Consider the following 55,682-nt stretch of genomic DNA (forward strand, 5'->3'; position numbering starts at 1 on the left):
ATCCATCCTCTGCGACCCCTCTTCGTTGATCAGGGTGCGCGCCTGCGACTGACTCTCCACACATGTCCCTGCTCCCAGTGTCCATTCTGTGTACCCGCACGGCACCCCGTGTGTTTCACCGACGAGTTCGGGGCCACCTGTCCCCCGACGACCGGGCGCCGAGCTCCAAGCGGGCGGCCGCAACGTCGCCATGGTCGGCGACGGAGTCAACGCCGCACCCGCCCTCGCCCAAGCCGACGTCGGCATCGCGATCGGCGCCGGCACCGACGTCGCAATCGACACCGCCGACGTCGTCCTGATGCGATCCGACCCACTCGCCGTGCGCACCGCCCTGCGCAAGATGCGCCAGAACCTCGGCTGGGCCATCGGCTACAACACCATCGCCCTCCCCATCGCGGCCGGCGTCTTCGCCCCCGCCGTCGGTCTCGTGCTACGCCCCGAAATCGCCGCGCCGGCCATGTCCGGCTCCAGTCTCATCGTCGCCGTCAACGCACTCGCGCTGAAAGCCCTACGACTCCCCGCACGATCGCCCACGGAACCCCGGCCGACCAGCTCGGAGCGGCGCCACAGCGTCACAACATGAACCGCGCCAGCGCGAAGAGGACCTTGTGCCCTGCGAGGTGAGACGTTGGCCCATCGCATCCCGACAACGATCCGCGCACGCTGGAAGTCTCCTGAGAAGAGAGCTGGCGAATGACCACCAACCGAAACGCCAGCGGCAGGCGATCATCGCAGCATTTCCCCACCGGTGGGCGCGCTGATGATGGCCCGAGCCATCGAGGACAGGCCCAAAGGTGAGCGACGTTCCCAAACCGAGAAGTGATGGGACAGAACAACGATGTACTGGGACGGATACGGAATGAGCGGCTGGGGCCTCGCGCTCATGACCATCGGCAACCTGGTGTTGTGGGCGCTGGTGATCGTCGCGATCATCGCCCTGGTCCGCGTCCTCAGCCGCAGGTCCGGCCCCGGTGACGGTGACGGTGAACGGTCGACCCCGGAACAGGTGCTGGCCGAGCGGTTCGCGCGCGGCGAGATCGACGAGCAGACCTATCGGCGCGACCTCGAGACGCTGCGTCAGCTCCGCCACTCCACGTCCGGCGGCTCCTGATCTCGTCGGCACCGGCGGCGATTGCGCTGTCCGGTCGGGCGGGCACCCTGCGCAAGACGCGGCAGAACCTCCGCTGGGCCGTCATCTTTCGACAGTTGACATCTCACCCGCCGCGCAGTGCGGCGGGGGTGAACACGGCCGCTGCCACCACTCCGACGGCCACCGCCAGGACCAGGTAGGCAAACATGCGCCGCACCGTTCGTCCCGGAAGCCGGTTGCCGAAGCGCCCGGCTGCCACGGACGCCAGCAGGGCGACTGTGGCGAACACCGAGGCGACGCGGTAGTCGAGGTCGGGCAGGGTGGTCGCGTGGGCGGCCAGCCCGCTCAGCGAAGTGAGCACGATGACGACCAGCGAGGTCGCGACGGCCTCCGGCGCGGTGAGCCCCAGCAGCATCGTCAGTGCGGGGATGATGACGAACCCGCCGCCGACTCCGAACAGGCCGGTGAGCAGCCCGACGACCGCGCCGACGGTCAAAGCCTTGGGCACACAGCTGCGCCAGTTCACCCCGCCGCCACTGGTCCGGCAGGCGCCGTCCGGCGCCGGGGCTGCGGTGAGCATCCGCACCCCAACCATCGTCATCAGACCAGCGAAGGCGACCAGCAGCCATCGGTCCGGAATCAACTTCCCCAGCGCCGTGCCGGCGAACGCGCCGGGGACGCTCGCCACGGCGAAGACGAGCGCGACGGGCCAGCGGATCACCTTCGACCGCCAGCGGGACACCAGGCCACCCGCCGCGGACACGGCCACGACCACCAGCGACGTCGGGATCGCCGAGCTGAGCGGCAACCCGACCCCGTAGACCAAGGCCGGGATCGCCAGGATGGAGCCGCCCGCGCCGAGCACGCCCAGGGCCGCGCCGACAACCAGGCCGAACACCGCGGTCAGCAGCACCGTCATGGAGTCCGCCTCAGCCGGCCGCCATGCGCAGCCCGGCCGATGCCGCCCGGTCGAACCCGTCGTCCACCGCGACAACCAGGTGTCCGGCCGCGGCGAGGACCGAGGCCGCGATCGACGCGCGATAGCCGGCCTGGCAGTGCACCCACACTTCTCCGGCCGGCACTTCGCCGAGGTGGTCCAGCAGGTCGTGCAGCGGGATGTGCAGGGCGCCGTCGATGTGGTCCTGCGCCCATTCCAGGTCGCGCCGGACATCGAGGACCGTCACCGGCCGGTGGTGGCGCACCAAGGCCAGCTCGCCGAATTCCGCCCGGGGGAACGACCCCAGCGGCGCGTCACCCGACCACATTTCCGGGGTGCCGGAAGCTGCCGCCTCGATGCGGTCGATGCCGATCCGGGCCAGCTCGCGCTGCGCGTCGCCGATCTGGTCCGCCGTGTCGCCGAGCAGGCTCAGCGCGGTGCCCCAGGGAATGAGCCAGCCCAAGTAGGTCGCGAAACTGCCGTCGGCGCCGAAGTTCAGGGTGCCCACCACGTGCCCTGCGGCGAACGCGGTCCGCGACCGCAGATCCACTACCCACTCCCCCGCCTCGATGCGCGAACGGAGTTCCACCGGATCCGCAGTCGCCGGATCGGTCAGGTCGGGCGCAGCGGGGCCGGCCAAGTTCGCCGGAGCCATGTGCGCGTAATACGCCGGATAGGCGTCCAGCCCCGCCAGTAGTTCGTCGACATAGGCTCGCTCGTCCTGGGTGAGCACCGGGTTGACTTGCTTCTCCCGGCCGATCGTCGACCGATCGGCTTCGGACTGCGAGGCGGAGCAGAAGCTGCCGAAGCCGTGCGTGGGATAAATCTCGACCTCGTCCGGCAGCACCTCGGCCAGCCGGTGCGCCGACGCGTACTGCCGCTTCACCAGCTCACCGGTGTGAGCCGGGCCCAGCAGGTCGGGGCGGCCCGTGGAGCCGTAGAGCAGCGAACCGCCGGTGAACACCGCCGGGCTCCGGCCCGGCGCCTCCAGCACGTACGAGAGGTGGGTGAAGGTGTGTCCCGGGGTGGCCATAGCCCGCACGCGCATGCCTGCTCCGACGTCGATCACGTCGCCGTCCTCGACGGGCGTGCGCTCGAACGAGACTGGGTCCGCGCCGTTGACGTGGTAGGCCGCGCCGGCGGCGCGGGCGAGGGCGAGCCCGCCGGTCACGTAGTCGTTGTGGATGTGGGTCTCGAACACGTCCGTGATCCGCAACCCACGCGCTCCGGCCAGGTCCAGGACCCGGTCGATGTCGCGCTGCGGGTCGACCACGAACGCCGTGGTGCCGTCGCTGACGAGGTAGCTGCGGTCACCGAGGCTCGGTGTGTCGATGGCGATGATCTCGATCATAGGGTCTTCTCCTTATACCCCAGGGGGTATCTGAATCCAGGATAGCTCATTCGCCGCCACTTCTCCAGATACTCCCGGGGGCATAGTCGGACACGTGACGACTTCTTCTCACAACCGCAGCGTCACAGCATTCCCGGGCGAACTTCCAGAGGCTTTGGTCCATCGATCGCCCTTTCCTAGTACCCCGGGGGGTATAGTGATCTGCGGGGCACGGTCTCGAGACCCACGGAGGAACACCGGATGTGCCAGAGGATCGCCTGTTCGAAATGCGGGAAGCCGTCCTACCGCGGCTGTGGCAACCACGTCGAGCAGGTGCTGGGCGACGTACCCGTCTCCGAGCGCTGCTCCTGCGCAGCCGAGCAGGTGGGGCGGAAACCGTGGCGGCTGTTCGGCCGCCACTGAGCACCTCGGTGGGGATCGCCGCGGATCGGCAGCTTCTCCGCGACGTCCAAAGTCACCGGCATTCTCACCGACGCCGACCGGGATCGCAGCACTGCTGCACCAGCACGGCGCACTGTCCTTATGGGACTATGCGGCTGTCCGCACGTCTCCTACGGCCGATCCGGGCGGCCGAAAGCGCGCCCGGCCGCGGGCACTGCAACGACGCGCCCATCCTGTCCCCGCACAGGTTTGTCGGCGGCGCGCAGACCCCCGGGGCCCTCGTTGTGCGGCGCGACGTCTACACCCACCGTGTCCCGACCGATCCGGGCGGCGGCAGCGTGACCTTCGTCGGCCCGCACGGACACTGCTACCTCGACGATCCGGTCGCCCGCGAGGAAGACGACACTCCTGCGACCGTGGAGTCGATCCACGCGGGCATCGTCTTCGTCCACAAGGACTCCGTCGACGCAGTCCCATCCAGGCCCAGCAAGAACGACTGTGGCGGCAGCCGTGCACGCCGGTCGCGCGTCCGCGAATCCAGATGCTCGGCGACCATCGGTTGGCACGGCCACCGTGTCGTTGCGGATCCGGCCCGGTCAGCTCTTGCTGCACCACAACTTCGCGGTCGCCGCCTTAACGACCTGTTCGGTTTCCAGGCCCTCGGTGGCTGCTCTGCGCCGGCCCCTACGGAAACCGGCCGCTCACCATCGACCCCGCCAGGTCACTTCTCGACGACGAACCCGCCCGCGGCTACGACGGGTTCAAGCCGGGCTACGCGCGGCTGACCTTCAATTGCCACTTCATCCTGATACCCTCCGCGACCGCCTGGTCGACGCCGTCACTCTGCTCGACGAGCACGGCCGCTGGCGGCACGCCCGCCCGGACGAGTTCACGCCGCAGGTTACAGACCTGCGGCGAGGTCAACGCACACACTGGAGGAGTCCACCCGCCGACTCGGCGAGGACGTCCTCGCCGAGCACCTCGAACAGCCCGAGCGGGCTGCCCGACGATTTCAAGGCCATGCGGTGCTTCCTGCTCCCGCCCGGCCGCCTACGCCCTTACGCCAGGGTCAGGAACAACTTTTCCAGCTGCTCACGATCGGCGGCACCCTGCTCCGAATCATCAGACAGGCACTGCTCCAGCCCGCTGGCGATCAGCCGGAACCCGGCCCGGTCCAGCGCCCGGGAGACCGCGGCGAGCTGGATGATGACGTCCCGGCAGTCCCGGCCGTCCTCCATCATCTGGATCACGCCCCCAACCTGCCCCTGTGCCCGCCGCAGCCGCTTGCGCACGTCCGCGACCACGTCTCCGTTCAGCTCCACACCAACCTCCTCTGGTACCCCCCAGGGTACCTGCTCACGACCGTGATCGCGGGCAGTGCGCCCGACTGCGAGAACACGACGTCCCCTCACGAACCGCCATCAGCGTCGGGATCGTCGAATGCCGGACATCTGTGCCAGCTCGACCTGCGCTTCAGTGTCGACCATCCCGAACAGGATGCCGCGGGGACCTGCCGCCGCCGGCTCGAAGACAGCGGCGAACATCCGAAACGGTCCGCACCATTAAAGGCGCGACGTTGCCGCACCAACCCAAGCTGCTTCCGGAGTGTCTCCGCAGAGATCGGCCGCCGGAAGCGTCGCCAGTGGTCGCCGTCCGCGCGGCGAGCCCGTTCCACGAGGCGCTCGTCCAGAGCAGTGCGATCGTTCACCGACGACGTGGTCGCAGTATCCAGCAGCGGCCGTGAGGTACATCATGTCGAGGAGATCGTTGTTCGCACAGTGCCAGTTACCAGCTTTTCGTGGAGGACTTGACGGAACAGGCCGAGCGTAGGATGTGCGACACGTCCTCCTCGCTGCGGTTGAGGCAGCAGTCGGACATCTGATCGGGCGTGACGCCTGGCGTGGAAGGCGGCCTGCGCGAGTTCGCCACCGATGTCCGCCATGAACTTCGCGTGTGTCCGGCGGCGCTTGAGTTCCCTCCCGCTCGGGTTGTCCCGAAGGAAATCGGTGAATCGCTGCATGCCGACCGTCCACCCGTCGACCGGTTCCATGGGCACGTGGTCACCATCGAGCACCGTGTCGGCGATCCCACTAAGACCCGTGAGGGCGTGCACGACCCTTGCAGGTCTGGCGGCACGCCCGCCGATCTTTCCTGCAGGCTGGTCTCCCTGCCAGCGTGGACGGTGTTGGGCTCAAGCGTGACAGCCTCCGGAGGAAGCAAGCAGTGACTCCGGTACCGGACTGTCAGCCCCTGCGCAATTCGAAGAGCGGTGATCCGCGAGAGCCTCTCCTGCTCACCGACGCCTCGTAGATCTCACCGAAATGCGCGGAGATTTCCCCTGTGGTCGTCCCTTTCGCATAGAACAACAGCACGACCTCGTCCACATCCGTAAGCCGGCGCTGCCGTTTTTTCACTCACGATCTGGGGCTCGAACGTGCTTTCCCGATCCCGCCATACCTCAATCCACGCCTCGCCGGCAGCGTCCGGGATCACGGTCTTCGGCCGAGTGCCGTTGCGCACGTTGGCCGGGGCCGCGCGCGTCGGCCTGGTTTTTCTCGTGACCGAGGTGCTCGGTCATTTCCTCGTTCAACGCCGTTTCCGGGACGTTCTTGGTGAACAGCTTCAGCAGACCGTCCGGGCCGGTCAACGCCAGCCCCCGCGCCTTGGCCTCGGCTACCATCGCCGCCGCAGCCACTCTACGAGGTCGAAGTCGTCCGGTACGAAGGGGTGCGCCGAGCATGACCATCGCACTCATCTGGCCAAGGTCAGGTCGGATTTTCGCCTCCGAATCAACTCGGTTGTGACGCTCGAGGCAGCTTCGTCGTCCTCTCGAGGAGCTGATCAGTACGTGCCAGTCAGGTCGCCCAGTGACCAGGTCCGATCAACTCGCTGTCGCGATGTGCCGGAATCAGGCGCGTCACACCCGCCACTGAAAGCTGGTGGGAGACAATCCCATCATCCGGAGCTCGCAGGACGATCACGTCTTGGTGGGTCCAAGTCGGCGGTGGACGCCTCGATGCCGACCCGCGAGGCCGTGCCGGTCGCGATACAGGCCGCGACCCGGTCGTGGGGCCAGGCGTTCTCGTCGATGTTCGTGGTCAGCAACAGCCTGCCGCTGCGACGTTTCGCAGCACCGTTGCGGCTGTGATCCCCGTCTGTCACTTGTGGGCGGTACCCGTCACCAGCGTCGGCGCTCACTGGCGTTTGCCAGTCACCTCAGAAGCTGCCCGCCCGGCAAGCTCTCGGTCGAGGCCACCCTGGTGGCGTTCCACGCCACGACGCGGCGAAGCTGTTCATGAGTCAGCCCAGCCCAGCGCGCGACGGCAAGCAGCGTTGCCCGCCTCATTCCGGGCGCGATGCTGGCCCGCCCGAGCCGGCCGAGCCACAACTGTTCGTCGACCCAGGTGGCGCGGCCAAGGGCGATCAGCGCGTGCAGCTCATCGTCAGAGCAGACAGTGACCAACCGGTATCCATCTGCACCCAACTCCAACTCATCGATCGCCGAGGAATCCGGGATGAGCGCTTGCACCAGCTTGCGCGGATCGGTTCGCCCACACACTTGGCAAACGGAGCGGCGGTGATGGGTGGATACGCCGGCTACCCGGTCACCATTCAACCTTCCAACCACGACGACCAACTCCTTCAAACCCAGTTCAGGTGGAGCCGACCGGGGTCCGGGGCTGGCAGAGCGCTAAAGCGATTGAGGACCTTGGAATCCCAGTGTTCCACACCAAGACCCTGATGCAGCTGCGTCGGCCGCTCGAGGACTCTGCCGGCACGACTCCCTGCATGCCACCGATTACGCACCGCGCGGAGACTGCGGTGGGGGTGCGCGTGGTGGGCAATGACAGAAACCGTGCACACCAGGTGACCACTATCGCGCACGCGAACGCCCAAACCCCGACGTCGCCGAGGTCGCCTGGTGACAACTAGCGTGCAAAGCCACAACCGTGGACCGTACGAAGACCGCCTCGCCCGGTCGGCGATGACGGTGGGAGGCCATCCGATGCATCACCACAGTGGACAATCGGTTCAACAGGCTCCAGAGACGGTCGTCCTGGATGTCAGCGGACTTTTGCGCGCGTCCGAACAGAACGTGGTCGACACGCGATTGCGCCGGCAACCCGGCGTGCTCGACGTCGAAGCCAATCCGGTCGCCCAGACCGCGACCGTGACTTTCGACCCGGCGCTCGCCTCCGTCGCCTCGCTGCGCCAATGGGTGATCGACTGCGGATACCACTGCGCCGGGCAGTCCGTGCCGCATCACCTCTGCGATCCCCTCGCCGAGCCCGCCGCGCAGGCGCCGTCGGCCGCACACGCAGAGCACGCCCCAGCAGAGGCGATGGGTCACGGTGGGCACGCGGGGATGTCGATGGCTGCCATGGCCGCCGACATGCGCAACCGGTTCCTGGTCGCGCTGGTGTTCTCCATCCCGATCGTGCTGTGGTCGCCGATCGGCACCGAGGTCTTCGCGCTACACCTGCCGGTGCCGTTCGGGTGGCGCCCGGACGTGTGGTCGCTGCTGCTGAGCCTGCCGGTGCTGTTCTACTCGTGCTGGATCTTCTTCGACGGCGCCGTGCGCGCACTGCGGGCCCGCACCCTGGACATGATGGTGCTCGTCGCGGTGGCGATCGGCGCGGGCTGGCTGTATTCGCTGGTCGTGACGATCACCGGCGGCGGCGAGGTGTTCTACGAAGCGGCCACGGTGCTCGCGGCCTTCGTGTTGCTGGGGCACTGGTTCGAGATGCGTGCCCGCGGCGGCGCCAACGACGCCATCCGCACTCTGCTCGACCTCGCCCCGCCCAGAGCCACCGTGCTCCGCGACGGGGACGAGGTTGAGGTGGCCAGCGCCGACGTCGCGGTCGGGGACCTGCTACTGGTCCGCCCCGGAACCAAGATCGCCGTCGACGGTGTCGTGGAGGAGGGCGAGAGCGCGGTCGACGAGTCGATGGTCACCGGCGAAAGCCTGCCGGTGCACAAGGCATCCGGTTCAACCGTGGTCGGGGCGACCATCAACACCACCGGCACACTGCGGGTGCGCGCGACCAAAGTCGGCGCGGACACGGCGCTGGCACAGATCGTCAAACTCGTACAGGAAGCCCAAAACTCCAAGGCACCCGGCCAGCGCCTGGCCGACCGCGCGGCGTTCTGGCTGGTGTTCGTCGCCCTCCTGGGCGGTGCCGCGACGCTCGCCGTGTGGCTGCTGACCGGCAGCGCGTTCTCGGTCGCGATCCTGTTCGCCATCACCGTCGTCGTCATCACCTGCCCCGACGCCCTCGGCCTGGCCACCCCGACCGCGATCATGGTCGGCACCAGCCTGGGCGCCAAACGGGGCGTGCTGTTCAAAAACGCCATGGCCTTGGAGACCACCGCCCGCATCCAGGTCGTCGTCCTGGACAAGACCGGCACACTGACCAAGGGCGAACCCGAAGTCACCGACGTGATCACCGGCGACGGTGCGACCGGGATCGGCGAGGACGAGCTGCTGCGCCTCGTGGCCGCGGTGGAGCGCGAGTCGGAACACCCCCTGGCCAAGGCCATCGTGCGCCACGCCGAGGGCAACGGCACCCCGCGGGTGCGGGCCGAGCGGTTCGAGAACATGCCCGGGCACGGCGCCATCGCCGGGGTCGACGGGCACCGGGTGGTGGTCGGCAACGGGCGGCTGCTCGCACGCGAAGGCATCGACACCGGGGTTCTGGCCAGCCGCGGGGAGCAGCTCGCCGGCAGCGGCCACACCACCGTCCTCGCCGCCGTCGACGGAGTCCCCGCCGGAGTCATCGGCATCGCCGACGCGCCCCGCGACACCTCCGCCGCCGCGGTCGCGGCCCTGCACGACCTCGGGATCGAGGTCGTGATGCTCACCGGCGACAACCAGGCCACAGCCGATCGCATCGCCCGGCAACTGGGAATCGACAAGGTCATCGCCGAGGTCCTGCCCGGCGACAAGGCAACCAAGGTCGCCGAGCTCCAAGCGAACGGCCGCAAGGTCGCCATGGTCGGCGACGGCGTCAACGACGCACCCGCCCTCGCGCAAGCCGACGTCGGCATCGCGATCGGCGCCGGCACCGACGTCGCCATCGACACCGCCGACGTCGTCCTGATGCGATCCGACCCACTGGACGTGCCCACCGCCCTGCGCATCGGGCGGGGCACCCTGCGCAAGATGCAGCAGAACCTCGGCTGGGCCATCGGCTACAACACCATCGCCCTGCCCATCGCCGCCGGCGTGTTCGAGCCCGCGTTCGGCCTCGTACTGCGGCCGGAGATCGCCGCACTGGCCATGTCCGGCTCCAGCTTCATCGTCGCCGTCAACGCACTCGCGCTGAAAGCCCTACGACTACCCACACGATCGCCCACGGAACCCCGGCCGACCAGCTCGGAGCGGCGCCACAGCGTCACAACATGAACCGCGCCAGCGCGAAGAGGACCTTGTGCCATGAGAGGCGAGACGTTGGCCCATCGCACCCAGATAAGACTCCGCGCACGCTGGAAGTCTCCTGAGAAGAGGAGCTGGCGGTGAGCACCGACAGGAACGTCCCAAGCCGCCGCGGGCGGCCATCGCGGCGCTTCCTCGCCGGCGGCATCGTGGGCGAGGTGTCAGCGGCCCGAGCCATAGTGGTCGGGCCCGGGTCTGAACGACGTTCCAGATCGAGAACTGATGGGACTCAACAATGATGTACTGGGGCAGCTACGGAATGGGCGGCTGGGGCGTCGTGCTCATGGCCGTCGACACCGTGCTGTTCTGGGTGCTGGTGATCGTCGCGGTCGTGGCGCTGGTCCGCGTCCTCAGCTGCTGGCCCGGCCGCGGAGACCGTGAACGGTCGAACTCGGAACAGCTACTGGCCGAACGGTTTGCTCGCGACGAGATCGACGAGCAGGCCTACCGGTGTGACCTCGAGACGCTGCGTCAGGTCCGCCACTCCACATCCGGCGGGTCTTGATCTCGTCGGCACTCCAGCGAATACCGCAGTCCGGTCGGGCGGACACCCTGCGCAAGATGCGGCAGAACGTCCGCTGGGCCATCATTTCTCGAGCGTTGACATCCTCACCCGCCGCGCAGTGCGGCGGGCCGAATGCGGCCGCTGCCACCACTCCGACGCCCCCGGGCCAGGTAGGCAAACGTGCGCCGCACCGTTCGTCCCGGAAGCCAGCCTCACGGCCCGACGCGTTCCCGGTCGTCACCGCCGCCACTCCGGAGCAGTCCCTGGCACACACGCGCTCACCTTCCTGAGGCAAGACCGGCGAAAGTCCCTCCCACCGGGGGATTCCGACCCTGCATTCCCACGCCGTCCGGGTGACAGGGTCGAGGCGACCACCGCACGAAACGACCAGGCAGGCTCACCATGGACCGTGGACTCCCGGACGACTTCACCGTCAAGACCGCGGTAGCCATGGCCGTCCGCGCACCGTCGGTGCACAATTCTCAGCCCTGGCGCTGGGCAGTCGGCGACCGCTCGCTCCACCTCTACGCTGACCCGTCCCGGCACCTGGCCCAGACCGACCCCGACGGCCGCGACCTCCTCATCAGCTGCGGAGCCGCGTTGCACCACGCACGCGTCGGCTTCGCGGCTCTAGGCTGGCGCGCCGACGTGCACCGCCTCCCCAATCCGGCCGAGCCGAACCACCTCGCAGTAATCGAGCTGCACCGACACGAACCGTCTCCGGACGAGATCGCGCTCGCCGCCGCGATCCCGCGGCGCCGCACCGACCGCCGCCGACACAGCTCATGGTCGGTCCCCCGCGGGCATCTCGAAACACTCTCCGCCGCAGCGGCAGAGGAAGGCGTCGTCCTGCGCACCGCCGAAGACGCCGAGCGTTACTACCTGGCCGTCGCAATCCAGAAGGCCTCGAGGCAGCATCTCAACGACCCTGCCTACCGGACGGAGCTGGCAGCGTGGAGCGGGCGCCGCGCCGCGCCCGACGGTGTCCCCTCGCGCAGCACACCACCACCCGACGACACCCCAGGCACACTCCCGTCGCGCCACTTCGCCGATCCCGACCTCGCCGAGGCACCGGCCAGCGGCGAGGACGCCGAGACGGTGCTGCTCGTCCTGAGCACCGCGTCCGACGACCGCATGTCGCGGCTGCGTGCCGGCGAGGCGACGAGCGCCGTGCTGCTGTCCGCGACAAGCTTCGGCCTCGCCAGCTGCCCCTTGACCGAACCACTGGAGATCCCCGATGTCCGCCGCACCGTCGAGGAAAAAGTCTCCGGTGGCACCTTTCCCCAGATGGTGCTGCGCATCGGCTGGGCGCCGGTCAACGCCGACCCGCTGCCCGCGACCCCGCGCCGCGACCTCGACGACGTGCTGACACCGCTCGACGCCACCGACTTGCCGGACCGCGCCGGCTATCCGTGGTGCTGACTCGACCGAGGCGAGTACCGATCGATGTGGTGTGGGAGTCCGCGCGCATGGTCGGACAGGGTTCGTGCCACCACTACCCGCATCAGGTTGGGCGTCCTGGGCGGGCATCGCGTCGGCCGCGACAGCGGCCAGGGGACGAACTCGGCATGCCCGCGGCGGGTGACAGCTCTGTCGGACGAGATTGCGCTACTCCTGCGGAGGGTTCGGTTTCGGGCGAGCACCGGGCTGTTCCCTGGGTATGTCGCCGGTGACGGCGAGTGCCAGCAGCGTGAGCATCGCCAGCACTGCTAGTGCCGCCCGCAGCCCCGCGATGCGGCTCTCGGCGTTGGTCGCCACCACCGCGTCGGCCGTCGCCGGAGGGACGTCCGCCTTGTCCAGGGCGACTCTCAGCTGGTCGTCGGACAGGAACGGCACCCCGCTGGACAGCTGCGTCTGCGCCTGCGCGGCGAGATCGGCAGGCACGTCCGGGTTGCCCTGAATACCGGTGAAGAAGGACGCGGTCAGAGCGGAGATCACGACAGCGCCTGCCAGCGCGGTGCCGATCGACGCGCCGAGCTGGGTTCCGGTGTTCTGCAGGCCGCCCACCTCGCCGCTCATCTCGTCGCGCACGGACGACACCGTGACGCTGCCCAGCTGTGACGCAAGCGCGCCCAGGCCCGCACCGGCAAGCAGCAGCGGCCAGGTGATGATCTGGGGCTCGGAACTGACGTCGAGCAGCACAACGAGGAGCACGATGCCCGCGAAGACGGCCAAGAACCCGAGCCTGACGACCCGTCGCGGCGAGGCGTCGGGCCGCAGCTTCGGGATGCCCACCGCGAACAGCAGCAGCGTCAGCGACAGGGGCAGCAGCCGGATGCCGGTCTCCACCGCCGACAGCCCGAGCGCGACGGACAGGTACAGCGGGATGATGAAGAAGAGGCCTGCCTGCACGAGGAACATGAACAGGAACGAGCCGACACCGCTGCGCAGCTGGCGGACACCCAGCAGCGCCGGGTCGACGAGCGCGCCCTCGTGCCGCGTGACACGCCGCTTCTCCCACGCGAGGAAGACCGCGGACATCACGCCGCCCGCGAGCACAAGCCAGATCCCCGGCGAAAGTCCGAGCCACGTCGGGGCGCCGGGCTTCGGCTGGATGAAACCCCAGCTGCCGGAGACCAGGACACCGAGCACGATCATCCCGAGCCCCAACGCGGACATCGCAGTGCCGCCGAGGTCGAGCCTGGTCCCTTCTTCGGCCGGCGTGTCGTTCACGCGCCTGGCCAGGACCAGGATCACCAGCACGATCAGCACCTCGCCGGCGAAGACCCAGCGCCACGACGCGTAGGTCGTGAACGCGCCGCCGATCACCGGGCCCAGCGCGGCGGCGATAGCGCCCGCCGCCGCGACCAGACCGTAGGCCCTGGGACGCTCGGGTTTGCCGAAGTTCGACGCCACGAGCGCCACGATCGCCGGCATGATGAGCACCGCTCCCAGGCCTTCCAGGAACGACCAGCCGATGATGAGCACGACGAGGTTCGGCGCCAGGGCTGTGGTCAGCGACCCGCACGCGTACACGACGCAGCCGATCGAGAACGCGCGCTTGCGGCCGAGGATTTCGCCCAGCTTCCCGCCGGTGATCATGAGCGAGGCCATCACCAGCGTGTAGAGCGTGATCGCCGTCTGGATGCCTGTGACGGTCGTGCCAAGGTCCTCGGCGACGGTCGCGATCGCGGTGTTCATCACGGTGGTGTCCAGGGCCATGACGAACTGCCCTGTTGCCAAAGTGAGCAGGACAGACCTGCCGGCTTGCGACTCTCGCCTGGTCTTCCGCTCGGTCAACGCACCTGCCTCCTCGTGCGGCCGACGTCGGCGCCGGCCGATCGCGACGACGCCTTTCCAAGGCCACCGGCTCGGCCGCCGGAACGTCCCCACGATGGCGGCCTCCGGTCGCCGGTTACATCACCTGGACAGGATGACAAGCCGTACCACGGCGCGGTCACGCGATCATCGACAGTTGCTCGGCACGGCGTTCTCAGTCACGAACTGCGCGATTGGCCGCACGATCGCGACGGCCGCGGTCGGGGGTCGAGTGCCCGATGCAGCTCATTGGTCATGCTGACCAGCGGAAACTGTGTTTACAGGCCCGCTTGGAACGGCAGCCGGGACAGCACGTAGTCCAGGAACTGGATCGCGCTCTTCTGGTCGGATCGGGGATAGATCCGCAGGATCCGTAAGCGGGTGCAGTCGTCGATCGCGGTGTACTGGTAGAACCGGTTCTTCCGGCCGGTGTCGGTGGCGATCGGCTCTACGAACTTGACATCGAACTGGAGCTGGTGGCTGGGGCGCTGTTTCTCGTAGCCCTTCCAGCGTTGATGATGGCGTTTGTAGCGCTGGGAGGCGGGGAGTCGGCTCATGTCCAGGCGTTTGAGGATGCGGTAGATCGTCGAGTGACCGATCTCCTGGTCGTGGTAGCGACGCAGGTACATCTCGATCTTCAGCGGGCCGAAGTGGTAGCGCTGCCGCAGGTGGATGATCTTCTCGACCACCTGCGGATGAGTGATCGTCGGGCAATGCAGCGGGGCGCTCGAGCGGTCTTTCAGGCCGTCGATGCCCCCATCTTCGTAGCGGCGTTTCCACCGGTAGAACACCGTCCGGCTGATGCCGTAATACCGGCAGGTCGCCGCGACGTTGCCACTGACTTCTTCGGCGTGACGGAGGACGGCCAGGCGCCGGTTCGGGCGCCTGACCAGGTCCTTCTCACTCCACACTCGCTCAGCCACAGACCTCCCTAAAACAGGAGCCCAAGACTGTCAACAACCTCAGTCAGTTTTAGACCTAGCCGTCGGCACGAACGACGATGTCGCCTTGGTTGACCGTGGTCAGGTTCCGCTCCTCTGTTCGCCGAAACTCACGATTGGGTCCGCTTCGACTGCTCGGCGAGCCATTCACGCTGCCATTGCGAGGATCGGTGCCGGTTCAGCCCGAACACCACGGAGCCATAGCACAGCGCAAGGGCCAGGAGGGTGGCAACCCACACCCCGACGGCGCCGGCTGCCGCGTTGACGACCACGGCGGCTGGGCTCAACGGCGGGTCCACGAGAGAGCCGTATCGGTCGACCCAGATGCGGAAGGTGTCACCTCGGTGGGTGCCCTCGTTCGCATAGGGCCGGCCGACCCGGCGGCTTCCATCGGCCAGCAGCCACGTCGCGTCTGTCGGCATGCGGCTGCCCAGCGCACCGCTGCGCCCGCTGACGGAGAGCGGCGGGCCGTCGGCGAGCAGCGTCGCGGTCACCGGGTACCGAGTCGCGAGCTGCTCCGCCGACTGCGCCGTCTGCCGCGCGTACAGCTCCGACCCCACGGCGGCCGCAAACGGCACGGCGACCAGGGCGGCGATGACACACAGGACGAGCACGACCGCCTCGGCCCGATCAGAGGAGCGGGCCACCGACCGGTGCCCTGGAGCGATGACGTGGCACAACCGCACTAGCCAGTTCGCTGACGTGGTCATGGCTTCTGCCCTCCGCTGCGCCCTGAACTCCTTGCACAACAGCATCTTCCGGTAGTGGCGAGATCCGAAGGGGCGTTCGGCCCCCGCCTCGCGGGCTGCCGGTCCCCGCTGTGCGGCGGCGGGGGCCGCCCGATGAGGACCAAAGCCCCTTGGCGCCGCCCACTGGGGCGAGCGAAGGTCGACCCAGGCAACGATGAACGGAGACTTCCCATGCGAGCGCGCGACATCATGACCACACCGGTGATCGGCGTGACACCGTCCGCCTCGCTGACGGAGGCTGTCTCGCTGATGACCGAGTACGGGTTCACCACGCTCCCCGTCGTCGACCAGCGAGGCCGGCTGCTGGGCCTGATCTGTGAGACCGACATCATCCGCGCCCGATGCCCCGGCGACGACGAGACCGTCAGCGACCCCGACAGCGGCGTCATGACGGACCGGCAGGCGCACAGGGTCGCGTCGGTCATGCGCACGCCGGGCAAAGGCGCCGCACCCGATCTCGATGTCACTGAGCTCGCCCACCGCATGGCCGACAGCGGGATACGCTCTCTGCCGGTGATCGAGCTCGGCCATGTGATCGGCATGGTGACCTTCCAGGACGTGCTGGGGGCGCTGGCTGCGAGCCGTCCGTCCTGATCGGACGGTCAGACGGCGGGAACGTCCGAGTGCGCTCGGTGTGTCGTCACCTCGGCGACCGGGCGCCGAGCCGTCATCCGGGTTGGCTGGCCGTACCCGATTCGCAGCAGGGCATGCACCTGGCCCAACCCGTCGAAGATCTCCAGTAGCGGACTGCGGATGCTGCGGACCTCGAACGGCTGCGACAGGAACGAAGTGGCGAGACCTTCGACCGTCGCTGTCAGCAGGACGCGCTGCATGACCGTGCCGGCACGGACCTCGGCGTCGCGCCGTGGTCCCGGGTAAGCACCGCGGCGAGCAGGGGATCCTGCTCGAACTCCCGCGGCGGGATGGCCTGGTTCATGTGCGACGCGCGGTGCCACACGACGCCAGGGAAGTTTGGCGGCGGCCCGAAGGCGATCACCGGTACGCCGTCCGGGCTCTCCACCGGGCGCCCCGTCCAGTGCGCCGATTCCGCCTGGAACTCGGCGTCGTCGGCTTGCACGGCTTCGGCTCGCCGAATCAGCGCGGCGACCTGCGGGTAACGTCGTGAAGCGTCCAAGAACTCCACCTGCCCGCCCTCGGCGAGCGCCGCCGACTTCAACCGGCCGCGCGCGTACGGCGGGACCGCCTGCTCGAAGAATGGCCGCCGATTGGTGTGCCTGCGGAATACCGCCCCGGCGAGCTTGCGATCGGGCTCCGTGGCGTGCCTGACGCCGTCGAGGCGGACGACGGCGAGAAGGCCGGGCGAAGCGACGTCCGGCAGGATCCGCACCCGTACCGCGAGCCCGTTGAGCCGGAGGGTGATCACCAGGTTGAACAACGCGGCGCCGCAGGACAGCCTCGCCTCCCGCGCCGCCGGGTCCGCAACCACGAGCACCCGGTCTCGATCGAGCCACACCTCGATCCGGTCACCGTCGACGATGAACTGCCACGGCTGGGTGTTGTGCGGCGACGGCGCTCGCACCGCCGCCGCGACGGCCTGGTCGAGCGCGGTCGGAAGCTGGAGGTCCATCGTGGTCTCCGTAGGAACAGGAACTGGGTACACCCTTCGAGGCTGGTCTTCTCGATCGGTCCGGCGTACGGGCACCGGTCACGAGGCCGAAGGACCTAAGGCCCCTCACAGCAGAACGCGCTCACCTTCGGCAGGCACCACCGCGCACCACCCGTACTCCGCGTGCAGAGCCTTCGCCAGCCTTCTCGTCCGATCGGCTTCGTCCTGCACGACGTAGACCGTCTCCGGCGCCGTTCCCGCACCCGCCGCCCACGCCAGGAGCGAACTCTCGTCCGCCCGCGTCCCGAATGCGCCGAGCTGGGTGATCTCAGCCCGGGTCGGCACGTAACGGCCGCGGATCTTCACCTGCCGGTCTCCTGCCGCGAGGCAGTGGGCCGGGGTCCCGGACGGCGCCAGGCCCACCAGCACCACAGCATTGTGCGAGTCCGGCAGCATCCTGGACAGGTGCCCCCGGACCCGCCCGCAAGACGCCGACGCGGTGCCGGCGAGGACGACGGCGGGCCCGGGCACCGGCTCGAAGCCCTCGGCGGAGCGGACCTCCACCAGGCCTTCCGGCAGCCGCACCTCCGCGGTGGCGTCGAGGCGCACGTCCGGCCGGCGGGCGGCGCGCGCCCGGCGGTGGACCTCCACCGCGTCCAGCCCGACAGGACTGTCGAGCACGACCTTCAGTCGCGGGATGTCGCCCGCGTCCATCAAGTCCGCCAGAGTCGTGAGGACCACCTCGGTCAGTCCTACTGCCGAAACGGGCACGAGAACGCTGCCACCCCTGTGGATCGCCCGGTGCACCGCGGCGGCGAACCGAGACTCGTCGTACCCCCTGTCGCCGCCGGACTGAGGCGCATCGAGCACGAGCGTGGCGCACTCCGGCCGCGGCTGCGGAGGCGTGAGCAATGGATGGCGGGCGCCACCCAGGACCCCGCTGAAGACCACACTCCACGCATCCGACGACACGCGGACCCAGGCCGCGCCGAGCCGCCGGCCTGCGGCACCCAGCTCAAGCGTGCTGCCGAGACCGAGGTCGAGGGACGTGCCGATCTCGGCGGGCCGCAGCAACTCCACGGCGCGTTCGACGTCGGACTCCCCGAACGGCGCGACCGCGGGATGATGGCCCGACCATCCGGTCGCATTGGCGTGCACCGCTTCCTCGGCCTGCAGCCGTGCGGTGTCGGCGAGGGCGATCGGAACCAGCTCGGCGGTCTCCGGAGTCGCGAAAACCTCTCCGCGCCAGCCCTCCGCTACGAGCGCAGGCAAGAACCCGCAGTCCTCCGGAGAGGCGTCGGGCAGCACGATCGTGCCGGCTTCGTGCAGCTCACGCGGCGCGGGTGACCAGTTCCGGCGGGACAGAGCGGCCGTGTCGTCGAAAGCGCCGCAGCCCACCAGGATGCCACCGCCTGGCGAGTCGACGAGGAATCTGCAACCGGTGGGCACCATCGCACCACCGATGAATGACAACGCGGGCGATGTCCCGATCTGTCTGCTGTGGATGGTTCTCATCGCGACCGCCGCTGCCGATGCGGGGGCGCACCGCGCCGCCGGAACACGACTGCGCGGATGTGCGCGAGCGCCTCGCCGAACCCCGACATCCCGATCGGCGGGCTTATCGGGCGTTTTCGAGCGGGTGACGTCCAGCAGTCCGCCACCCGCTCGGCCAGGGCATGGTCGCCCCGCACGTTGGTGTGGCTGGCGTTCATGCCGGCGAACGAGGCTTCCGCGCCGTCCTCGCCCGTCGCCGAGGAGCCCACCGCAACGGGAGCCGAACCGCCGAGCTCCCGGTAGGCCGCTGTCAGGTCGGCAGCCAGCTCCTCGGTGAGCCCGGCCGAGCGCACCAGCGCGGGCAGCTGCTCGCAGGCGTCGGCGAGTTGCTGCATGTCGTCCGCGTTGGCGAGCGCACTCGCGTGCAGGTCCGCGACCCGCGCACGCACACCGGCCTCCTCCAGCGCCGTCCAGTAGCCATCGCGCGACATGACGAAACCGTTCGGCACGGGGTACCCCGCCTCGATCATCTCGCCGAGGTTGGCCGCCTTGCCGCCCACGGTTTCGGCGTCGGCGAGTCGGATTTCGGCCAAGTTCCGTACGTGCGTCATGACAATCCTCCTGCAGAGCCGTCCGGGAAGAGCTCACCGAGCGGGAGCCGGGGTGAGGGTGTCGCGGGCGCGGCGGGATGGCCGAAGCGGAAGATCGCCTGCGGCAGGCCGGGCAGTTCCAGGCGTTCGGCGAGCAGTTCCCGGAAACCGAGCAGGTGCAGCGGCTGGGTGATGACCGAACCGGCCAGGGCATGGACCGTGGCCTGCAGCCAGGTCCGCTCGAGTGCCACGCCTGCCCCCAGGTGGTCACGGCGGTTGTCGCCCTCGGTGCAGAACACCAGCAGGCTCTCGCCGGCCAGCCGCGTCGCGAGGTGGGCATCGTCGGGCACGGGTGTATCGCGCCGGACCAGGCCGGCTGCGGGCAGGAACTCACAACTCAGCGCGCCCTCGGGGATCCCGTCGACGGCACCTAGCGCGTGAGGGCCGAAAGTATGTGCGGTCCAGACGTCCCGCTCCTGCTGGTATGCCGGGTCGGCGCGGAACACGCGCGTGGGCGAAGCCGAGCATCTCCGCCAGAGCGTCGAGGTGCTTTGGCGCTACGACAAGCACCCCCGGCTCGGCGCCGGCCGCCGCCACCTCCGCCACGTCAACGTCCGACACAGCCTCCGGCGCGAACCACTGCCGATGACTGCGGCGGCGCCCGATGGCGTGGTAGCGCGCCCGCTCCGCGATTGCGGGCCCCGCGCCGGGGGTTGTGGACAGAGTGGCGACCACATCCCCGTCCGCGGGGAACGTGGTGACGTGCTCGCGGAAGAGGAACCTCGTGGCAAGTTCGAGGTGGGCGAGGGCGCCGCCGCAGGAGATCGTGCGATCCCGGCCGCGGGGTCATGGCTCGCCAGCAGGACGGAGGTGCGCTCGACGAGATCCACATCCGCCCCCCGTACCCGAAGGCACCGCGGCTGGGTGTTGTGCACCGACGGCGCGCGGCTCACCGCACGGGCGAGCACGCCGATCTCCGAGTCCGTGAGGGCTGTCGTAGGTGTCAAAGTCATCACGCAGGCTCCGTACCCGGAGACCGTCGCTCCGGTGGTTCCATGCTCACGAGTGCCCGGACTGGTGCGCTGGAGCCCAAAGTCACCACGGTCACGGCAGACGGCCCCCAGGCCGACGCAGGTGACCTTCGGCCCTATCCCGCGCGTGACCGCGCTGCGCACGATCGCGTCGATCCCTGAGGAAAGAGGCTTGTGATGGACTCCGAGAAACCGGCCTCAGGTCGTCTGATCGTCGTCGGTGTCGACGCCTCGCCCCGCGGTGACGCCGCGCTGCGCTGGACGTTGAAGACGGCCGCATTGCCCGGCGACACGGTCCACGCGGTGGTGGTTCGTCCCGACGAGGCCCTGCTTCCCGGGACGTCCTTCGCGCTCCAGCCGCACGGACGGCAACCGGAAGCAACGTACTCGCCGCACGCGCACATCTCCCGGATCCGCGCGGAGTTCCCAGCGGCACCAGACGTCACCGTCACCACCCCGCACGGCGACCCGGCCACCGAGCTGGTCACCGCCTCCGCCGAAGCCGACCTGCTCGTCGTCGGCGCCCACGGCGCGGGGCGGGCCTCGGACTTCCTGCTGGGCAGCGTCTCACGCGATTGCGTCCGCTGCTCCCGTTGTCCCGTCGTGGTCATCACGCCGGAAGCCGCGAACCGGCTGATGCCCGCCCACACTTCGTGACCTCCTCCTGACGCGCTATTGATCCGGCATCCCGCCGCCTGAGCGCGTGAAGCGAGCGGAAGCAGGTTGGGCATCATCGTGAGCGCGTATCGACGAGCCGCCGGTTCGTGAGCCCTTCAAGAAGTTGGAAACCTTTTCGTAAAGGAATCCGAGGGTTACCACGAGCCCACACGACGGTGATGGTCTTGACTTCCGCTTCGGCCGTGGCGGCGCTCCGGGCGAGCTTGCTTGCCCGGAGCGGTCTTGAACCAGCTCCCGTTTTCGGGCTCCTTTTGTCCTCCGCTCGCGGCGGAACGCCGAGATCTTCTCGCGCCGCCTTCACTCATTCGGCATAGGTCGCGACGCTGCTCTGAGTCGTGCGCGACAACCAACCACATCGCCTCTGCTGAAGCGTTCGCCGGATACCGGGAAGTGTCGCCGGCGAAGATCGACATGTGACGATCCTTACCGAATCGATTCCCGCACCCTCGTGGGCCTCCGGCGATCACGAGTGGCCCAGCGGAACAGCTCGTCAGCTCCCCACACCAGGATCGGCATCGGGAGGAGAACCAGGTACACCCACGCGGGCAGAGCCGCCGTGCCGAAGACGTCCTGCAGCCAGGGCACGTAGATCAGCGCTGCGGCGAACAGCACCTCGAACACGATGCCGCCCAGCAGCAGACGGTTCGTGGTCAGGCCGACGGCGCGCAACGATGCGTGCTCGGTGCGCGACGCGAACGCCGTCCCGATCTGGCAGAAGACGATCGCCGCGAAGCTCGCCGTCGTGGCCTGCAGGTAGGTACGGTGGAGGGCAGAGCCCGCCGTCACGTCGGCGCCCGGGTGCCAGTCCGCGGCCAGTAGCACCGCGAAGTACGCCGCGAGCACCAGGACGCCCGACAGCAGGCCCATGATCCCCCACGCGCGCAGAAGCATTCGCCCGGTGACGACGCCTTCGCGGCGGCGGCGGGGTGGCCGGGCCATCAGTCCAGGCTCGGCGGGTTCGCGGCCCAGAGCCAAGGCGGGCAACGTCTCCGTGCCCAGGTCGATCGCCAGGATCTGCAGCACGGTCAAGGGCAGCGGGATGGCGCCGCCCGAGATCGCGAAGAGCAGGAACGGCAGTACCTCCGGCACCGCATGCGCGAAGATGTACAGCACGAACTTCCGGACATTGTCGAACACCCGCCGGCCCTCGCGCACGCCGGCGACGATGGTTGCGAAGTTGTCGTCGGTCAGCACCACGGTCGCGGCCTCTTTGGCCACGTCAGTACCGCTCAGGCCCATCGCGACCCCGATATCGGCCCGTCTCAGGGCAGGGGCGTCGTTGACTCCATCTCCTGTCATGGCGACCACCTCGCCGCAGTCGCGCAGGGCGTCGGCGATGCGCAGCTTGTCCTCCGGGGTCGCGCGGGAGAACACGACCGCGCCGTGGCCCACGAGCGCTTCGTCGAGTTGCGGCTCCGGCATCCCCGCCAGTTCGCTGCCGTCGATCACCCGTCGGGCGTCGATGCCGACGCGCCGGGCGATCTCGGCGGCGGTCACCCCGTTGTCCCCGGTCACGACGTGCACCGTGATACCCGCCGAGTGGCAGTCCGCCACCGCGGCGGCGACCTCCGGGCGCGGCGGATCGGCCAGGCCGACCAGCGCGAGCAAGCACAGACCGCTCTCGGCTTCGGCGCGGGTGGCGGGCAGTGCCGGCACCTCTCGGCGCGCCACCGCGAGTACCCGAAGCGCCCGCCGTGCCAGACTCTCCACGAGTTCGGCGAGCTCGCTCCTTCGCTCCTCCGTCAACACCACCTCGGTGCCGGACTCGCTCAATTCCGTCGTGCACAGCGGCATGACCTGCTCGGGCGCGCCCTTCGTGCCCACTACAAGAACGTCGTCGATCGCATCCACTGTGGACATTCGCTTCAGTCGGGGGTCGAACGCGTACAACGCTCGCCGGGCGGAATCCCGGGCAGGCGCCGCCACATCCACCTCCTGCTCCGCGGCGAACCGGAGCAGCGCGAGCTCAGTCGGGTCGCCCGACCCCGTGGCGACGTCGGCCGTGCTGCACCGCGCGAGCACCCGGGCGGGCATTTCGCGGGTGCCGCACCCGGATCCACCCGGCCCGCGCACGTCCTCCACGTGCATCATGTTCTGCGTCAGAGTCCCGGTCTTGTCGGTGCAGATCAAGGTGGTCGAACCGAGTGTCTCGACCGCTGACAGGCGTTTCACGAGCGCTCCCGCCCTGGCCATCGACCGGACCCCCACCGCCAGCGCGAGCGTGATCGTCGGCAGCAGGCCCTCCGGCACGTTGGCCACCAGGAGGCCGATGGCGAACACGAACGCGGCCGACCACGAAAGCCCCGCCATCACGCCGAGGGGCAAGAACCCGACACCCACGACGACGGCCACACCGGCGATCAGCCACGCGACCCGCCGCACCTGCCGCTCCAGCGGACTCTCATCGTGCCCCACCCGCGCGGACAACGACGCGATCCGGCCGATCTCGGTGTGCCGACCGGTCGCGTGTACGACCACCCGCGCGGCTCCGGCCACGCATACCGTGCCACTGAAAACGAGCACCGGCGAGTCGAGAGACCGCGTGGCGTCGTCGAACGCGTCGGCTGTCCGGGTGACCGGAACCGACTCGCCCGTGAGCATCGACGCGTCTACGTCGATAGACCCGTCAACGAGCCGCGCATCAGCGGGCACTCGATCGCCCTCGGCGAGCAGGACCACGTCGCCGCGCACCAGTTCGACGGACGGGACGCGCCCGGCAACTCCGTCCCTGAGCACCTCGGCGCGTTCCGGCAGGTACTCCCCCAGCGCCTCGACGGCGCGTTCCGCGTGCTGCTCCTGGAAGAACGCGAGCAGGCCGTTCAAGAGGATCACACCCACGATGGCAACGGCCAGGTTCGTAGTGCCCGCGAACCACGCGAGGGCCGCGGCCACCCAGAGCAGCAGGGCGAGCGGGTGAACGAGCTGCCGCAGTAACGCGAGTGGCCAGCGCCTGCCCCCTCGGTGCGGCAATGCGTTCGGCCCGTTCACCTCGAGCCGGCGCGCCGCCTCGCGTGAGGTGATCCCACCCGGGAAGGACCGGAGGTCGCGCAGCAGGAGCCCGAGTGGTTCGCGCGGGTCGATGTCGTCGTCGGGCACGGTCGTCGCCACCCGCAGATGACTGGTCATGGTGCTCCTTCGGCGGGGGTGGCGGAGCCGACGCGCACGACTGCCTGCGGGACACCGGGCAGATCCAGTGCGGCCAGGAGCCGAGCCCGCATCCCCGGCCGAAGTGTGACCGGAGTGACCACGTCCGCGGCGATCCCCGACGTACTCGCCTCGATCCGCAGATCGTGGACGGCAGCACCAGCCAATACCCAGTCGTCCCGGGTGTCCTCTTCGGTGAGCACGAGCAGGACGCACAGCCCGAAGGTCCCGCAGCCGAGCTGCCGGAGCGCAACGCTCCATTCCGATCGTGCGGGAAGAACGGTCGTGCGTGGCCAGCAGATCCGTGCCGCGAGCGAAGCGAGCGCTCCGGGAGACACCGGTGTCGTAATGGTGTCCGGCGGCCAAGTCCGGATCCTGCACAGCGCAAGGTAGCGATTCCAGTCCCGAGTCGTGGACGGCTTGGCTCCCGCCGTTCCCAGCGTCGCGACGATGTCGGGGCGATCCGGGTCGTGCGGGAACGACACCGAAGGCTCGATGCCGAGAGCCCGCAACACGATCCAGGCTGTACACAGCGCGGCACCGCATTGGGCGAAGGCGTCGGCCCAGTGGTGACTGTCCCGGGCCAGATCTGGCAGGGCGATCGCGAGGTCGTGCGGCCGCGTTTCGACGACGAATCGGCCGCCCTCCAGCCAGGAGAGCGCGTCCACGAGGATCGCGCGGGCCGAGTGGTCCCAGGTGAAGATCGTGCCATTCATGCCGACACACGACCACCCGCGGGGCACGCGTGGAACACCGCCGCCCGGCATGCGCCAAGCAGGGTCCGGACGTCGGCGATCGTCGCCCGGTTCGCCAACCCCGCCGGTGCCGGCGCGCGCACTCCGGGCGCGGGTGCCACGAGCACTACCGAAACCCGCGCCCGCAATGCGCACACCACGCCGAATTCCCGGGCTGTGACCCCGCCACCGCCGTCGCGGACATCCACCATTAAGCCTGGTGGGTCGGTCACGTCGTCGAGCGGGCACGACGAGGCCGGCGCGAGTGCCCGCCAGACCCCGGCCTGCCAACGGCACCGGCTGACCCGGCATCCGTTGTCACGCAACGGCTGGTAGAGCGGATCGCAGTCGCCGAACGTCGCTTCCGTCAGCAGTACGTGCACGTTCACCTCACTGCCGGTTGCGCCAGCACGGCCTCTGCGCCGCGGGCGAGTTCGAGTTCCTCCCGGGTGCGGACGACGAGGACCGCCGCCGCCGAGTCCGGCGCGCTGATCACGCGGTCCGCGTCGGTGCGTTCATGAGGGGCGAGGCACAGCCCCAGCACGCCGAGGCCTTCGGCCACGGCGCTGACGATCTCGGGCTGGTATTCGGCCACTCCACCGGTGAACGCGAGGGCGTCCAGCCGGTCCAGACTCGTGGCCGCAGCACCGATCTCCCGACGAAGCCGATGCGTGTACACGGATACCGCCAGGCGTGCGTCGACATCGCCGCCCGATGCGGCCGTGAGCACCGCACCCAGATCCCCGGTGGTTCCGCTCATTCCCGCGAGCCCGGACTGGTGGTAGAGCGCGTCCTCCATCTCATCCGGGCTCATTGGCGCGGTCTTCATCACGTGCAGGAGCAGGCCCGGATCGATCGAACCCGAACGTGTCGCCATCGCGGCTCCTTCGAGCGGGGTGAATCCCATCGACGTGTCCACGCTGGACCCGCCACGGACCGCGGTGACCGAGACACCGGCGCCGACGTGGACGCACACCAGCTGCAGCTCGGATTCCGGACGGCCGAGCAGCTCTGCGGTCCGGCGCACGACGTACCGACACGACAGGCCGTGAAATCCGTAGCGTCGCAGCCGGTTCTGCCGGGTCCATTCCCGTGGCAGCGGATAGTGCGCCGCGGCGTCCGGCAGCCCGGCGTGGAACGCGGTGTCGAAGCACGCGACGACAGGCACACTCGGCAACAGGTCCCGCACTTGGCGCGTGACCGCCAGCGACAGCTCCTGGTGGATCGGCGCCAGCGGCACCAGCCGTTCGAGGTTGGCCAGTAGCGATTCCGTGATCACCGCGGGTTTCTTCTGGGCTCCGCCATGGACGAACCGCACGGCGACCGCGTCCGGCACGGGCCAGCGGTGGATGGCGTCCGGTACGGCCTCGGGCTCGGCGATCTGCCACGCCGCCCAGCCGACCGTCACGCCGTCGTGGACCATCGCAGCCTTCAGGCTCGACGAACCGGGGTTCACCGTCAGGACTCGCACGATCGTCTCCTCGAACTTGGTCAGCCGGGCAAGCGGCGCAGGTAGGGGTCGGCGGGCTCCCGGAGTTCCAGGCGCACCCGGACATCGATCGCCACGCAGCCGCTCTTGTGCACCCCCACCGGATTCAGGTCCAGCTCGGCGAGCTCGGGCACGACCGTCGCCAGTCGGCCGACCTTCAGCAGCAACTCGCGGACCGCGGTGCGGTCGATCCCCGACGCCCACAGCGCCTCCGAGGACCGCAGCGCGTCGAGCAGCAGATCGGCGTCCGCCCCGGTCAGCGGGGCTAGCCGCGCAGCGCGATCCGCCACCAGGTCGGCGTCGACACCGCCCAGGCCGAACACCACCAGCGGCCCGAACACCGCATCGGACCGCACACCGACGAGCAGCTCGCGTCCCCGGTCAACCATCGGCTGGATCGCAACGCCCCTGAGCGAATTGCCGAACCTGGCAAGGAGCAGCCGGTAGGCGTCGCGGGCGCTTTCGGGTCCGTACACGTCGAGCAGGACCCCGCCGCCCGCGGACTTGTGCAGCAGCGCTTCGGCGTCGGCCTTGACCGCCAGCGGGCCGGCAAGCTGGTCTGCGACCCGCACGGCCTCGGTCTCGTCCCGGGCGTAGCGGGTGGTCACGAGCGGTATGCCCGCGAGGCGCAGCAGCTCCACGGCCGCGGCCGGGCCGAGCCACCGCTCCCCCTGCGCGACACGCGCTGCGGCGAAAGCCCGCACCGCTTCGACATCTACCTCCGGCAAGTCTGGAACGTCGTTGTCCGGCCGGCGCAGCCATTGTTCGTAGCCCGCCAGCTTCGCGAGAACAGAGGCTGCGGTGGCCGGATCGTCGTAGGAAGCAGTCACACCCGGTCCGCCGGCGACGAGCGGCGCGACCCTGGCCCGCTGGCCGGGCCGGACGGCGAACACCGTCTTGGCCCCGCGGCCGACCACGCCGGCCAGTGACGTCGCCGGGTCACTGACCGCGGTCCGCACGGTGACCACGATGGCGGCGTCAACGCCGTCGTCGTCGAGCACGATCTTCAACGCCTCCGCGAAAAGCCCGGCGGGCACGGCAGCGGTGGTGTCCACGGGGTTGCGGACCGCCGCCTCGGCGGGCAGCAGTGCGCGCAGTCGCTGTCCGGTCTCCGCGGACAGGGCCGCCATCGTAAGACCCTTCCGCTCGCACGCGTCGGCGGCGAGGACACCGCCGCCGCCGGCGTTGCTCAGCACGGCCACTCGGCGCCCGGCCGGCGGCGACTGCCAGGACACCGCCGCAATCACGTCGGTCAGTTCGGCGACCGTGTCGACCGCGATGATCCCGGCCTGTTCGTAAAGTGCGTCGCGGGTCACCGCGGGAGTCGCCGCGGCCGCCGTGTGCGACGCGGCGGCGCGCTGCGCGGTCCTGCCGCTACCAGCGCGAACCGCCAGCACCGGGCGGGTCCTCGCCAGCCGAGCAGCGAGTCGAGCGAACTTGCGCGGGTTTCCGAAGGACTCTAGGTACAGCACGACGACTTTCGTGCGGCGGTCGGTCGCCCACCACAGGAGCAAGTCGTTGCTGCTGACGTCGTACTTGTCTCCGGTGGAAACCAGGCTCGACAGCCCCAGGCCCAGCCCGGTCAGTGCTTCGGCCAGCGCGATGCCGACGCCGCCCGACTGCGTCACGACCCCGACGTCGCCGGGCAACGGCGCCCGGGCGAGGAACGTGGTGTCCACCGGGAACGACGGATCAGTGGACAACACTCCGAGGCAGTTCGGTCCAACCAGGCGCATGCCGTACCGCCGAAGCGCCTCGCGTACCCGGGTGCCGGCGGAGGTGCCGGTCAGCCCGGACGAGATCATCACCGCGGCAGGTACACCGCGTTCTCCGCACTGCTCGATCGCGACCGCGGCGGACTCGGCGGGCAGGCAGATCACCACCAGCTCAGGGGTTTGCCTCAGTGCCTCGACCGTGGGAGCACACGGCACCCCGAGGATCTCCGTCGCGTGGGGGTGGACCACCTCGACCAAGCCGGAGTAGCCGCGGCCAAGCAGGTTCGCCAGCACCGCGCGCCCGACCGAGTCTGCCCGCCGGCCCACGCCGATGACCGCGATGGAAGCGGGGCGCAACAGGTGCGCGAGGCTCGCTGCCTCCGCGACCTCGTCGCGGTGCGCGATCGCCTCCGGATAGTGGTCCTCGGCGTCGAGCCAGAGCGTCACCGTCCATTCGGGACCGTCGCGAGTCACCTTGTACGGAAATCCGAGGTCCGAGAAAACCCGGATCACCTGGGAGTTCTCCGCCAGTACCTCGGCGACGAACCGGGTGAGACCGGCCGCGCGGGCAGCCACCGCAAGGTGCTCGAGCAGCAGTGTGGCAACTCCGTGGGTTTGCCGGGTGCCATCGACCACCAGGGCGACCTCGGCATCCGTGGTGTCGCCGAGCTTCTCGTAATTGGCGACGCCCACGAGAGCTTCCCGCAGGAAACAGCCCACCGCGGCGTGGCCGGCGGCGGGCTCTTCCGCGATCCGTGCGGCCAGCCGGTCCATTGTGGATGGCAACGGACCGAAGAACCGGAAATAACGGTCTCTCTCGCCGAGCCGGTTGTGCAAGTCAAGCACAGCCGCGGTGTCCGCAAGGCGCAGAGCGCGCACGAGACCGACTTCCCCGTCAGCCAGCAGAGCCCGCACAGGCAGGTCCGTTCTCATGACACTCCTCCACCCCGCTGGGGGTGGGCACAGCCGACGGCCGCGCTCACCGCGAGCGGCGCTCAGGCCTTGTCGACGTGGATCTTGATCTGCTTCTCGTGCGGCTGCTCGGTCACCGGCATCGTGATCTCGAGGATCCCGTTGGTGTACTTCGCGTTCACCTTCGTGGCTTCAGCGCCGGGCGGCAGGGTCATCGTGCGGCTGAACTTGCCGTAATAGAACTCGCTCCGGCCTTCGGCGGTCTCCTTGGCCTCGCGCTCCGCGGTGATCGTGAGCAGCCCCTCGTGCGCTGTCACCGAGATGTGCTTCTCCGGGTCGAAACCCGGCAGCTCTGCGCGCACGGTGTATCGACCGTTCTCAGTGGAGTCCTCGATCCGCACGGGGTTGTGCTCGGCGAACGGCCAGGGGTTGTCCAGCCAGGCGGCGATGTTCGGCAGGGCCAGACGGGACCCGGGTAGTGCAGGCATGCTCATTCCTTTCGTCGCGAACTGGTGTCGCCCCCTCAGCAGACCCCGGACGGCCCTCTTCGCGACGCTGTCGGATTGCCCGAACGCGAAGGACGAAGGTCACCACCGCGCGACGAGGACTTTGGGCTATGTCCGCTCCGGAGGCGATCTGGGAGGGTCGGGCTGGAACGGAGGTTGACATGACCGACGGCCTGAGCGGTGGGCCCTCGAGGTCGAACTCGAGCACCTGCCGCACCCGCGCCGAAGCCCTCCTGCGGACGGACGACGGCCACGAGTTCGCCGGGTCGACCTGGCCCAGCGCACGCTCGAGGGCCGCGGGCGCGCCCAAGTCGCCGGCTACCTCACGGTCGGCCGGGCACAGTCAGACCTCACTCAGGAGCTGCTGGAGGCTGTCGCCACGGACGTCGATGCCGAGGTGCGCCGCCTGCCCACCAACACGGGCACCTCATCTTGGAAACCGCGGGTCTGACGGCTCAGGCCAGGGGTGCCGCCAGTCGAGCCGGACACCGTCACCCGCCGTCCGTTCGGTGAGATCCACCGCAGAGGACTGCCGTTCCCGCCCTGCGGGGTTCGCCGCCGCGGGCCACGTGCAAGCAGGGGTGCGGGCGCTGACTCGGTCAGCCCGCGCGCAGGACCGCGGCACCGGCGACCCGGTCCAATGTCCGACAGGTCGATTCCGGCGATCGCGAGCTTCTGTCGGAGATGGACGGATTCGACGAGAGCAGCGGCATCGTCGTGCTCGCGGCAACGAATCAGCCGGAGACACTCGACCGGGCTCTGCTGCGCCGGGACGGTTCGGCCGGCAGGTCACTGTGCCGCCGCCCAACCAGTCCGAACGCGCCGCGATCCTCGCGGTGCACGTCGGCGGCAAGCACCTCGGCCCGGACGTCGAACTGGGCGTGGTCGCCCAGGGCACACCGGGCTTCTCCGGGGGCCGACGTCCGCAAGTTGGTCAACGAGCAGGCCATCAACGCCGTCCGCGACGACCGGACGGTACTCACCGCGGCCGGCCTCTCGGCCGCGCGGGACCGGGTCCTGCTCCGCCGGCGCGACACCTCGAACGCCCCGCTGCCCGAAGAACGCCGCTCGGTGGCCGTGCACGCACTTGTCGCAGCGCTGTGCGAACACGCCGACCCAGTTGCGAAGGTGACGACCTGCCGGCGGGAATGGCACTCGGCGCAACCGAGTAACTACCGGAAGCGGAGCCGCACCTTTACTCCGAGGGCTACTTGGCCGATCTGCTCGCCGTCCGGCTGGGCGGCCGGGCCGCCGCGCTCGTAGTGCTCGGCCAGGCCTCGACCGGCGCCGCGGATCGTGGACCAGGAGATCGCGCGGCTGGTGCGCGAAGCCGAAGCTCGGGCCGCCGCACTCCTCAAAGCGCATCGCGGAGCGCCCGAGCGCTGGCCGCGCTGCTGCAGGACGACAAGACGGCTGACGGGTCCGCAGTCTGGCGGCGCACAACGCCGAGCCGAGGACGTCACCAGGAACGGCCGGAAGTCCCACACCACAGGGACTTCCGACCGCGGCGCCCACCACCGCCGCTTCGTAGCGTGAGCGAGATGAATCAGCCTGCTCCCAGCCTTGCGCCGATCGTGGTCGGGGTGGACGGCTCGGCGGAGGCCCTCCACGCCGTGCGTTGGGCCGCCCGTGCCGCGGTCCGCCGTCAGCTTCCCCTCGAACTGGTCCACGCCACAGCGTTTCCCGATGTGACGGCAGGCGGGATCGTCCCGCTGCCGGACGAGATGAAGGAGACGCTCCGCCGGCGCGGCCGCCACCACCTGCGGGCGGCGCAGGAGCTGGCGAACGCCGCCGGTGCGCTCGAAATTCGCGAGCGACTCGACCCCGATCGCGCGGCGCCGGCCCTTCTCGACCTGGCCGGATCGGCGTCCTGCGTGGCTGTCGGCGGGTCCTTCCACGGCCGCTTCGCAGCTCTGCTCACCGGATCCGTCTCCAGCGCACTCGCTTCCCACGCTCCCTGCCCCGTCGCGGTCGTCCAGGGCGTTAGCTGGGACGAGCCCGACGCCGCCCGCCCTGTGCTCACGGGGATCGACGGCGGTCCCGCATCCGCCGCAGTGGCCGAGGCCGCTTTCGCCGAGGCCAGTACCCTCAAGGCGCCCCTCGTCGTGTTCCATGCGACCCATGACGGAGAACTGACCGGGAGCGAGGCGGGCGAAGCGCCACCGCTCGACGAGTACCTGACGGCGTCGTCCCTCCGGTACCCCAACGTCCACGTAGACCAGGTCCTGGCGTCCGGCCGTCCCCGACACGAGCTTCTGACCCGGAGCCAGGATGCCCAGCTCGTCGTGGTCGGAAGCCGTGGCCGTGGCGGCTTCCCCGGCCTGCTGCTCGGCTCGACCGGCCAGGCGCTACTGCACTACGCAGCCTGCCCGGTGCTGATCGTGCGCCCGCACCCGGCCACCGGCTGAGGCACGAATCCCCGTGGGGTAAGGAAATCGTCCCATCGGACGGCCGGGCTGTACCATCGGCCGAGTATGTCGTGTCCTTGTCACACCCGCTGCGTAAGCGAAAGCTGGGACGCAACGACCGCGAGGACACCATGGCCGTCGACCCGATCCTGCGACTGTCCACTGGACGTCGTGGTCGACGAGCTCGCCGCCGACGCCCGGGGGCCGCAAGCGGACTTCTCGACAGCACCGCGCGCGGTTGTCGATGTGCTGGCGCACCGCCTGCTTGCAGTGCTCGCCGCGTTGCGAGCAGAGCTGGCCGACCCCGCCTACAACCTCATCCTCCGCACCGCACCCACCGGTTACGAGGAAAGCCTGTTCCTGGTCTGGTCCCTGCAGCTGTTTGCCCGGCTGGAGATCGCGGCCGGGCTCGAGCTTGCGACAGCATCCCCGTCGTCACCGTCCCATCGGAAGACGGCCGCCGCGCGGCTGCGCAACCGAATGTACCCCACTGTCACATCCTGAATGGACAGTCCCGCGGCAAGGATCTCCGCCGCTGCGCGGCGAAGCCCGCCGGGGTCTTCGCAAAGACCGAGCGGACCTCCCGGATGTGCACGCGCAACCGAGCTGCCGGATTCGCTCGACCGGATCGTTCGACTCGGGAGGTTCATGGTGCACCTGACACACCTGGTGCCAGCACCGCCGCGTCCAGCCGAGGCGGCAGCGGACCGTAAGCATTGTCCCGCGCTCCCTTGGTACGCAGCGCCGGGATTGCGAACAGCCAACGCAGGAACGCAGGTGGCTCGGTGCCGCGCCCTTTCGCTCTTGCGCGGGCGGACCGGCGTTCGACGCGGACTTGCTGCGCCTGCACCTTCTCGATGGCCGACAGCCGGTCCCGCTGGACGGCGGCCAGATCGACGATCCCGGGTCCGCCGCGGCGGAAGGCCGGCACGAGCCGGTTGGCCGCCGCGACCGCGTCCTGCACGGCCATGAGTATTCCATTGCCACCGACTGGCGAGATGACATGCGCGGCATCGCCCATTAGGAGCAGACCGGGGCGGTACCAGGTGTCGACGCGCGAGATGTCGACCGACAGCAGCGTGGTCTGCGCGAAGTCGGTGAGCAGGTGGGTCCGGTCGGCCAGCCAGGGAACGTGGGCGCCGACGAAGTCGCGAATCGGCTCCACACCTTGTTCCCGCAGGCGTGGGTAGTCGCCCTTCGCCACGCTGTAGCCGACTTGCCAGTCGTGCACCCCGCCGAGCACCCCGACGTAGCTCTCCGGCCCGTAGTACAGGTCCAGATCGGCGTCGAGCGGGTCGTGCGGTTTCCGCGGCAGCCGGAACCACAGGATGTCGGTCGTTGCACCGAGAGGCCGCGCCGAGAGATCAGCCAGCCGGCGGACGGTCGAGAACCGCCCATCAGCGCCGACGACCAGCTCGCAGGAGATCTCGCCGCCCCGGTGCCGGACCCCGGTGACGGTGCCTGATCCGTCCTTGATGAGGCTGGTGACCCTTGCCTCCATCTCCAGGGAAAAGGAAGGGAGTCGGGCGGCTTGGCCGGCGAGGAAGTCAAGGAAGCGCACCTGTGGCATCAGTGCGATGTAGTTGAACGGCGTGTCGAGCCGGTCGTACGCCGCGACGCTGAAACTGCCTTTGGTCGTGTGGAACCGGAAGGACTTCGCCTTGAAGTGTTCGAGCCGGAGCAGGCTCTCGGCCAGCCCCAGCTGATCGAAAAGCTCAAGAGTGAAGGGATGAAGCGAATCCCCCCGGAAGTCGCGGTCGAAGTCCGACCGCGACTCCAGCACGGTCACTTCAATTCCCGCCCTGGCCAGCAGATATCCGAGGAGCATGCCGCCGGGACCACCACCGGCGACGACGACGTCACGCTCCGCGGGGCTCATACCGGCGCCCGCACCGGGAAAACAGCCGTGCCGGGCTGGGAAACGGCATTCTGCGCAGTAATGGCACAGATACTCAACGCTTCCTCCAGTCGCTAGACAACCTGGCGAATATCACTAGGCAAGCTGGCGACAGCTAGCCCGAACCGCATAAGCCACGAGGCCACCGGGCAGCAGATCAGCACTGCTTTTGCAGGACCTGTACCGCGCTCAGTTCCTCGAAGACGTCGCCGGTGTCCTGCGCGCTACCATGGCGACAATTGCGCACCCTGGGCCTTCGCGCCGAGCCTACGCCAGAGCACCTCGCTCCGGAAACCGAGCCGACGGAGGCAACGGGACCTGCGAGCGCGCATTGACAGGCCGAACGTCCGCAAGCATCGCCGAATCCCGTCGGAGCCGTCATCGGACCAGCGCTGCCCGAGAGCACGCCGATTCTCCGGATCGGCGCAAGGCCTGGCTGGTCGAGCCGAGGACGAGTCCGGCAAACTCGCCGCGGCCGCGGCTGCCCACGACGATCAGCTGGGAATGTTGCGAGCTGGCGAGGAGGCGATGGCGTGGTTTGTCGTGTTCGACCTGGCGTTCAACGTGGACGTAGGGGTATTTCTCCGGCCAGCCGTTGGGCGAACAGACGGTGGCCGGTCTCGTACAGGCTTTCGCCCTCGAACATGACGCTGCCGACGCTGAACCGACTGAGGTCGCCGTCGTGCCAGGCGTGAAGGGCTACGAGGTCGGCGTCGCGCAGCGAGGGTTCGTCGAAGGTCCAGCCGATCGCGGCTTCGTTCAGGGGGCTGCCGCCGACGCCGACGACCACTGGGCCGCCGATCGTCTCATGACCGCGTACGACGACCGGCCAGTCGTGCCTTGGCGGCCAGATCGACGCTGGGAGAGCCGCTGAACAGGCCGAGCAGCGGGCTTGCAGCGTCTCCTGCGCCCGGCGCGACAACTGACGCGCCTCCGCTTCCTTGACCAGGAGCCAGCCCGACGGCGGACACACTTTACTGCCGAACGAACGGCCTTCGAACCCGTACGCGGTGAACACGAGCAACGGGGCGTGCCGCCGTGCAGCTTCGCCCACCGTCCACACCACCGCCGCGATTGCGGTCTCCGCGCCGTCGACATGCACGACGACCGGGAGATTTCGGGTTACGCTCATGACGTGTCCCTCCAGGTCCGGTGCGCGAAGCACCGTTCGGGCCGAAGATAGGAGCGACTGGGCCTCGGCCGCTGCAGTCGTTCGTCGCGGCTCTGGTGGACCAACGTCCGCGAGCGGCCAACTGTGCGCCGCAAGCCGCTCCCGGTTGGTTTTGCCCGGCTGAAGCAACCGGGAGGGCGGGATCCGTGGTCGACGATGAAGCGGCCGACCGGACCGACGCTTTTCGGGCCGAGAGGGGTGCGGTTGCCGTCGCGGGCCAGGACAAGGAGTTCGGCGTCGTCGAGTGCTCGTTGACGGCCGCCAGTTCGCAGGGTCGGCACGACCGCGTCGGATCCGGAGGAAAGAACACGGACAGGTGGTCGCCGGCCAGCAACCGTACGACGTAGGGCGCGAGCCGTCGGCGGAGCGCCGGGGTGCACGCGCATTTCCCAGTCCTTCCACCTACGGGAGAACGACCATCACGGGGCGACGCCAGGCTGCATCAGTGCCTCTGCGCGATCTGACTGATCGCCGCCTGTGCCGCCCACCCACGGCGCGGCCGCGCGTCACAGAAGGCCTGGGCCGAAAGTCACCGGCCCGGCCCGTGGGACTTCCTGACCCGCGTCAGTGGTCTTTGTGCTCTCCCGGACAGCCCCGTCGGCCGGACGAGAATCGGGTCATGGACGTCCAGGTGCTGACCATCGACAAGCCCGAGGGTCTCAACGTCATCCTCGGCCAGGCGCATTTCATCAAGACCGTGGAAGACCTGCACGAGGCGCTCGCCGGAACCAGCCCGTACCTGAAGTTCGGTTTCGCGTTCTGTGAGGCGTCAGGGCTCCGCCTTGTGCGATATTCCGGCAACGATTCCGAATTGGTGGAACTGGCGACGAAGAATGCACAGGAAATAGCCACAGGGCACTCGTTCATCGTGTTCCTGCGCGAGGGCTACCCCGTCAACGTCCTCAATGCGATCAAGCAGGTTCCCGAGGTCTGCGGCTTCTTCTGCGCCACGGCGAATCCCGTCGAGGTGCTCGTCGCCGAAACCGGACTGGGCCGCGCAATCCTCGGCGTGGTCGACGGATCACCGCCCCTGGGCATCGAGACCCCGGACGACCAGAGCGATCGGAAATCACTTCTGCGGACACTGGGCTACAAACTCTAGAAAACCGATGGAAAGCTAATTTCAAGAGAACGGAAGGCCCGGCGAAGGACCCCCGACTCACACCGCATCAATTGCCAATCGACACTGGAGCTCGCCATCGACGCGCACCCGCAGGCTGGTCCTCGTGGTGCGCTGCCGAAGCAGCCGCAGGAGGTATCCATGCCCTTCATTGATCGCGCCGAAGCAGGACGCAGGTTGGCTGAGCGTCTGGAACTGCGGTGAGAATGTCGTGGTCCTCGGGCTGCCGCGGGGCGGGGTGCCAGTCGCGTTGGAGGTCGCGCCGACGTTGGGGGCGCCGTTGGATGTGATCGTGGTGCGCAAGCTCGGTGTGCCTTACCAGCCGGAACTCGCGCTGGGTGCGATCGGTGAGGGAGGGGTGCGGGTACTCAACGAAAACGTCGTGCGCATGACGCGAGTCACCGCCGACGAGATCGCGGCCGTTCAGCGGGCCCAGAGGATCGAGCTCCGGCGCCGCGTCGCGAAGTGCCGCGGTGGGCGCGCGGGAATCTCCGCGGCGGGCCCGACGGCGCTGATCGTCGATGATGGCGTGGCGACCGGGTCGACCGCCCGATCGGCCTGCCGGGTGGCCCGCGCGCGGGGAGCCACGAGAGTCGTGCTTGCAGTGCCGGTCGGTGCGCCGGACGCGATCCTCGCGTTGAGGGACGATGCCGACGAGGTGGTGTGTCTGGAAACGCCCCCCTGCTTCTGCGCTGTCGGCGAGTGGTTCACCGATTTCGGGCAAACCACGGATGACGAGGTCGCCGAATTGCTTCGCCGTGCCGCCGAGGGCGTTTTCGAACCGGAAGCCACTACGCGGGCGGGCGACCCGTCGTTGCGGGACGAGGAGGTCGAGGTCTTCGCGGGCCCGGTCCCGCTGGCCGGGCACCTCACCATTCCCGAGAACCCGGCCGGCGTCGTGCTGTTCGCCCACGGCAGTGGCAGCAGCCGGCACAGCCCGCACAACCGTTTCGTCGCGCAGGACCTCAACGGGGCCGCCTTGGGCACCCTGCTGTTCGACCTGCTCACCCACCGCGAAGAGCACGACCGCGGCCAACCTGTTCGCCGCCGAAGCCGACATCAGTCCCGCCGACGTCCCGGCCATCGCCGGCAAGGTCTCCGCTGGCCTGAACGCGCTGTTCTCTCCCGGGCAACTCGACCACGTCTTCGCGGTGATGCCCGCTGACCTCCGCAGCGAACTCGAAAGCCAAGCCCCTGCCGAAGTCCCCGCTCCCCGGCACGCCAACGGAGCAAACGCAGCTTGCCGCGCTGGAGAACTCGGTCAAGGCGCGAACCGATGCGGTGACAACCCTCACCTGCGGCATGGAGGACCTCCCCGCGAACGAGCCCTCCGGAGACCGCGCGGCGAAAGCCGCCCAGGAGGACACCGCATCCTGATGGCTCGCGGCAGCAGCACGGAAACCTGACCGACAGGGAATCAGTCAAGAGACTGCGGGCAGTCTCCGCGGCAAGCCCGCTGTGGTGCCCGGTCGAGGCGACTTCCTCCCATGACGCCTCCGGCCGAGTATGGAACGTGGGTCCGGAGCGATGTCCAGATGGCAAAGACGCCGCGCCACGGGGTCGGTGCGGAATTGAGCGAAACAGCCGTGCACCGGCGAATTCGACCATCTTCGAGTGCCGCGGCGCGACCGGGCGTCGCCGAGAACGTGCCTTGGCCGAAGAGAAGGCAGAACTTCTCGCTCATGGGAGAACTTGGTCTCTAGGTCGAGGACCTCGCCGAGTGAAACGTTCGGAGTCTTGCGGAGAAGGAGTCGACGTGGCAACGCAGTTGAGGTTCGACGGGTTCGGCCGGGACAGACGGAACGTCGGCAGGCCCGCACCGGAGCAACCGGCTGGCATGACCGACCTGGGTGAATCCTGCGAGACAACGACCGATCGGCGGATCGCCGAAGCACGCGCGGGGCCAATGTCGAGTGCCGCCGCTCCGTCGGGCCAGGGGGCCGCCGGCCCGGCCGGGTTCGTCACCGCCGGTCTGCGGTGACAGCGGGTGTGGCCATCGTGACCGGCGATCGGGGAAAGGCGCACGGGCGTCGTGGTCGTGGCCGCGTCAACGGACGGATCGCCCTCGACGTGCTCTTGGCCGTCGCGGGTGTCGGCGTCGCGGTCTGGCGGCTGGCACCGACCTTGGCGAGCGTCGACAATCTCGGCGCTCGGTTCACCTCGCTGCGTTGGTCGTGGGTGGCGGTCGCGATCGTCCTGGCCGTGGCGTCGCTGGTCACGGTGAGCTGCATCGTCGGCTCCTTCGCTGCGCCGGTGTGCATGTGCGTGGAAGCACGGTGCAGACAGTGAACTTCGTCGGCAATGCGATGGCTCAGACGCTGCCCTCGGCGGGAGCGACCGCCGGCGTCGCATACATGGTGCCCGCGCTGCGGGGGCGGGGGGGCGGGGCGTCGACACGGCGGTGTCGTTGTGGTCCACCGCGGTCGCCGCGCTGCTGTCTGCGATGGTGCTCGTCGTGCTCGCCCCTGCCTTGCTGTTCGGCGTGGGCCTTCTCGTCTGGCCGGCTACGCTCGCCGTCTCGGTGTTGCTCGCGGCGATCAGCCTGGTGACCTGGAAGCTGCTACGCCGGCCTGCCGCGCTGCGCTGGATCGCGCACCGACTCGTAGTGCTGGGACGGCACCTGCCTGTGATCCGGAATCAGCACTGGGTCCGGGATGAGCCGAGCCCGCTCGACTCAGTGTTGGGCCGCGTCGCCCGGTTCCGTCCTGCGGGGCGTGCATGGCCCGGTTTGATCGCATGGACGCTGGCCAGTTGGGTGCTGGATTACCTGGCACTCACGGCGTGCGTCGCGGCGAGCGCGGACGCGGTGGTGCCTTGGTCCGCGGTCGGCGTCGGCCACCTTGCCGTTCAGGCGAGCATCGGCGTTCAGCTCACACCGGCGGGCGCCGGCCCCGCGGAGACCGGCTTGCTCGCGGCGTTGGCCGCCGGTGGGATCACGGCTCCCGCCGCCGCGGTCGCGGTTGTCCTCTACCGGAGCATCACCTGGCTGGGGCTGACGGCCGCCGGCTGGGTCGTTTTCGCCATCACCGCGACGAGCCGGGACAAGCGCCGCCGCGACCGTCCATCACGACGTCTCGTCCCGCCGGGGCGTTCCACCGGCCGCCGAGCAGGACGTGATACGTGACGGCCTCGGGTGCCGAAGGGTCGGCTGATGCGCACCAGGCGCGAGTGCAGCCATTCGGTGTCCTCGTCGCCCGGGTGGTTCTGGCCCTGCTCGCCGTGATCGGAGCGCCGGCCCGGAACCGGCGCCCGCCAGTTGTACCTGCCGCGTGAACGGTCAGCGTTCTGAACGGACAACCATCACCGGGCACTGCGCGTGGTGCAGCAAGGCCTGGCTGGTCGACCCGAGCACCAAGCCGGTGAAGCCACCCCGGCCGCGGCTGCCCACCACGACGAGTTGCGCGTCGCTGCTCAACGCGAGTAACCGGTGGCGCGGCTTGTCCTGCTCGACAAGGCGTTCGACGGGGACATCCGGGTACTTCTCCTGCCAGACGGTGAGGCGCTGGGCGAGCAGGCGGTGACCGGTCTCGTGGTGGTTCTCGGCCGGCAACATGACGCTGCCGAAGCGGGTCTGGGAGAGGTCACTGTCATGCCAGGTGTGGAGAGCGACGAGGCGGGTGTTGCGCAGCGAGGCTTCCTCGAAGGCCCAGCCGATCGCCGCGTCGCTGAGCGCGCTGCCGTCGACGCCGACGACCACTGGGCCGTCGATGGTTTCATGGCCGCGCACGACGGCGACCGGACAGTGCGCTTTCGCAGCCAGATCGACGGCAGGAGAACCGCTGAAAAGGCCGAGCAGCGGGCCGGTCGGTTCACCGACGACGAGGATCCGCGCGCGCTCGGACGCGTCGAGCAGGGCGGGCACGGGGCCCCTGTCGGTCGCTTCGGTCGAAATCCGAAGCCCAGGCACGACGGCGTCGAGTGTCTCGCGTGTCCGGTGCAGCCATCCTTCCGCTTCGGCCTGCTTGACTGCCAGCCAGTCCGACGGCGGGTAGGCCTTGCCACCGAATGACGCGTCTTCCAGCCCATACGCGGTGAACACGAGCAGCGGAGCGTGGCGCCGCAGGGCTTCCCCAACCGCCCACACGGCCGCGGCGGTCGTGGTCTCCGAGCCGTCGATGGCGACGACGATGGGCGCGTTTGCGGGTGCGGTCATGGTGTTTCCTCCAAGTCCGGGAGGCGGAGCACGACCATAGATCTGACCTGTCCCCCGCCGATGCAGCCGTTCGTCCCGGGACACCGGGACTATCGTCAGCCCCGCGCGGTTAGCCAGTCGCGGTAGCCGCCCACCGCGGTCGGCAGGGTCGGGAAAATCCGCTCCTCGCCCACCCTCTCGACAAGTCCGGCGGCTTCGAGATCGTCACGCAGGTCCTGTTTGACCCTTGCGAGGGCGAACACGACACCACGGCGGGTGAGCTCCTCGCGCAGCTGGTCGAGTGCATCGGCCGCGGTGACGTCGAGTTCGACGTTCGCCTCGGTGTTCAGGACGAACCACCTCACCGGACCTGATATCTCGCCCGACGCCGCAGCGAGCGCCCGTCGGCGGAAGTCCTCCGCGTTGGCGAAGCACAACGGCGCGTCGTAGCGGTAGACGACGAGACCGGGCTCCATCGCGGCCTCCGGATAGTCGTCGACATCGTGCATCCCGGCCAACCCGGGCACCATGCCGAGAATCCCGTCGTGCGGCCGGGCTATCCGCCGCAGCAGGTCCAGGACGGACAATCCCACCGCGGCCAGCACACCGTAGATCACACCGAGCCCGAGCACCCCCGCCGTGGTCAGCAGGGCCAGCAGCAGCTCACTGCGGCGGAATCGCGCGAACCTGCGCAGCTCCCCGATGTCGACGAGGTAGGTGGCCGCGAAGATCACCAGCGCACCCAACGCCGCCGTCGGAAACTGGGCCAGCAGCGGCCGCGCGAACAGCACGATGAGCACCACCGTGCCCAGGGCGACCAAGGAGTACAGCTGTGTCCTGCTGCCCGCGGCCGAGCCGAGGGCAGTGCGGCTGCCACTGCTGCTGACCGGGAAGCCGTGCAGCAATCCGGAGGACACGTTGACGCCGGCGAGAGCGCGCAGTTCCTGGTTCGCGTCGATCTCTTCGCCTCGGCCGGCCGCGAAGGCGCGCGCGGTGAGCACGTTGTCCGAGAACGCGACGATGGTGATGCCGAGAGCCGGGAGGACCAGCTGCCCGACCTCCGCCAGTGAGAACCCGGACAACGCGGGCGGCAGGCCGGCGGGCAACGCCCCCACCACCTCGATGCCCGGCAACCCCGCAAACGCGACGACCGCCGTGGCTCCGGCGATCGCCACCAACGGCCCCGGCAGCCACGGCGCGACCCGTCGGAGGACGAGCAGCACGAACAACACCGCCGCCGCGAGTCCGACGGTCGGCCAGTGCACCTGCCCGAGCTCGCTGAAGAACGACGAGAGCTCGCCAGCGAAACCATCGCGATCCACGGGAACCCCGGTGACGTTGCTGAGCTGGCCGACAACCATGAGCACCGCGATGCCCACCATGTAGCCGGTGAGAACCGGCTTCGACAGCAGTTCGGCGAGCACCCCGAGCCGCGCGAATGCGGCCACGAGGCACAACCCGCCGACGAGTACCGCGAGCACCGCCGCCAGCGTCGCGTAGTGGCCGGGGTCGCCGGCGGCGAACGGGGCCAGGACGGCCGCCGTCATCAGCGCCGTCGTCGACTCCGGCCCGACGGACAGCAGGCTCGACGAACCCAGCAAGGCGTACACGGCGAGCGGGCCGATCGCCGCCCACAGGCCGGCCACCGGTGGCAGGCCGGCCACCTCGGCGTAGGCCATCACCTGCGGCACGAGGTAAGCCGCCACCGTGACACCCGCGACGACGTCGCCGCGCAGCCAGGTTCGCTGATAGCGGCGCAGCCGCGCGAGGCCCGGCAACACCGCCGAAAGCTTCATCCGACCCAGCGTGCCCGATACGACGCACAGTGGGATGCGGCCGGAAGTCATCGGTGCTCCAGGACTTCCGGCCATGGTGACCAAAGGGCACGTCGACGGTGACCTAACGCCCTGCCGTCCCCGCCCTCGCCGTCGCGAAGCTGGACCGCATGGCCGAGACGAAACCGTGGGCAGCGGTGCGGGAAACGCACAGCGGCGTGGTCTTCCTGGTGGGTGACCGCGCGTACAAGCTCAAGAAGCCCGTCGATCTCGGGTTCCTCGACTTCACTACTCCGGCGGCGCGCGAACGGGTGTGCCGGCGGGAGGTCGAGCTGAACCGGCGGCTCTCGCCCGACGTCTACCTCGGTGTCGCGGAGCTCAGCGGACCGGATGGCCGCGACCACCTCGTCGTGATGCGTCGCATGCCCGACGAGCGCCGGCTCTCCACGCTCGTCCGCCGGGGTGAGCCGCTCGTGCCGGTGGTCCGCGCGCTGGCTCGGGAGCTCGCTGTCTTCCACGCCGCGGCGGAGCGGAGCCTGCTGATCGAGGCGGATGGCACCCGAGACGCCGTCCTGGCGCGCTGGCGGGAGAGTTTCGCCCAGGTGCGGCCGTTCCATGGAGTCGTGCTGAACACCGCCGTCGCCACCGAGGTCGAACTCCTGGTGGAGGAGTTCATGGCCGGGCGAGAACGGCTGTTCGCGCAGCGAATCGCTGAAGGCCGCGTAGTCGACGGGCACGGCGACCTCATCGCCGACGACGTCTTCTGCCTGGACGACGGCCCGCGCGTGCTCGACTGCCTCGAGTTCGACGACCATCTTCGGCACGTGGACGGGCTTGACGACGTCGCGTTCCTCGCGATGGATCTCGACCGACTCGATGCGCCGGAGCTCGCGGCCGAACTGCTGAGGAGGTACGCGGAGTTCTCCGGGGACCCCGCTCCTGCGGCGTTGCGCCACCACTACCTGGCCTACCGCGCATTCGTCCGCGCCAAGGTCGCCTGTCTCCGCCACGCGCAGGGCGACCCGACCGCCGCCGAGCTCGCCCGCGAGTATGCGGAGCAGACACGGCGCCATCTCCAGACGGGCGAAGTGCGGGTCATTCTCGTTGGTGGCCTGCCCGGCGTGGGCAAGTCCACTGTGGCCGGTGGGCTTGCCGATGCGCTCGGGACGAGCCTGCTGCAGAGCGACCGCGTGCGCAAGGAGCTCGTCGGCATCGCCCCAGGCGAGCACGTTCCTTCGGGATACCAGCACGGGATCTACACGCCGGAGTGGACGGACCGGACTTACGACGAACTCGTCCGGCGGTCGGCCGAACTCCTCGGCCTCGGCGAGACCGTGGTCGTCGACGCCTCTTGGACCTCAGCGCACCAGCGAGCGAAGATCGCCGCTGCGGCCGCGAACACGAGTAGCCGTCTGGTCGCATTGAGGTGTACCGCGCCGGATGCGCTCCGCGAACATCGCCTCGCCACCCGCATGGGGTCGTATTCCGACGCAGGCCCGGAAATCGCCGTGGCCATGGCGACCGATTCCGACGCGTGGCCCGGCTCCCTGGCCGTCGACACGGCCGGCAGCCCGGAGGAATCCGTCTCCCTCGCGCTCGCCTTGATAGCCGAGGACTGCGAAAGTCCCTCGGCCCGGGGAACACCGACTCTCCACCGCGCAGCGGGCGGCTGACACGGTCGAGCTGACGACCTCACGACACGAGCAGGCAGGCGGCCATGGAACACGGACTCCCCGATGACTTCACCGTCCACACCGCAGTGGCCATGGCGATCCGCGCGCCCTCGGTCCACAACTCCCAGCCGTGGCGCTGGGCCGTCGGCTACCGCACGCTCCACCTCTACGCCGACCCGTCCCGGCAACTGCCCGAGACCGACCCGGATGGGCGTGATCTCCTCATCGGTTGCGGCGCAGCGTTGCACCACGCGCGCATCGCTTTCGCAGCACTCGGCTGGCACACCGACGTGCACCGCCTGCCCGACCCCTCGCAGCCCGACCACCTCGCCGCGATCGAGTTCCACCGGCGCGAACCCACAGCCGACGAAGTCGCACTCGCCGCGGCCATCCCGCGCCGCCGGACCGACCGCCGCCACCGCAGCTCGTGGGAGGTCCCCCGTGGTTACCTCGAATCGATCGCCGAAGCGGTGGCCGACGAGGGCGTGGTTCTGCGCCTGGCCGAAGCCGCGGAGCGGTACTACCTCGCCACCGCCATCGAGGAAGCATCCCGGCGGCACCGCGACGACCCCGCCTACCGCGTCGAACTGGCTGCCTGGAGCGGCCGCCGCGCAGCCCCGGACGGCGTCCCCTCGCGGAACGCACCGGCTGTGGACGCGAGCCCCGGAACACTCCCGGCCCGGCCGTTCTCCGACCCCGAGTTGCCTGAGGCGTCCGGCGCAACCAGCGACGAGGACGAGACCGTGCTGCTGGTGCTGAGCACCGCGTCCGACGACCGGATGTCGCGGCTGCGGGCCGGCGAAGCCACCAGCGCGGCGCTGCTGACGGCGACCCGCTTCGGCCTCGCCACCTGCCCGTTGACCGAACCCCTCGAGCTGCCGGACGTCCGGCGCACGGTGGAAGCGAAGGTCGCGTCGGGCACCTTCCCACAGATGGTCCTGCGCATCGGCTGGGCCCCCGCCAACGCGGACCCACTGCCGGCGACACCGCGTCGCGACCTCGAAGAGGTGCTGGCGGCACTCGACACTGCCGACCTGCGGGACGAAACCAAGGACCAGTGGCACTGACCGGAACAAGGTGAACACCATGCCCTACTGGCACTATGGGACAGCCGGAGGCTGGGTCGGCCCCTTGGTCGCGGTCCTCGTGCTCCTCGCCGTGCTGACCGCCGCCGGGGTTGTCACAGCCGTCCTGCTCCGGAGGACGCCGAAGCCGACATCGGACAGCGACCGCGCCCTGGGCATCCTGCGCGAGCGTTTCGCCCGCGGGGAGATCGACCAGGACGAATACGAACGCCGGCGCGAGACGCTCGGGCGCTGACCCGGGAACGAGGACGGGCACCAAGCGCCGCACGATCGCTGCGGCCGTCCACCCGTTCGTGCTCGGCACCTGCGGACCCGTCGCCACCCCATCGTTCCGGGTCCGCCTTCCGCACGAGCCCGGTGCCACAACGGGTCCACCAGCCACCGCTTCAGGTGACAAGGATTCGAGCAGACCGACGAGGAGGTGCCGGTCGAGGTCGACCGCGCCCGGGACGAAGGTCCTCGCAGGCACCCGCCAACGTCCCTCGTCCGGCTGCCCGTCGGCGGCGCACGGTAAACGGACACGCCATCGCAGTGAAGGAGTCCCCATGACCGTGCGAGTCGGCATCAACGGGTTCGGCCGGATCGGGCGCGACGTTGTGCGTCGCCTCCTCGAACAGCCGGACAGCGCGGTAGAGGTGGTGGCGGTCAACGACATCACCACCGCGGACACCCTCGCGCACCTGCTCGCCCACGATTCCACCTATGGTCCGCTGCACGCTCCGGTGCAGGTGATCGATTCGGCGATCGAAGCAGGCGACCAGGTACTGCAAGTGACCTCCGAACCCGAACCGGCGAACCTGCCGTGGAGAGAGTTCGGCGTGGACGTCGTCCTCGAAGCAACCGGCCGTTTCCGCACCCGCGAAGCGGCCGCCGGACACCTCACCGCGGGCGCTCGGAAGGTGATCGTCTCCGCGCCGGGCAAGGGCGTCGACGCGACAATCGTGCTCGGCGTCAACGAAGGCACCTACGAGCCGAACGCGCACCACGTGATCTCCAACGCCTCGTGCACGACCAATTGCCTCGCGCCCATGATCCGGGTGCTGCACGAAGCATTCGGTGTCCGGCGCGGGTTCTTGACGACGATCCACAGCTACACCGGCGACCAGGCGCTGCTCGACCGCCCGCACAAGGACCTGCGGCGGGCGCGATCGGCCGCCGTCAACCTGATCCCGACGAGCACCGGTGCCGCCCGGGCGATCGGCGACGTCATCCCCGCGCTCGCCGGGCGCCTCGACGGTGTGGCCATCCGCGTACCCGTCGAGGACGGGTCCCTGACCGACCTCACCGTCGAGCTCGACCAGGACGTCACGCCCGACGCGGTCAACCACGCTTACAGGCAGGCCGCGGAGGGGCATCTCAAGGGCATCGTCCGCTACACCGAAGCACCGCTGGTCTCCCGCGACATCATCGGCGACGCGGCCTCGTGCGTCTTCGACGCGAGCCTCACCAAGACCGACGGCCACACCGCGAAGGTGTTCGGCTGGTACGACAACGAATGGGGCTACGCGTGCCGGACCGTGGAACTCGTCGAGCTGGTGGGCCGTGAACTCGCCCGGCGCTGACCGCGCCACCCGCCGCAGGTGGGCCGACCTGTCCCCCGCCGAGCGGCGGGTCGTGGCCGGCGCCGCCGCGGTCCAGGTGTCTCTGGCCGCGACGGCCTGGTGGGACCTCACTCACCGGCCGGCGGAGCAGGTCCGCGGCCCTAAAGCCGTGTGGGCGGCGGTGATCGCCGTCAACTTCGCCGGGCCGCTCGCGTACTTCCGGTGGGGCCGGTTGCGGCCCGGCTGCCAAGGGCCCGTGGAGCGAGGACCTTCGGCTCCTGAGTGATCCACCGCCGCGTCCCGGCACTCGGGGCCGACCACGAACGGAGGGATCATGTCTTTCAATCCCGAGCACGAAAAGCTTCCCGACACACAGGTTCCCGCACGGCGCGAGCTTGAGCGGCCCGCGCCGCGCCACGCGCGCCGGGCCGTCGGCGGCCGCGCTCTCGCCTTGCTGCGGATCGCCATGGGACTGGTGTTCCTGTGGGCATTCGCCGACAACCTGCTCGGCCTGGGCTACGCCACGACCGCCGCGGACGCCTGGACCCGCGGAGGCTCGCCCACTCAGGACTTCTTGAGCAACGTCGAACTGGGGCCGCTCGCCTCGACGTTCCACGCCTGGGCCGGCACTTGGTGGGCCGACTGGCTGTTCATGGCCGGACTGCTCGGCATCGGCCTCGCCCTCGTGACCGGTGTGGCCCTGCGGATCACTGCGATCTCCGGCACGGTCATGCTGCTGCTCATGTGGGCCAGCGAATGGCCACCCGCACGGTTCACCAGCGCCGGCGAGGCGACACACTCGACCCACCCGCTCATCGATTACCACGTCATCTACGCGCTCGTCCTCGTCGTGCTCGCCGCCACACTCGCCGGCGACACCTGGGGCTTGGCCCGCCGCTGGGCCGCGTTCACCGGCGGCCGGGCATGGCTGCGCTGAACGTCCACAAGCGACCGAGCAGGAGGAAATCGTGAAAGCACTCGTCTACGACGGTCCGGGCCGCCGATCCTGGACCGACCACCCCGATCCGGAGATCACCGACCCCACCGACGCCGTGGTGCGGATCGACGCGGTCACGATCTGCGGCACCGACCTGCACATCCTCAACGGCGACGTGCCGGAGGTGGAGCGCGGGCGCATCCTCGGCCACGAGGCCGTGGGCACCGTCCTGCGCACCGGTGGCTCCGTCAGCACGGTGCGGCCCGGCGACCGCGTGCTCGTTTCGTGCATCAGCGCCTGCGGCCGCTGCGAATACTGCCGGCGCGGCACCTACGGCCAGTGCCTCGGCGGGGGCGGCTGGATCCTCGGGCACCTCGTCGACGGCCTCCAGGCGGAACTCGCGCGAATCCCGTTCGCCGACACGTCCACCTACCGGCTACCGCCGTCGGTCAGCGACGAGTCCGCGCTGATGCTCGCTGACATCCTGCCCACGTCCTACGAGGTGGGTGTCCGCAATGGGCAGATGAGCCCCGGCGACGTCGTGGTCATCGTCGGAGCCGGGCCCATCGGGCTGGCCGCCATCACCACTGCGCGGCTCTACAGCCCTTCCGCGACCGTCGTGGTAGACAAGGAACCCACCCGGCTCGGCGCCGCGAAGGATTTCGGCGCCGACCTGGCGGTGGGGCCCGAGGAGGCCGCCGAGGCGGTGCAGGAGGCGAGCCGCGGGCGCGGCGCCGACGTGGTCGTCGAAGCGGTCGGTGTCCCGGAGGCGTTCGAACTGTGCACCGAACTCGTCCGTCCGGGCGGGCACGTGGCGAACATCGGCGTGCACGGCAAACCCGCCACGCTCCACCTCGAACAGCTGTGGATTCGCGACGTCACCATCACCACCGGGCTCGTCGACACCTGGAGCACCCCGATGCTGCTGCGCATGCTGGCCGCCGGCAGGCTGGACACCAGCCGGTTCGTCACCCACCGGTTCGGCCTGCCGGAGATGGACGAAGCCTACGACGTGTTCGCGCACCCTCAAGACAGCGAGGCGTTGAAGGTGGCGCTGTTCCGCCAGTGACCCGTGCTGCAGAGCGAATCGGCCACCATCCGGAAAGGACGGTGGCCGATTCGCTGTCACACAGTCAGGGCCGGTGCAGCGACCGCCGGCCGAACCGACCACCGGAGGCCGGCTCTTCCGGGCGGATGCCGCGGTCGTCGAAGTGGGCCTTCAGCTGCGCGCGCACCTCGACGACCCCGTCGACGCGGCGGACCAGCGATTCGATGAGCCCGATCATGCCGTAGCGCTCGACCGTGCCGCGGATCGAGACGATCCCGTCGTGCACCGCGATGCTCAGAGACCGCGGGTCGACGCACATCTCCTTCGTGAGCACTTCGTCGCGAACCTCGTCACGGATATCCTTGTCCGGCCGAAGGAAGACCCGCACCAGATCGGCTCGTGACACGATCCCGACGAGCGCACCGCCGGCGTCCACCACCGGGATCCGGTGAACACCGCAGGATTCCATCAGTCGGGCCGCCCGTACCACGTCTTCGTCCGGACCGATCGTGATGGCCGGGCTGGTCATCAGGTCGGCGGCGAACACCCCTTCGGCCTTGCGCCGGGCTCGCCGTGCCCGCGGGCCGAAGCCCCGGTGCTCGACTTCGCGCTCGAGCAGGTCACCGCGGGAGACGACACCAGCCACGTGACCGCGCTCGTCCACGACGGGAGCACCTCCGACTCCACGTTCCTCGAGCAGCGCTGTCACCGCTTTGAAGGGCGTGCCGAGCGGAACGCTCACCACGTCCGTCGTCATCACAGCGCCCACTTCGTGCTGTCCGGTCATCGTCCGCTCCTCACAACAGCGGGCCGGGCTGGTACGTCCCGACCGCGTCCGCCTCCGGTACCAGGCCGCGCTCCTCCGCCGTGCGGACCGGCACGACTACGACTGGACAGCGCGACTCCTTCAGGCAATACGCGGAAACGGAGCCGACGAGCAGCCGCAGCAACCGGCCGTGGCCGTGGCTGCCGACGACGAGCATCGCGGCGTTCTGCGACGTCCGCACGAGGGCCGGACCGGGTGCGCCGTCGACGGTTTCGGCGCGCACGGGCACGGGCTCGACTCCGGCGAGCGCGTCGGCAACGGCCTGCTCCAGCTGCCCGCGGTATCGAGCTTCGATGTCCTGCGGTGACTGCGTCGCCGCGGACTCCAGGTCGGAGGTCGGGTCAAAGGTCCAGGCTCTCAGCGCGACGACCCGGCGGCCGCTGGTGTGTGCTTCGGACAGCGCCCAGCGCAGAGCGGCCGCACTGCCCGCAGAGCCGTCGACGCCGACGACGATGTCACTCTGGTCCACTGTGGTCACGGTGTTCTCCTTCACTGACTCAAGATTCCGGACTGGTCACCGTGCGGCGTCCAGCAGGACGCGACGCTCGGCGGCGGCGATCGCGTGCCGGGCGACATCGATTGCGTCGGGGTTCACCGAGATCGACGTGATGCCGGCCCGTACCAGGTGCTCGGTGAAAGCCGGGTTGGTCGAGGGCGCCTGCCCGCACAGAGACGAGGTGATGCCACACGTGTTCGCGGTGCGGACGATGTCCGCGATCGCACCCAGCACCGCGGGATCGCCTTCGTCGAACAGCTCCGCGCACTCCGCCGAATCGCGGTCCACGCCCAGTACCAGCTGGGTCAGGTCGTTGCTGCCGATCGACACACCGTCGATGCCGAGACCGACGTATTCGGGCAGCCAGTGAACCACCGAGGGAACCTCGGCCATGATCCACCGCAGGAGCCCGCGCTGCCGGCCCAGGGGGCTGGCGTCCACCAGTTCTAGGCACGCCTCCAGCTCCCACTTCGTGCGCACGAACGGGATCATCAGGTGCAGGTTCGGTGTGCGCTCCCGCACCCGTGCGAGCGTCTGCAGCTCGAGCGCGAACAGGTCGGGCTCGCGAACGTAGCGGTAGCAGCCGCGGTAGCCGATCATCGGGTTGCGCTCTTCGGTCTCGAACGCCTCCCCGCCGGCCAGGCCCCGGAACTCGTTCGTGCGCAGGTCGGTGGTGCGATAGACCACCGGGCGCGGGGCGAACGCCGTCGTGATCGCGGCAAGGGAATCCGCCATCGCGGTCACGAAGGACTCCTGCTCGCCCCGGGCGAGCAGGTCACGAGGATGACGGCCCCCGAGGGCCTCGGTGAGGAGGAACTCCGCCCGGAGCAGCCCGACTCCGTCCACGGCCTGCGCCGCGACTTCCGCGGCGTGCTCGGGCATCGCGAGGTTCACGTAGAGCCGGGTCCCGATCGTCTCGGGAGCTGCGGGAGCTGCCGTCGGCGTCGCGTGTGCCGGCTCGTGCACCACCGCACCGGCCCGCACCTCGCCCTGGCTCCCGTCGACCGTCACCAGCGTCCGGTCCGCCAGCACCCGGGTCGCATCGCCGGTCCCGACCACGCACGGCACACCCAGCTCCCGAGCGACCACGGCCGCGTGGCACGTCATCCCGCCACCGTCGGTCACCAGGGCAGCCGCGCGGCGGATCGCCGGTACCCAGTCCGGATTCGTCATCGGCGCGACCAGCACCTCGCCATCCCGCAATTGCACGGCTTCCGCCGGATCACGCAGTACACGGACCGCCCCGCTCGACTCACCGGGTGAGGCAGCCAGTCCCGTGACCAACGCGCCCGGCTCGGGTTCGCGGTCGGGCGGCAGCGCGGTGATCGGCCGCGACTGCACGAGCCACGTCCGGTGGTCCTCGATCGCGAATTCCACGTCCTGCGGCACGCCGTAGTGGTCCTCGACCCGCGAAGCCAGGCGGGCGAGCTCGAGCACGGTTGCATCGTCGAGCACCCGGCGACCGCCGGCCTGCGCGCTCAGGGGGATCGTTACGTCGCCGCCGCCGACCTCCGGGATGATCTTGAGCGACTGTGTGCCGATGCGAGCGCTGAGCACCCGCAGGTCCTGCTTGGCGACCACGTAGGTGTCGGGCTCGACGGCCCCGCTGACGATCGCCTCGCCCTGGCCGAAGACGGCCTCGATCACGACCTGGTCCCGCTCCGCGGTCCGCGGATCCGCTGTGAAGATCACGCCCGCGCGGTCGGCCGGGATCATCTGTTGCACGACCACCGCGATCGCGGGTTCAGCCGCGTATCCGCGGCTCGCGCGGTAACTCACGACCCGCGGTGAGAACAGCGACGCCCAGCAGTCGACGACGCGCTGGGCCAGGGTGCTCTCGTCGACCACGTTGGTGAAGCTGGCGTTCATCCCGGCGAACGACGCCTCGGCGCCGTCCTCGCCGGTCGCTGAGGACCGCACGGCGACGGTGACGGAGTCACCTAGTTCCCGGTAGGCGGTGGATACTGCTTCGGCCAGCTCCGTGGTCAGACCTGCCGAGCGAACCAAGACTCGCAGCCGTTCGCAGGTTTCGGCCAGCGCCGCGGCATCGTCGACGTTGGTCAGCGCCTTGGCGTGCACGTCCGCGATTTCGGCCCGGACGCCGGCCGTCTCCAGCGCCGCTCGGTAGCCGTCGCGGGTGATCACGAAGCCCGGCGGCACCGGGAAGCCGGCCGCGATCAGTTCACCGAGGTTCGCACCCTTGCCGCCGGCAACCTCGGCGTCGGTGAGCCGGAGGTCGGCCAGGTTCCGTACGTGGGTCATGAGAGTCCTCCCGGACCGCGGGCGAGACAGCCGCCCTGACATTCCCCATGCTCGCCTCAACGCGGGCTGCGATACCGGAGCACAAAGTCACCCGGCGTGGGGCAGACGTCCCAGTCGACGGTGCGTCGCCCTGCGGAAGATTTCATCGGCGCCCCACACGAGCACCGGCATCGGGAGCAGCATCGCGCACACCCACGCCGGACGCGGCGCCAAGTCGAACACGCTTTGGAGCCCCGGGGTGTAGATCAGCAAGCAGCGATCAGCACCTCGAACACGATGTCGCCGAGCAGCAGACGGATGCCGCAGGCGCCGCACTCCTCGACTGCGCTTCGCGGCGGACTCGGCCGGCGCGACGCTCAGCTCCGTGATCCAGGCCACGTCGAGGTCGGTCATCCCCATGCCGCTTCGATTCTCGGACTCCGGTGTTCACCGTCGGTCGCGTTCGTCGAGGCGGGTGTGCAGCGCCAGCACGGCATCCGCATCCGCCGGACGCAGCGTCCGGACGAGACCGACCTCGCCGTCGGCGAGCAGCACCCTGACGGGTAAGTCTGTGGTCATGGCTCCCCTCGTGCACAGCGGTGGTGGGCGCGGCCGCGACCACGCCCACCACACGCGGCCCTCAGGCCTTGTCGACGTGGATCTTGATCTGCTTCTCGTGCGGCTGCGCGGCCAGCGGCATGGTGATCTCGAGGATGCCGTCGGCGTATGTGGCCTTCACCTTCGTAGCCTCGGCCCCCGCCGGGAGCGGCACGGTCCGGCTAAATTTCCCGTAGTAAAACTCGCTGTGCCCCCCGCTGGTCTCCTTCGCCTCGCGCTCCGCCTCGATGGTCAGCATTCCGTCGTGCGTCGTCACGGAGATGTGCTTGTCCGGCTCGAACCCCGGCAGTTCCGCGCGAATCGTGTACTTTCCCTCCTCGGTGGACTCCTCGATCCGTACCGGGTTGTGCTCGGCGAACGGCCATGGGTGGTCCAGCCAGGCGGCGATGCTCGGCAGCGCCATCCGGGAACCCGGCAACAGTCCAGTCATGCTCACTCCTCTCCTCGTTTTCGGTTTCACGGCCAGGAAACTCTTGTGCGCCGCGTCGGCGACGCGGCCGGACTGCCCGAAGGCGAAGGCCGAAGGTCCCCGCCGAGCCAACCGGCGGCGGCCGGGACCCACGCCGGCTCGGCGCCGCCGGGGTCCAACCGGAACGGCGGGTACTCGTCGGTCAGCAGCGCGACGTATGCGGCGACGCGTAGCGCCCACCGTCCGAGCACGATGTCGAACACCCGCCAGCTCCAGCGCAGAACGCCCACCGTGAACTCGAACAGCGACCGCGAATACCGGGCCGTCACCAGGACCGCGGCAAAGGCCCAGATCCTCACGACGAGGTAGACCAGCCACAGGAACGCCAGCACGATGACGTGCGAGATGAGCAGCACCCATTTAAGGGCCGCCGCCGGCGGGACAACGGCAGTTCCAGCTCTGCCTCGCCCCGGACCGGATACGGGGCGATCACCGCTCGCGCTGCTCACCCGCGGGCACCGCGGCCAATTCGCTGGCGATGGCCCGGGCCCAGGCGCGGATCACCGGCCAATCGCGGTTGTCCCCGTCCTTCACCCGCAGGGCCGTGACCACCGCTCGCTCGGGGAAGCGCAGCCGCGCCCGTTCGATTCGGCCGCCGAACAGCCGGTGCTCGCGGGCCGTGGTGGCGACCAGGACGTCGGAAACGTCGACGGGGTCCTCACCAGCGCGCGTTTGCTGTCCCACCGGCCCGCTCGAAAAGAGCCACACGGGGATCCGTCGCAACTCGTCCTGGTGCTCGCGCACGAGCCGCCGGGCGCTTTCAAGCCAATGCCCGAGGTAGACGGCGCTGCCGAGCAGTGCCGCGTCATACGCCGCGAATGACGTAACGTGCTCGGCGTCAAGCACCTCGGCCTGCGCCGCGACACCGGTTTGTTCGAGCGTCATCGTGGCCGTGGCGGCAATCTGCTCGGCGATCTCCCTGGTGGCCCCGTGCCGTGTCGCCACCGCGACGAGAATCCTCATGGCGGAACGCCTTTCGGTCGAGAACACCCACGGTGCCCGCCCGTGCCCTCGGCACGGGAGAGCAGGAAGTCCCCTCGGGTGGTGACGAAATCGGCTCCGGCCACACCTTCCGCTCCTAGCGGACGCGGGAAACACCGCTCCAGTCTGGAACTCCAAGCCAGTCCGCAGGAGGCGCCATGACCCAGGACCAGCCGCAAGTACCCGAACTGCTCGGTGACGGCTTCGCCCCGCACCCGCAGTTCACGCTCGTGCGCCACACCATCGTCGACGCACCGATCAAGGAAACCTATGCCGCGGCTCGCAACCTCGACGTGACTGACATCCACAGTGGCCTTTTCACGACGGCCGAACGGCTACGCGAGCTGCCCGCGCGCTGGCGCGGCCGCCGGCACGGTCCGCCACGACAGCCGACCCGCCTGACCGTCGACGATCTCGACAGCGGATCGGATTGGGCCCTGCTCGGTGAGCACCCCGGCACCGAGTTCGCCGTCGGTGTGGCAGGCAAGTTCTGGCGTCCCGTCATCGCCTGGCGGCGCGTCGAGCCCGAGGACTTCGCGGACTTCGCCGAACCGGGGTACGGGAAGCTCGTGATCACCTTCGGGGTCCGCCCGTATGGTGCCCACCGCAGTCTGCTGACGATCGACACGCGCGTACAGCTGACCGACCCGCAGAGCTGGCTGAAGTTCCGCCGGTACTGGCGGGTGGCCCACCCGTTCACTCAGGCCGCCCACACGACGCTCCTGCACACGATCTCCCAAGATGCGCGCGAACGCAGCCTCGCCGCTTACAGCCGCACAGACTGAACTCACCACTCGAGCCGGTTCCCGCCCCGCCATCGGGAACCGGCTCGAGCTCGCCCGTCATGCTCCGGGCTCGGGTGCCGACTCCGGCACCACGTCCTTCTCGTTCTCGTCGATTGCGCGCCGCTCGGCAGCCTGCAGGTAGCGGCGGATCGCTGTGCTGCGGCGGCCGCGCTCGGCGACGTCACGGCGCGCTTCTCCCTCGATCCGCGCCTTTTCCTTCTCGTCCATGGGGTGCCTCCTGGCCTTGGGCTGCGTGTGGCGTTGCGCCGACGGTAGGAGGCCGCCTGCCGCGGCACTGGATCCGGATGTCCGCGGGCCCGGTGTCTTTGGTCCTTCACGACGAGGTGGTGCGACCCTGCCCGTGTGGCGGCGTTCGCCGCAGGATCGGGTGATGACACCCGCGACGTTCCCACTCGGCCGCATCGCCGGCATCCGGATCGGTGCCCACTGGTCCGTGCTGATCATCGCGGGGCTGCTGGCGTATCTGCTTGCGACGAACGTGTTCCCAGCCGGTGCGCCGGGCACGCCGCCACCGCTGTGCTGGTCGGCCGCGGCCGTGTGCGCGGTCGTGTTCCTCGCGTCCCTGCTCGTGCACGAGCTCTGTCACGCCTTCACCGCGAGGCGGTGCGGTCTGAAAGCCGAGCGCATCACGCTCTGGCTGCTGGGCGGCGCAGCCGAGCTTCCCGAGGAACCGCGGACGCCCCGGGCCGCGCTGCTCGTGGCCGCAGCCGGCCCGGCCGCGAGCGTGGCCCTCGCCGGGGTTTTCCTGGGTATGGCCGTACTCGCGGCGGGAGCCTTGCCGCCGGTGGTCGTAGTCGCTCTCACCTGGCTCGGCTGGACTAACGCAGTCCTCGCGGTTTTCAATTTGCTACCGGGTACGCCGCTTGACGGCGGCCGTATCACCGAAGCCGTCGCGTGGAAGGTCACCGGCGATCGTGGCCGGGCGCGACAAATCGCCGGCCGGTGCGGGC

At 69.5% G+C, this 55,682-nt stretch carries 59 protein-coding genes and 2 pseudogenes (2 of these 61 running past the window's edge); 26 read left to right on the top strand and 35 right to left on the bottom strand.

Translation table 11 applies throughout. The annotated features are described in order from the left end of the window. Positions 1-60: the 5' portion of an SHOCT domain-containing protein gene (locus K1T34_RS48310; RefSeq protein WP_255638101.1), read on the bottom strand. Its footprint begins 234 nt before the window's first position; the window shows 60 of its 294 coding nt (coding positions 1-60); it begins with the start codon at positions 58-60; its stop codon lies beyond the left edge, outside the window. A 130-nt stretch (positions 61-190) separates the two neighbouring features. Between K1T34_RS48310 and K1T34_RS48315 the strand changes: the two genes are divergently transcribed. Next, on the top strand, positions 191-583 hold the full coding sequence (locus K1T34_RS48315) for a hypothetical protein (RefSeq protein ID WP_370643562.1): 393 nt from the start codon (positions 191-193) through the stop codon (positions 581-583). Positions 584-838: 255 nt separating this feature from the next. Further along, positions 839-1,111, top strand: a complete 273-nt coding sequence (locus K1T34_RS48320) for an SHOCT domain-containing protein (protein WP_220241496.1) — start codon at positions 839-841, stop codon at positions 1,109-1,111. 103 nt (positions 1,112-1,214) lie between these two features. Here K1T34_RS48320 and K1T34_RS48325 read toward each other — a convergent pair whose 3' ends face one another. Both K1T34_RS48325 and K1T34_RS48330 read right to left on the bottom strand, forming a co-directional pair. Next, positions 1,215-2,009 carry a sulfite exporter TauE/SafE family protein gene (locus K1T34_RS48325; protein WP_220241497.1) on the bottom strand — a complete coding sequence of 265 codons (795 nt, stop codon included), beginning with the start codon at positions 2,007-2,009 and terminating at the stop codon, positions 1,215-1,217. Positions 2,010-2,019: 10 nt separating this feature from the next. After that, positions 2,020-3,378 carry a rhodanese-like domain-containing protein gene (locus K1T34_RS48330; protein WP_220241498.1) on the bottom strand — a complete coding sequence of 453 codons (1,359 nt, stop codon included), beginning with the start codon at positions 3,376-3,378 and terminating at the stop codon, positions 2,020-2,022. 240 nt (positions 3,379-3,618) lie between these two features. Here K1T34_RS48330 and K1T34_RS48335 point away from each other — a divergent pair, with 240 nt between their 5' ends. Beyond that, positions 3,619-3,780 (top strand): hypothetical protein, encoded by a 162-nt coding sequence (locus K1T34_RS48335; RefSeq protein WP_220241499.1) that lies wholly within the window; start codon positions 3,619-3,621, stop codon positions 3,778-3,780. Positions 3,781-4,530: 750 nt separating this feature from the next. Here K1T34_RS48335 and K1T34_RS48340 read toward each other — a convergent pair. From K1T34_RS48340 to K1T34_RS54220, 3 genes and pseudogenes are all read right to left on the bottom strand, one after another. Beyond that, entirely contained in the window at positions 4,531-4,683 is a 153-nt protein-coding gene (locus K1T34_RS48340) for a hypothetical protein (RefSeq protein ID WP_220241500.1), read from the bottom strand. 134 nt (positions 4,684-4,817) lie between these two features. Next, the gene (locus K1T34_RS48345) at positions 4,818-5,081 is read right to left on the bottom strand and encodes a metal-sensitive transcriptional regulator (RefSeq protein WP_220241501.1); all 264 of its coding nucleotides are present in this window, start codon (positions 5,079-5,081) and stop codon (positions 4,818-4,820) included. A gap of 966 nt (positions 5,082-6,047) precedes the next feature. Then, positions 6,048-6,499: pseudogene (locus K1T34_RS54220) on the bottom strand (transposase); the annotation flags it as partial. A gap of 276 nt (positions 6,500-6,775) precedes the next feature. Between K1T34_RS54220 and K1T34_RS54225 the strand changes: the two are divergent. Further along, entirely contained in the window at positions 6,776-6,907 is a 132-nt protein-coding gene (locus K1T34_RS54225) for a hypothetical protein (protein WP_255638102.1), read from the top strand. A 63-nt stretch (positions 6,908-6,970) separates the two neighbouring features. Here the strand turns inward: K1T34_RS54225 and K1T34_RS48360 are convergent, their stop codons facing one another. Then, entirely contained in the window at positions 6,971-7,396 is a 426-nt protein-coding gene (locus K1T34_RS48360) for a hypothetical protein (protein WP_220241504.1), read from the bottom strand. Between the two features lie 369 nt (positions 7,397-7,765). Between K1T34_RS48360 and K1T34_RS48365 the strand changes: the two genes are divergently transcribed. The 3 genes from K1T34_RS48365 to K1T34_RS48375 all read left to right on the top strand — a co-directional run bounded on the left by K1T34_RS48365 (position 7,766) and on the right by K1T34_RS48375 (position 12,122). Then, positions 7,766-10,165 carry a cation-translocating P-type ATPase gene (locus K1T34_RS48365; RefSeq protein ID WP_220241505.1) on the top strand — a complete coding sequence of 800 codons (2,400 nt, stop codon included), beginning with the start codon at positions 7,766-7,768 and terminating at the stop codon, positions 10,163-10,165. Between the two features lie 265 nt (positions 10,166-10,430). Continuing rightward, positions 10,431-10,700: an SHOCT domain-containing protein gene (locus K1T34_RS48370; protein ID WP_220241506.1), complete on the top strand. Its 270-nt coding sequence runs from the start codon at positions 10,431-10,433 to the stop codon at positions 10,698-10,700. A 402-nt stretch (positions 10,701-11,102) separates the two neighbouring features. Beyond that, positions 11,103-12,122 (top strand): NAD(P)H nitroreductase, encoded by a 1,020-nt coding sequence (locus K1T34_RS48375; protein ID WP_220241507.1) that lies wholly within the window; start codon positions 11,103-11,105, stop codon positions 12,120-12,122. 186 nt (positions 12,123-12,308) lie between these two features. Here K1T34_RS48375 and K1T34_RS48380 read toward each other — a convergent pair whose 3' ends face one another. The 3 genes from K1T34_RS48380 to K1T34_RS48390 all read right to left on the bottom strand — a co-directional run bounded on the left by K1T34_RS48380 (position 12,309) and on the right by K1T34_RS48390 (position 15,609). Next, the gene (locus K1T34_RS48380) at positions 12,309-13,940 is read right to left on the bottom strand and encodes an MFS transporter (protein ID WP_255638103.1); all 1,632 of its coding nucleotides are present in this window, start codon (positions 13,938-13,940) and stop codon (positions 12,309-12,311) included. Positions 13,941-14,236: 296 nt separating this feature from the next. Next, positions 14,237-14,881, bottom strand: a complete 645-nt coding sequence (locus tag K1T34_RS48385; RefSeq protein WP_220241509.1) for a helix-turn-helix domain-containing protein — start codon at positions 14,879-14,881, stop codon at positions 14,237-14,239. Between the two features lie 128 nt (positions 14,882-15,009). After that, positions 15,010-15,609, bottom strand: coding sequence for a hypothetical protein (locus K1T34_RS48390; protein ID WP_220241510.1), 600 nt, complete (start codon positions 15,607-15,609; stop codon positions 15,010-15,012). 210 nt (positions 15,610-15,819) lie between these two features. Here K1T34_RS48390 and K1T34_RS48395 point away from each other — a divergent pair, with 210 nt between their 5' ends. Further along, positions 15,820-16,242 (top strand): HPP family protein, encoded by a 423-nt coding sequence (locus K1T34_RS48395; protein ID WP_220241511.1) that lies wholly within the window; start codon positions 15,820-15,822, stop codon positions 16,240-16,242. A gap of 8 nt (positions 16,243-16,250) precedes the next feature. Here K1T34_RS48395 and K1T34_RS54990 read toward each other — a convergent pair whose 3' ends face one another. The 5 genes from K1T34_RS54990 to K1T34_RS54230 all read right to left on the bottom strand — a co-directional run bounded on the left by K1T34_RS54990 (position 16,251) and on the right by K1T34_RS54230 (position 19,805). Then, positions 16,251-16,481: a hypothetical protein gene (locus K1T34_RS54990; RefSeq protein ID WP_360586686.1), complete on the bottom strand. Its 231-nt coding sequence runs from the start codon at positions 16,479-16,481 to the stop codon at positions 16,251-16,253. Beyond that, positions 16,463-17,236, bottom strand: coding sequence for a hypothetical protein (locus tag K1T34_RS48400; RefSeq protein ID WP_360586688.1), 774 nt, complete (start codon positions 17,234-17,236; stop codon positions 16,463-16,465). Before K1T34_RS48400 ends, K1T34_RS54990 begins: the two co-directional genes overlap by 19 nt. 105 nt (positions 17,237-17,341) lie before the next feature. Beyond that, on the bottom strand, positions 17,342-18,667 hold the full coding sequence (locus tag K1T34_RS48405) for an MBL fold metallo-hydrolase (RefSeq protein WP_220241512.1): 1,326 nt from the start codon (positions 18,665-18,667) through the stop codon (positions 17,342-17,344). 59 nt (positions 18,668-18,726) lie between these two features. Then, complete coding sequence (locus tag K1T34_RS48410; protein ID WP_220241513.1) at positions 18,727-19,320, bottom strand: PEP/pyruvate-binding domain-containing protein; 594 nt, start codon at positions 19,318-19,320, stop codon at positions 18,727-18,729. Further along, positions 19,317-19,805 (bottom strand): hypothetical protein, encoded by a 489-nt coding sequence (locus K1T34_RS54230; protein WP_255638104.1) that lies wholly within the window; start codon positions 19,803-19,805, stop codon positions 19,317-19,319. The genes K1T34_RS48410 and K1T34_RS54230 overlap by 4 nt, the downstream gene beginning before the upstream one ends. Positions 19,806-20,507: 702 nt before the next feature. Between K1T34_RS54230 and K1T34_RS48420 the strand changes: the two genes are divergently transcribed. Next, positions 20,508-20,987: a universal stress protein gene (locus tag K1T34_RS48420; protein WP_220241514.1), complete on the top strand. Its 480-nt coding sequence runs from the start codon at positions 20,508-20,510 to the stop codon at positions 20,985-20,987. A gap of 444 nt (positions 20,988-21,431) precedes the next feature. On the opposite strand, the gene K1T34_RS48425 is transcribed toward K1T34_RS48420, so the two are convergent. From K1T34_RS48425 to K1T34_RS48450, 6 genes are all read right to left on the bottom strand, one after another. Beyond that, on the bottom strand, positions 21,432-24,134 hold the full coding sequence (locus tag K1T34_RS48425) for a cation-transporting P-type ATPase (protein WP_220241515.1): 2,703 nt from the start codon (positions 24,132-24,134) through the stop codon (positions 21,432-21,434). Then, positions 24,131-24,820 (bottom strand): hypothetical protein, encoded by a 690-nt coding sequence (locus tag K1T34_RS48430; protein ID WP_220241516.1) that lies wholly within the window; start codon positions 24,818-24,820, stop codon positions 24,131-24,133. The genes K1T34_RS48425 and K1T34_RS48430 overlap by 4 nt, the downstream gene beginning before the upstream one ends. A 44-nt stretch (positions 24,821-24,864) precedes the next feature. Beyond that, a complete protein-coding gene (locus tag K1T34_RS48435) occupies positions 24,865-25,269 on the bottom strand; it encodes a hypothetical protein (RefSeq protein WP_220241517.1) in 405 nt (134 codons plus the stop codon). Positions 25,270-25,271: 2 nt separating this feature from the next. Then, entirely contained in the window at positions 25,272-26,357 is a 1,086-nt protein-coding gene (locus K1T34_RS48440) for an acetate/propionate family kinase (protein WP_220241518.1), read from the bottom strand. Between the two features lie 20 nt (positions 26,358-26,377). Continuing rightward, a complete protein-coding gene (locus tag K1T34_RS48445) occupies positions 26,378-29,023 on the bottom strand; it encodes a bifunctional GNAT family N-acetyltransferase/acetate--CoA ligase family protein (RefSeq protein ID WP_220241519.1) in 2,646 nt (881 codons plus the stop codon). 62 nt (positions 29,024-29,085) lie between these two features. After that, positions 29,086-29,490, bottom strand: a complete 405-nt coding sequence (locus K1T34_RS48450) for an Hsp20/alpha crystallin family protein (protein WP_220241520.1) — start codon at positions 29,488-29,490, stop codon at positions 29,086-29,088. Positions 29,491-30,438: 948 nt separating this feature from the next. On the opposite strand from K1T34_RS48450, the gene K1T34_RS54235 reads away from it, so the two are divergent. From K1T34_RS54235 to K1T34_RS48465, 3 genes are all read left to right on the top strand, one after another. Beyond that, entirely contained in the window at positions 30,439-30,771 is a 333-nt protein-coding gene (locus tag K1T34_RS54235; protein WP_255638885.1) for a hypothetical protein, read from the top strand. Between the two features lie 278 nt (positions 30,772-31,049). Further along, on the top strand, positions 31,050-31,916 hold the full coding sequence (locus K1T34_RS48460) for a universal stress protein (RefSeq protein WP_220247803.1): 867 nt from the start codon (positions 31,050-31,052) through the stop codon (positions 31,914-31,916). Positions 31,917-32,087: 171 nt separating this feature from the next. Next, positions 32,088-32,420, top strand: a complete 333-nt coding sequence (locus K1T34_RS48465) for a hypothetical protein (protein WP_220241521.1) — start codon at positions 32,088-32,090, stop codon at positions 32,418-32,420. A 142-nt stretch (positions 32,421-32,562) separates the two neighbouring features. On the opposite strand, the gene K1T34_RS48470 is transcribed toward K1T34_RS48465, so the two are convergent. The 3 genes and pseudogenes from K1T34_RS48470 to K1T34_RS48475 all read right to left on the bottom strand — a co-directional run bounded on the left by K1T34_RS48470 (position 32,563) and on the right by K1T34_RS48475 (position 34,945). Continuing rightward, the gene (locus K1T34_RS48470; RefSeq protein WP_220241522.1) at positions 32,563-33,795 is read right to left on the bottom strand and encodes an FAD-dependent oxidoreductase; all 1,233 of its coding nucleotides are present in this window, start codon (positions 33,793-33,795) and stop codon (positions 32,563-32,565) included. A 396-nt stretch (positions 33,796-34,191) separates the two neighbouring features. Continuing rightward, positions 34,192-34,335: pseudogene (locus tag K1T34_RS54240) on the bottom strand (universal stress protein); the annotation flags it as partial. A 37-nt stretch (positions 34,336-34,372) separates the two neighbouring features. Beyond that, positions 34,373-34,945 (bottom strand): hypothetical protein, encoded by a 573-nt coding sequence (locus K1T34_RS48475; protein WP_255638105.1) that lies wholly within the window; start codon positions 34,943-34,945, stop codon positions 34,373-34,375. Positions 34,946-35,603: 658 nt separating this feature from the next. On the opposite strand from K1T34_RS48475, the gene K1T34_RS48480 reads away from it, so the two are divergent. The 5 genes from K1T34_RS48480 to K1T34_RS48500 all read left to right on the top strand — a co-directional run bounded on the left by K1T34_RS48480 (position 35,604) and on the right by K1T34_RS48500 (position 39,228). Further along, positions 35,604-36,086: an adenosine-specific kinase gene (locus K1T34_RS48480; protein ID WP_220241523.1), complete on the top strand. Its 483-nt coding sequence runs from the start codon at positions 35,604-35,606 to the stop codon at positions 36,084-36,086. Positions 36,087-36,255: 169 nt separating this feature from the next. After that, positions 36,256-37,269: a phosphoribosyltransferase gene (locus K1T34_RS48485; RefSeq protein WP_255638106.1), complete on the top strand. Its 1,014-nt coding sequence runs from the start codon at positions 36,256-36,258 to the stop codon at positions 37,267-37,269. 591 nt (positions 37,270-37,860) lie between these two features. Beyond that, complete coding sequence (locus K1T34_RS48490; protein WP_220241524.1) at positions 37,861-38,085, top strand: hypothetical protein; 225 nt, start codon at positions 37,861-37,863, stop codon at positions 38,083-38,085. Between the two features lie 8 nt (positions 38,086-38,093). Next, positions 38,094-38,393, top strand: a complete 300-nt coding sequence (locus K1T34_RS48495) for a hypothetical protein (protein WP_220241525.1) — start codon at positions 38,094-38,096, stop codon at positions 38,391-38,393. 61 nt (positions 38,394-38,454) lie between these two features. After that, positions 38,455-39,228 (top strand): lysylphosphatidylglycerol synthase domain-containing protein, encoded by a 774-nt coding sequence (locus K1T34_RS48500; protein ID WP_255638857.1) that lies wholly within the window; start codon positions 38,455-38,457, stop codon positions 39,226-39,228. A gap of 153 nt (positions 39,229-39,381) precedes the next feature. Here the strand turns inward: K1T34_RS48500 and K1T34_RS48505 are convergent, their stop codons facing one another. Next, the gene (locus tag K1T34_RS48505; RefSeq protein ID WP_255638107.1) at positions 39,382-40,341 is read right to left on the bottom strand and encodes a universal stress protein; all 960 of its coding nucleotides are present in this window, start codon (positions 40,339-40,341) and stop codon (positions 39,382-39,384) included. Between the two features lie 11 nt (positions 40,342-40,352). Then, positions 40,353-42,032, bottom strand: a complete 1,680-nt coding sequence (locus K1T34_RS48510; RefSeq protein WP_220241527.1) for a SulP family inorganic anion transporter — start codon at positions 42,030-42,032, stop codon at positions 40,353-40,355. Positions 42,033-42,181: 149 nt separating this feature from the next. Here K1T34_RS48510 and K1T34_RS48515 point away from each other — a divergent pair, with 149 nt between their 5' ends. From K1T34_RS48515 to K1T34_RS48545, 7 genes are all read left to right on the top strand, one after another. Beyond that, on the top strand, positions 42,182-43,684 hold the full coding sequence (locus tag K1T34_RS48515; protein ID WP_220241528.1) for an AAA family ATPase: 1,503 nt from the start codon (positions 42,182-42,184) through the stop codon (positions 43,682-43,684). 44 nt (positions 43,685-43,728) lie between these two features. Continuing rightward, positions 43,729-44,751: an NAD(P)H nitroreductase gene (locus tag K1T34_RS48520; RefSeq protein ID WP_220241529.1), complete on the top strand. Its 1,023-nt coding sequence runs from the start codon at positions 43,729-43,731 to the stop codon at positions 44,749-44,751. A 19-nt stretch (positions 44,752-44,770) separates the two neighbouring features. Beyond that, complete coding sequence (locus tag K1T34_RS48525) at positions 44,771-45,004, top strand: SHOCT domain-containing protein (protein ID WP_220241530.1); 234 nt, start codon at positions 44,771-44,773, stop codon at positions 45,002-45,004. Positions 45,005-45,314: 310 nt separating this feature from the next. Continuing rightward, the gene (gene gap / locus K1T34_RS48530; protein ID WP_220241531.1) at positions 45,315-46,331 is read left to right on the top strand and encodes a type I glyceraldehyde-3-phosphate dehydrogenase; all 1,017 of its coding nucleotides are present in this window, start codon (positions 45,315-45,317) and stop codon (positions 46,329-46,331) included. Beyond that, the gene (locus tag K1T34_RS48535) at positions 46,312-46,596 is read left to right on the top strand and encodes a PLD nuclease N-terminal domain-containing protein (protein WP_220241532.1); all 285 of its coding nucleotides are present in this window, start codon (positions 46,312-46,314) and stop codon (positions 46,594-46,596) included. The genes gap and K1T34_RS48535 overlap by 20 nt, the downstream gene beginning before the upstream one ends. A 48-nt stretch (positions 46,597-46,644) precedes the next feature. Then, positions 46,645-47,247 carry a hypothetical protein gene (locus K1T34_RS48540; protein WP_220241533.1) on the top strand — a complete coding sequence of 201 codons (603 nt, stop codon included), beginning with the start codon at positions 46,645-46,647 and terminating at the stop codon, positions 47,245-47,247. A 31-nt stretch (positions 47,248-47,278) separates the two neighbouring features. Beyond that, the gene (locus K1T34_RS48545) at positions 47,279-48,316 is read left to right on the top strand and encodes an alcohol dehydrogenase catalytic domain-containing protein (protein ID WP_220241534.1); all 1,038 of its coding nucleotides are present in this window, start codon (positions 47,279-47,281) and stop codon (positions 48,314-48,316) included. A 64-nt stretch (positions 48,317-48,380) separates the two neighbouring features. On the opposite strand, the gene K1T34_RS48550 is transcribed toward K1T34_RS48545, so the two are convergent. The 8 genes from K1T34_RS48550 to K1T34_RS48580 all read right to left on the bottom strand — a co-directional run bounded on the left by K1T34_RS48550 (position 48,381) and on the right by K1T34_RS48580 (position 53,908). Then, a complete protein-coding gene (locus K1T34_RS48550) occupies positions 48,381-49,082 on the bottom strand; it encodes a CBS domain-containing protein (RefSeq protein ID WP_220241535.1) in 702 nt (233 codons plus the stop codon). A 10-nt stretch (positions 49,083-49,092) separates the two neighbouring features. Next, positions 49,093-49,599: a universal stress protein gene (locus tag K1T34_RS48555; protein WP_220241536.1), complete on the bottom strand. Its 507-nt coding sequence runs from the start codon at positions 49,597-49,599 to the stop codon at positions 49,093-49,095. Between the two features lie 36 nt (positions 49,600-49,635). Continuing rightward, positions 49,636-51,879 (bottom strand): phosphoenolpyruvate synthase, encoded by a 2,244-nt coding sequence (gene ppsA / locus K1T34_RS48560; protein WP_220241537.1) that lies wholly within the window; start codon positions 51,877-51,879, stop codon positions 49,636-49,638. An 87-nt stretch (positions 51,880-51,966) separates the two neighbouring features. Then, positions 51,967-52,272 (bottom strand): hypothetical protein, encoded by a 306-nt coding sequence (locus tag K1T34_RS48565; RefSeq protein WP_220241538.1) that lies wholly within the window; start codon positions 52,270-52,272, stop codon positions 51,967-51,969. A 33-nt stretch (positions 52,273-52,305) separates the two neighbouring features. Continuing rightward, positions 52,306-52,437, bottom strand: a complete 132-nt coding sequence (locus tag K1T34_RS54245) for a hypothetical protein (protein ID WP_255638108.1) — start codon at positions 52,435-52,437, stop codon at positions 52,306-52,308. Positions 52,438-52,498: 61 nt separating this feature from the next. After that, positions 52,499-52,906: an Hsp20/alpha crystallin family protein gene (locus tag K1T34_RS48570; RefSeq protein WP_220241539.1), complete on the bottom strand. Its 408-nt coding sequence runs from the start codon at positions 52,904-52,906 to the stop codon at positions 52,499-52,501. A 26-nt stretch (positions 52,907-52,932) separates the two neighbouring features. Further along, entirely contained in the window at positions 52,933-53,301 is a 369-nt protein-coding gene (locus K1T34_RS48575) for a DUF4389 domain-containing protein (protein WP_220241540.1), read from the bottom strand. Between the two features lie 73 nt (positions 53,302-53,374). Further along, on the bottom strand, positions 53,375-53,908 hold the full coding sequence (locus K1T34_RS48580; protein ID WP_220241541.1) for a flavodoxin domain-containing protein: 534 nt from the start codon (positions 53,906-53,908) through the stop codon (positions 53,375-53,377). Between the two features lie 176 nt (positions 53,909-54,084). Between K1T34_RS48580 and K1T34_RS48585 the strand changes: the two genes are divergently transcribed. Further along, a complete protein-coding gene (locus tag K1T34_RS48585) occupies positions 54,085-54,711 on the top strand; it encodes a hypothetical protein (protein WP_220241542.1) in 627 nt (208 codons plus the stop codon). A gap of 57 nt (positions 54,712-54,768) precedes the next feature. On the opposite strand, the gene K1T34_RS48590 is transcribed toward K1T34_RS48585, so the two are convergent. Then, the gene (locus tag K1T34_RS48590) at positions 54,769-54,939 is read right to left on the bottom strand and encodes a hypothetical protein (protein ID WP_220241543.1); all 171 of its coding nucleotides are present in this window, start codon (positions 54,937-54,939) and stop codon (positions 54,769-54,771) included. 163 nt (positions 54,940-55,102) lie between these two features. On the opposite strand from K1T34_RS48590, the gene K1T34_RS48595 reads away from it, so the two are divergent. Beyond that, on the top strand, positions 55,103-55,682 hold the 5' portion of the coding sequence (locus K1T34_RS48595) for a site-2 protease family protein (RefSeq protein ID WP_220241544.1). The gene runs 569 nt beyond the window's last position; 580 of the gene's 1,149 nt are visible here — the first part of the coding sequence; it begins with the start codon at positions 55,103-55,105; the stop codon falls past the right edge of the window.

This window comes from Amycolatopsis sp. DSM 110486 (genome assembly GCF_019468465.1).
Taxonomy (GTDB): Bacteria; Actinomycetota; Actinomycetes; order Mycobacteriales; family Pseudonocardiaceae; genus Amycolatopsis.

What these genes read in the sequence shown, in the direction of transcription:
- K1T34_RS48315 (WP_370643562.1), top strand. Translation starts at nt 191, where the DNA reads ATGGTCGGCGACGGAGTCAACGCCGCACCCGCCCTCGCCCAAGCCGAC.
- K1T34_RS48320 (WP_220241496.1), top strand. Translation starts at nt 839, where the DNA reads ATGTACTGGGACGGATACGGAATGAGCGGCTGGGGCCTCGCGCTCATG.
- K1T34_RS48325 (WP_220241497.1), bottom strand. Translation starts at nt 2,009, where the DNA reads ATGACGGTGCTGCTGACCGCGGTGTTCGGCCTGGTTGTCGGCGCGGCC.
- K1T34_RS48330 (WP_220241498.1), bottom strand. Translation starts at nt 3,378, where the DNA reads ATGATCGAGATCATCGCCATCGACACACCGAGCCTCGGTGACCGCAGC.
- K1T34_RS48335 (WP_220241499.1), top strand. Translation starts at nt 3,619, where the DNA reads ATGTGCCAGAGGATCGCCTGTTCGAAATGCGGGAAGCCGTCCTACCGC.
- K1T34_RS54225 (WP_255638102.1), top strand. Translation starts at nt 6,776, where the DNA reads ATGCCGACCCGCGAGGCCGTGCCGGTCGCGATACAGGCCGCGACCCGG.
- K1T34_RS48365 (WP_220241505.1), top strand. Translation starts at nt 7,766, where the DNA reads ATGCATCACCACAGTGGACAATCGGTTCAACAGGCTCCAGAGACGGTC.
- K1T34_RS48370 (WP_220241506.1), top strand. Translation starts at nt 10,431, where the DNA reads ATGATGTACTGGGGCAGCTACGGAATGGGCGGCTGGGGCGTCGTGCTC.
- K1T34_RS48375 (WP_220241507.1), top strand. Translation starts at nt 11,103, where the DNA reads ATGGACCGTGGACTCCCGGACGACTTCACCGTCAAGACCGCGGTAGCC.
- K1T34_RS48390 (WP_220241510.1), bottom strand. Translation starts at nt 15,609, where the DNA reads ATGACCACGTCAGCGAACTGGCTAGTGCGGTTGTGCCACGTCATCGCT.
- K1T34_RS48395 (WP_220241511.1), top strand. Translation starts at nt 15,820, where the DNA reads ATGCGAGCGCGCGACATCATGACCACACCGGTGATCGGCGTGACACCG.
- K1T34_RS54990 (WP_360586686.1), bottom strand. Translation starts at nt 16,481, where the DNA reads ATGCAGCGCGTCCTGCTGACAGCGACGGTCGAAGGTCTCGCCACTTCG.
- K1T34_RS48400 (WP_360586688.1), bottom strand. Translation starts at nt 17,236, where the DNA reads ATGGACCTCCAGCTTCCGACCGCGCTCGACCAGGCCGTCGCGGCGGCG.
- K1T34_RS48405 (WP_220241512.1), bottom strand. Translation starts at nt 18,667, where the DNA reads ATGGTGCCCACCGGTTGCAGATTCCTCGTCGACTCGCCAGGCGGTGGC.
- K1T34_RS48410 (WP_220241513.1), bottom strand. Translation starts at nt 19,320, where the DNA reads ATGACGCACGTACGGAACTTGGCCGAAATCCGACTCGCCGACGCCGAA.
- K1T34_RS48420 (WP_220241514.1), top strand. Translation starts at nt 20,508, where the DNA reads ATGGACTCCGAGAAACCGGCCTCAGGTCGTCTGATCGTCGTCGGTGTC.
- K1T34_RS48425 (WP_220241515.1), bottom strand. Translation starts at nt 24,134, where the DNA reads ATGACCAGTCATCTGCGGGTGGCGACGACCGTGCCCGACGACGACATC.
- K1T34_RS48445 (WP_220241519.1), bottom strand. Translation starts at nt 29,023, where the DNA reads ATGAGAACGGACCTGCCTGTGCGGGCTCTGCTGGCTGACGGGGAAGTC.
- K1T34_RS48450 (WP_220241520.1), bottom strand. Translation starts at nt 29,490, where the DNA reads ATGCCTGCACTACCCGGGTCCCGTCTGGCCCTGCCGAACATCGCCGCC.
- K1T34_RS48460 (WP_220247803.1), top strand. Translation starts at nt 31,050, where the DNA reads ATGAATCAGCCTGCTCCCAGCCTTGCGCCGATCGTGGTCGGGGTGGAC.
- K1T34_RS48470 (WP_220241522.1), bottom strand. Translation starts at nt 33,795, where the DNA reads ATGAGCCCCGCGGAGCGTGACGTCGTCGTCGCCGGTGGTGGTCCCGGC.
- K1T34_RS48475 (WP_255638105.1), bottom strand. Translation starts at nt 34,945, where the DNA reads ATGAGCGTAACCCGAAATCTCCCGGTCGTCGTGCATGTCGACGGCGCG.
- K1T34_RS48480 (WP_220241523.1), top strand. Translation starts at nt 35,604, where the DNA reads ATGGACGTCCAGGTGCTGACCATCGACAAGCCCGAGGGTCTCAACGTC.
- K1T34_RS48510 (WP_220241527.1), bottom strand. Translation starts at nt 42,032, where the DNA reads ATGAAGCTTTCGGCGGTGTTGCCGGGCCTCGCGCGGCTGCGCCGCTAT.
- K1T34_RS48515 (WP_220241528.1), top strand. Translation starts at nt 42,182, where the DNA reads ATGGCCGAGACGAAACCGTGGGCAGCGGTGCGGGAAACGCACAGCGGC.
- K1T34_RS48520 (WP_220241529.1), top strand. Translation starts at nt 43,729, where the DNA reads ATGGAACACGGACTCCCCGATGACTTCACCGTCCACACCGCAGTGGCC.
- K1T34_RS48525 (WP_220241530.1), top strand. Translation starts at nt 44,771, where the DNA reads ATGCCCTACTGGCACTATGGGACAGCCGGAGGCTGGGTCGGCCCCTTG.
- gap (WP_220241531.1), top strand. Translation starts at nt 45,315, where the DNA reads ATGACCGTGCGAGTCGGCATCAACGGGTTCGGCCGGATCGGGCGCGAC.
- K1T34_RS48540 (WP_220241533.1), top strand. Translation starts at nt 46,645, where the DNA reads ATGTCTTTCAATCCCGAGCACGAAAAGCTTCCCGACACACAGGTTCCC.
- K1T34_RS48550 (WP_220241535.1), bottom strand. Translation starts at nt 49,082, where the DNA reads ATGACCGGACAGCACGAAGTGGGCGCTGTGATGACGACGGACGTGGTG.
- ppsA (WP_220241537.1), bottom strand. Translation starts at nt 51,879, where the DNA reads ATGACCCACGTACGGAACCTGGCCGACCTCCGGCTCACCGACGCCGAG.
- K1T34_RS48565 (WP_220241538.1), bottom strand. Translation starts at nt 52,272, where the DNA reads ATGACCGACCTCGACGTGGCCTGGATCACGGAGCTGAGCGTCGCGCCG.
- K1T34_RS54245 (WP_255638108.1), bottom strand. Translation starts at nt 52,437, where the DNA reads ATGACCACAGACTTACCCGTCAGGGTGCTGCTCGCCGACGGCGAGGTC.
- K1T34_RS48570 (WP_220241539.1), bottom strand. Translation starts at nt 52,906, where the DNA reads ATGACTGGACTGTTGCCGGGTTCCCGGATGGCGCTGCCGAGCATCGCC.
- K1T34_RS48580 (WP_220241541.1), bottom strand. Translation starts at nt 53,908, where the DNA reads ATGAGGATTCTCGTCGCGGTGGCGACACGGCACGGGGCCACCAGGGAG.
- K1T34_RS48585 (WP_220241542.1), top strand. Translation starts at nt 54,085, where the DNA reads ATGACCCAGGACCAGCCGCAAGTACCCGAACTGCTCGGTGACGGCTTC.
- K1T34_RS48590 (WP_220241543.1), bottom strand. Translation starts at nt 54,939, where the DNA reads ATGGACGAGAAGGAAAAGGCGCGGATCGAGGGAGAAGCGCGCCGTGAC.